50 protein-coding genes (1 of these 50 only partly in view) are annotated in these 57,671 nt (G+C 69.1%); 29 read left to right on the plus strand and 21 right to left on the minus strand.

Annotated features, from left to right (window positions below):
• The 4 genes from ACIOU8_RS13520 to ACIOU8_RS13535 all read left to right on the plus strand — a co-directional run.
• Positions 1 to 313: the final stretch of a gamma-aminobutyraldehyde dehydrogenase gene (locus tag ACIOU8_RS13520; RefSeq protein WP_400790373.1), read on the plus strand. It extends 1,121 nt beyond the left edge of the window; 313 of the gene's 1,434 nt are visible here — the last part of the coding sequence; its start codon lies off the left edge, out of view; it ends in the stop codon at positions 311 to 313.
• Positions 314 to 391: 78 nt separating this feature from the next.
• Positions 392 to 1,531, plus strand: coding sequence for an ROK family protein (locus tag ACIOU8_RS13525; protein ID WP_400790376.1), 1,140 nt, complete (start codon positions 392 to 394; stop codon positions 1,529 to 1,531).
• A complete protein-coding gene (locus tag ACIOU8_RS13530; protein ID WP_400790378.1) occupies positions 1,528 to 2,436 on the plus strand; it encodes a polysaccharide deacetylase family protein in 909 nt (302 codons plus the stop codon). Before ACIOU8_RS13525 ends, ACIOU8_RS13530 begins: the two co-directional genes overlap by 4 nt.
• The gene (locus tag ACIOU8_RS13535) at positions 2,433 to 3,758 is read left to right on the plus strand and encodes an MFS transporter (protein ID WP_400790381.1); all 1,326 of its coding nucleotides are present in this window, start codon (positions 2,433 to 2,435) and stop codon (positions 3,756 to 3,758) included. The genes ACIOU8_RS13530 and ACIOU8_RS13535 overlap by 4 nt, the downstream gene beginning before the upstream one ends.
• Positions 3,759 to 3,968: 210 nt before the next feature.
• Here the strand turns inward: ACIOU8_RS13535 and galE are convergent, their stop codons facing one another.
• The 3 genes from galE to galT all read right to left on the minus strand — a co-directional run bounded on the left by galE (position 3,969) and on the right by galT (position 7,600).
• Entirely contained in the window at positions 3,969 to 4,946 is a 978-nt protein-coding gene (gene galE, locus ACIOU8_RS13540) for a UDP-glucose 4-epimerase GalE (RefSeq protein ID WP_400790383.1), read from the minus strand.
• A gap of 219 nt (positions 4,947 to 5,165) precedes the next feature.
• On the minus strand, positions 5,166 to 6,371 hold the full coding sequence (gene galK, locus ACIOU8_RS13545) for a galactokinase (RefSeq protein WP_400790385.1): 1,206 nt from the start codon (positions 6,369 to 6,371) through the stop codon (positions 5,166 to 5,168).
• Entirely contained in the window at positions 6,368 to 7,600 is a 1,233-nt protein-coding gene (gene galT, locus ACIOU8_RS13550) for a galactose-1-phosphate uridylyltransferase (protein ID WP_400790387.1), read from the minus strand. The genes galK and galT overlap by 4 nt, the downstream gene beginning before the upstream one ends.
• Before the next feature lie 143 nt (positions 7,601 to 7,743).
• Between galT and ACIOU8_RS13555 the strand changes: the two genes are divergently transcribed.
• Complete coding sequence (locus tag ACIOU8_RS13555; protein WP_400790704.1) at positions 7,744 to 8,694, plus strand: LacI family DNA-binding transcriptional regulator; 951 nt, start codon at positions 7,744 to 7,746, stop codon at positions 8,692 to 8,694.
• Between the two features lie 493 nt (positions 8,695 to 9,187).
• Here the strand turns inward: ACIOU8_RS13555 and ACIOU8_RS13560 are convergent, their stop codons facing one another.
• Positions 9,188 to 10,276 (minus strand): substrate-binding domain-containing protein, encoded by a 1,089-nt coding sequence (locus tag ACIOU8_RS13560; RefSeq protein WP_400790389.1) that lies wholly within the window; start codon positions 10,274 to 10,276, stop codon positions 9,188 to 9,190.
• Positions 10,273 to 12,078 carry a heparinase II/III family protein gene (locus ACIOU8_RS13565; protein WP_400790392.1) on the minus strand — a complete coding sequence of 602 codons (1,806 nt, stop codon included), beginning with the start codon at positions 12,076 to 12,078 and terminating at the stop codon, positions 10,273 to 10,275. The genes ACIOU8_RS13560 and ACIOU8_RS13565 overlap by 4 nt, the downstream gene beginning before the upstream one ends.
• Before the next feature lie 147 nt (positions 12,079 to 12,225).
• On the opposite strand from ACIOU8_RS13565, the gene ACIOU8_RS13570 reads away from it, so the two are divergent.
• The 13 genes from ACIOU8_RS13570 (at position 12,226) to ACIOU8_RS13630 (ending at position 27,989) form a co-directional block, all read left to right on the plus strand.
• Positions 12,226 to 14,175 (plus strand): DUF2264 domain-containing protein, encoded by a 1,950-nt coding sequence (locus tag ACIOU8_RS13570; protein ID WP_400790394.1) that lies wholly within the window; start codon positions 12,226 to 12,228, stop codon positions 14,173 to 14,175.
• Positions 14,176 to 14,229: 54 nt separating this feature from the next.
• Positions 14,230 to 15,510 carry an ABC transporter substrate-binding protein gene (locus tag ACIOU8_RS13575; RefSeq protein ID WP_400790397.1) on the plus strand — a complete coding sequence of 427 codons (1,281 nt, stop codon included), beginning with the start codon at positions 14,230 to 14,232 and terminating at the stop codon, positions 15,508 to 15,510.
• A gap of 68 nt (positions 15,511 to 15,578) precedes the next feature.
• The gene (locus ACIOU8_RS13580; protein ID WP_400790400.1) at positions 15,579 to 16,523 is read left to right on the plus strand and encodes a carbohydrate ABC transporter permease; all 945 of its coding nucleotides are present in this window, start codon (positions 15,579 to 15,581) and stop codon (positions 16,521 to 16,523) included.
• Entirely contained in the window at positions 16,520 to 17,425 is a 906-nt protein-coding gene (locus tag ACIOU8_RS13585) for a carbohydrate ABC transporter permease (protein ID WP_400790402.1), read from the plus strand. Before ACIOU8_RS13580 ends, ACIOU8_RS13585 begins: the two co-directional genes overlap by 4 nt.
• A gap of 3 nt (positions 17,426 to 17,428) precedes the next feature.
• Positions 17,429 to 18,115, plus strand: coding sequence for a DUF624 domain-containing protein (locus ACIOU8_RS13590; protein ID WP_400790405.1), 687 nt, complete (start codon positions 17,429 to 17,431; stop codon positions 18,113 to 18,115).
• A complete protein-coding gene (locus ACIOU8_RS13595; RefSeq protein ID WP_400790407.1) occupies positions 18,112 to 19,086 on the plus strand; it encodes a hydroxyacid dehydrogenase in 975 nt (324 codons plus the stop codon). The genes ACIOU8_RS13590 and ACIOU8_RS13595 overlap by 4 nt, the downstream gene beginning before the upstream one ends.
• Positions 19,083 to 20,975: an acyltransferase gene (locus tag ACIOU8_RS13600; protein ID WP_400790410.1), complete on the plus strand. Its 1,893-nt coding sequence runs from the start codon at positions 19,083 to 19,085 to the stop codon at positions 20,973 to 20,975. Before ACIOU8_RS13595 ends, ACIOU8_RS13600 begins: the two co-directional genes overlap by 4 nt.
• 295 nt (positions 20,976 to 21,270) lie before the next feature.
• On the plus strand, positions 21,271 to 22,434 hold the full coding sequence (locus ACIOU8_RS13605) for a Gfo/Idh/MocA family protein (RefSeq protein WP_400790413.1): 1,164 nt from the start codon (positions 21,271 to 21,273) through the stop codon (positions 22,432 to 22,434).
• A gap of 2 nt (positions 22,435 to 22,436) precedes the next feature.
• Positions 22,437 to 23,630, plus strand: coding sequence for a dihydrodipicolinate synthase family protein (locus ACIOU8_RS13610; protein WP_400790415.1), 1,194 nt, complete (start codon positions 22,437 to 22,439; stop codon positions 23,628 to 23,630).
• The gene (locus tag ACIOU8_RS13615; protein WP_400790418.1) at positions 23,627 to 24,604 is read left to right on the plus strand and encodes a sugar phosphate isomerase/epimerase family protein; all 978 of its coding nucleotides are present in this window, start codon (positions 23,627 to 23,629) and stop codon (positions 24,602 to 24,604) included. The genes ACIOU8_RS13610 and ACIOU8_RS13615 overlap by 4 nt, the downstream gene beginning before the upstream one ends.
• 386 nt (positions 24,605 to 24,990) lie before the next feature.
• Complete coding sequence (locus ACIOU8_RS13620) at positions 24,991 to 25,749, plus strand: sugar phosphate isomerase/epimerase family protein (RefSeq protein ID WP_400790421.1); 759 nt, start codon at positions 24,991 to 24,993, stop codon at positions 25,747 to 25,749.
• A gap of 84 nt (positions 25,750 to 25,833) precedes the next feature.
• Complete coding sequence (locus tag ACIOU8_RS13625; RefSeq protein ID WP_400790424.1) at positions 25,834 to 26,889, plus strand: LacI family DNA-binding transcriptional regulator; 1,056 nt, start codon at positions 25,834 to 25,836, stop codon at positions 26,887 to 26,889.
• Positions 26,889 to 27,989, plus strand: a complete 1,101-nt coding sequence (locus tag ACIOU8_RS13630) for a glycerate kinase (protein ID WP_400790427.1) — start codon at positions 26,889 to 26,891, stop codon at positions 27,987 to 27,989. Before ACIOU8_RS13625 ends, ACIOU8_RS13630 begins: the two co-directional genes overlap by 1 nt.
• A gap of 692 nt (positions 27,990 to 28,681) precedes the next feature.
• Here ACIOU8_RS13630 and pgm read toward each other — a convergent pair.
• Positions 28,682 to 30,325 carry a phosphoglucomutase (alpha-D-glucose-1,6-bisphosphate-dependent) gene (gene pgm, locus ACIOU8_RS13635; RefSeq protein ID WP_400790430.1) on the minus strand — a complete coding sequence of 548 codons (1,644 nt, stop codon included), beginning with the start codon at positions 30,323 to 30,325 and terminating at the stop codon, positions 28,682 to 28,684.
• 62 nt (positions 30,326 to 30,387) lie between these two features.
• On the opposite strand from pgm, the gene pheA reads away from it, so the two are divergent.
• A complete protein-coding gene (gene pheA / locus ACIOU8_RS13640; RefSeq protein WP_400790432.1) occupies positions 30,388 to 31,338 on the plus strand; it encodes a prephenate dehydratase in 951 nt (316 codons plus the stop codon).
• A 62-nt stretch (positions 31,339 to 31,400) separates the two neighbouring features.
• Here the strand turns inward: pheA and ACIOU8_RS13645 are convergent, their stop codons facing one another.
• The 6 genes from ACIOU8_RS13645 to ACIOU8_RS13670 all read right to left on the minus strand — a co-directional run bounded on the left by ACIOU8_RS13645 (position 31,401) and on the right by ACIOU8_RS13670 (position 36,773).
• Positions 31,401 to 31,685 (minus strand): DUF6457 domain-containing protein, encoded by a 285-nt coding sequence (locus tag ACIOU8_RS13645; RefSeq protein ID WP_400790434.1) that lies wholly within the window; start codon positions 31,683 to 31,685, stop codon positions 31,401 to 31,403.
• Entirely contained in the window at positions 31,682 to 32,548 is an 867-nt protein-coding gene (locus tag ACIOU8_RS13650; RefSeq protein WP_400790437.1) for a molybdenum cofactor guanylyltransferase, read from the minus strand. Before ACIOU8_RS13650 ends, ACIOU8_RS13645 begins: the two co-directional genes overlap by 4 nt.
• Positions 32,545 to 33,810: a gephyrin-like molybdotransferase Glp gene (gene glp / locus ACIOU8_RS13655; RefSeq protein WP_400790439.1), complete on the minus strand. Its 1,266-nt coding sequence runs from the start codon at positions 33,808 to 33,810 to the stop codon at positions 32,545 to 32,547. Before glp ends, ACIOU8_RS13650 begins: the two co-directional genes overlap by 4 nt.
• A gap of 76 nt (positions 33,811 to 33,886) precedes the next feature.
• Complete coding sequence (locus ACIOU8_RS13660) at positions 33,887 to 34,096, minus strand: methyltransferase (RefSeq protein WP_140038123.1); 210 nt, start codon at positions 34,094 to 34,096, stop codon at positions 33,887 to 33,889.
• 340 nt (positions 34,097 to 34,436) lie between these two features.
• A complete protein-coding gene (locus ACIOU8_RS13665) occupies positions 34,437 to 35,393 on the minus strand; it encodes a hypothetical protein (protein WP_400790444.1) in 957 nt (318 codons plus the stop codon).
• 339 nt (positions 35,394 to 35,732) lie between these two features.
• Complete coding sequence (locus ACIOU8_RS13670; protein WP_400790447.1) at positions 35,733 to 36,773, minus strand: LLM class flavin-dependent oxidoreductase; 1,041 nt, start codon at positions 36,771 to 36,773, stop codon at positions 35,733 to 35,735.
• 78 nt (positions 36,774 to 36,851) lie between these two features.
• Here ACIOU8_RS13670 and ACIOU8_RS13675 point away from each other — a divergent pair, with 78 nt between their 5' ends.
• A complete protein-coding gene (locus ACIOU8_RS13675; RefSeq protein WP_400790450.1) occupies positions 36,852 to 38,582 on the plus strand; it encodes a cation:proton antiporter in 1,731 nt (576 codons plus the stop codon).
• A 61-nt stretch (positions 38,583 to 38,643) separates the two neighbouring features.
• Here ACIOU8_RS13675 and ACIOU8_RS13680 read toward each other — a convergent pair whose 3' ends face one another.
• From ACIOU8_RS13680 to ACIOU8_RS13710, 7 genes are all read right to left on the minus strand, one after another.
• Positions 38,644 to 40,071, minus strand: coding sequence for a dicarboxylate/amino acid:cation symporter (locus ACIOU8_RS13680; protein WP_400790453.1), 1,428 nt, complete (start codon positions 40,069 to 40,071; stop codon positions 38,644 to 38,646).
• A gap of 145 nt (positions 40,072 to 40,216) precedes the next feature.
• Positions 40,217 to 40,555 carry a hypothetical protein gene (locus tag ACIOU8_RS13685; protein ID WP_400790455.1) on the minus strand — a complete coding sequence of 113 codons (339 nt, stop codon included), beginning with the start codon at positions 40,553 to 40,555 and terminating at the stop codon, positions 40,217 to 40,219.
• Positions 40,556 to 40,671: 116 nt separating this feature from the next.
• Entirely contained in the window at positions 40,672 to 41,103 is a 432-nt protein-coding gene (locus ACIOU8_RS13690) for a type II toxin-antitoxin system VapC family toxin (protein ID WP_400790458.1), read from the minus strand.
• Positions 41,093 to 41,317 carry an AbrB/MazE/SpoVT family DNA-binding domain-containing protein gene (locus tag ACIOU8_RS13695; protein ID WP_400790461.1) on the minus strand — a complete coding sequence of 75 codons (225 nt, stop codon included), beginning with the start codon at positions 41,315 to 41,317 and terminating at the stop codon, positions 41,093 to 41,095. Before ACIOU8_RS13695 ends, ACIOU8_RS13690 begins: the two co-directional genes overlap by 11 nt.
• Positions 41,318 to 41,408: 91 nt before the next feature.
• Entirely contained in the window at positions 41,409 to 41,639 is a 231-nt protein-coding gene (locus tag ACIOU8_RS13700; RefSeq protein ID WP_400790464.1) for a helix-turn-helix domain-containing protein, read from the minus strand.
• Positions 41,636 to 42,271, minus strand: coding sequence for a hypothetical protein (locus ACIOU8_RS13705; RefSeq protein ID WP_400790467.1), 636 nt, complete (start codon positions 42,269 to 42,271; stop codon positions 41,636 to 41,638). Before ACIOU8_RS13705 ends, ACIOU8_RS13700 begins: the two co-directional genes overlap by 4 nt.
• Positions 42,271 to 42,891 carry a DUF2975 domain-containing protein gene (locus tag ACIOU8_RS13710; protein ID WP_400790470.1) on the minus strand — a complete coding sequence of 207 codons (621 nt, stop codon included), beginning with the start codon at positions 42,889 to 42,891 and terminating at the stop codon, positions 42,271 to 42,273. The genes ACIOU8_RS13705 and ACIOU8_RS13710 overlap by 1 nt, the downstream gene beginning before the upstream one ends.
• Before the next feature lie 227 nt (positions 42,892 to 43,118).
• Between ACIOU8_RS13710 and ACIOU8_RS13715 the strand changes: the two genes are divergently transcribed.
• From ACIOU8_RS13715 to ACIOU8_RS13730, 4 genes are all read left to right on the plus strand, one after another.
• A complete protein-coding gene (locus tag ACIOU8_RS13715; RefSeq protein ID WP_290162165.1) occupies positions 43,119 to 45,644 on the plus strand; it encodes an ATP-dependent Clp protease ATP-binding subunit in 2,526 nt (841 codons plus the stop codon).
• Positions 45,645 to 45,769: 125 nt separating this feature from the next.
• Positions 45,770 to 46,273, plus strand: coding sequence for an amino-acid N-acetyltransferase (locus ACIOU8_RS13720; RefSeq protein ID WP_290162167.1), 504 nt, complete (start codon positions 45,770 to 45,772; stop codon positions 46,271 to 46,273).
• A 9-nt stretch (positions 46,274 to 46,282) separates the two neighbouring features.
• Positions 46,283 to 46,957, plus strand: coding sequence for a hypothetical protein (locus tag ACIOU8_RS13725; RefSeq protein WP_400790474.1), 675 nt, complete (start codon positions 46,283 to 46,285; stop codon positions 46,955 to 46,957).
• Between the two features lie 281 nt (positions 46,958 to 47,238).
• Positions 47,239 to 47,649, plus strand: a complete 411-nt coding sequence (locus ACIOU8_RS13730) for a dehydrogenase (protein ID WP_400790476.1) — start codon at positions 47,239 to 47,241, stop codon at positions 47,647 to 47,649.
• A 444-nt stretch (positions 47,650 to 48,093) separates the two neighbouring features.
• Here ACIOU8_RS13730 and radA read toward each other — a convergent pair whose 3' ends face one another.
• A complete protein-coding gene (radA, locus tag ACIOU8_RS13735) occupies positions 48,094 to 49,461 on the minus strand; it encodes a DNA repair protein RadA (protein ID WP_400790479.1) in 1,368 nt (455 codons plus the stop codon).
• 100 nt (positions 49,462 to 49,561) lie between these two features.
• Between radA and ACIOU8_RS13740 the strand changes: the two genes are divergently transcribed.
• From ACIOU8_RS13740 to cydC, 5 genes are all read left to right on the plus strand, one after another.
• Positions 49,562 to 50,221, plus strand: a complete 660-nt coding sequence (locus ACIOU8_RS13740) for a helix-turn-helix transcriptional regulator (RefSeq protein ID WP_400790481.1) — start codon at positions 49,562 to 49,564, stop codon at positions 50,219 to 50,221.
• Between the two features lie 125 nt (positions 50,222 to 50,346).
• Complete coding sequence (locus ACIOU8_RS13745; RefSeq protein ID WP_400790484.1) at positions 50,347 to 51,762, plus strand: cytochrome ubiquinol oxidase subunit I; 1,416 nt, start codon at positions 50,347 to 50,349, stop codon at positions 51,760 to 51,762.
• 14 nt (positions 51,763 to 51,776) lie between these two features.
• A complete protein-coding gene (gene cydB, locus ACIOU8_RS13750; RefSeq protein ID WP_400790486.1) occupies positions 51,777 to 52,799 on the plus strand; it encodes a cytochrome d ubiquinol oxidase subunit II in 1,023 nt (340 codons plus the stop codon).
• Between the two features lie 109 nt (positions 52,800 to 52,908).
• Positions 52,909 to 54,588, plus strand: a complete 1,680-nt coding sequence (gene cydD, locus ACIOU8_RS13755; RefSeq protein WP_400790489.1) for a thiol reductant ABC exporter subunit CydD — start codon at positions 52,909 to 52,911, stop codon at positions 54,586 to 54,588.
• A gap of 110 nt (positions 54,589 to 54,698) precedes the next feature.
• The gene (gene cydC / locus ACIOU8_RS13760; protein WP_400790707.1) at positions 54,699 to 56,345 is read left to right on the plus strand and encodes a thiol reductant ABC exporter subunit CydC; all 1,647 of its coding nucleotides are present in this window, start codon (positions 54,699 to 54,701) and stop codon (positions 56,343 to 56,345) included.
• A 313-nt stretch (positions 56,346 to 56,658) separates the two neighbouring features.
• On the opposite strand, the gene ACIOU8_RS13765 is transcribed toward cydC, so the two are convergent.
• Positions 56,659 to 57,435: a hypothetical protein gene (locus ACIOU8_RS13765; RefSeq protein ID WP_400790492.1), complete on the minus strand. Its 777-nt coding sequence runs from the start codon at positions 57,433 to 57,435 to the stop codon at positions 56,659 to 56,661.
• Positions 57,436 to 57,671: the final 236 nt, after the last annotated feature.

Below are 57,671 nucleotides of genomic sequence, written 5' to 3' on the forward strand. Positions count from 1 at the left end.
CGAGGCCGTGCAGGGCGAGATCTTCGGCCCGGTGCTCACCGTGCAGTCGTTCGACACCGAGGAGCAGGCGCTCGAGATGGCGAACGACGTGCCCTATGCGCTCGCGTCATCGGTGTGGACGACCGACCACGCCCGGGCGATGCGCTTCTCCCGCGACCTCGACTTCGGCTGCGTGTGGATCAACACGCACATCCCGTTCGTCTCGGACATGCCGCACGGTGGCTTCAAGCACTCCGGCTACGGCAAGGACCTCTCGCACTACGGCTTCGACGACTACACGCGCATCAAGCACGTGATGTCGGCGCTCGACTGAAGAGTCGAGGCTCGGATCCCTCGACACGTATGACGCGATGTGTCAAGCTGGCCGCACGTCGAATCCGGGGGGATCATCTTGGCACGACCACTCGCCGGGCCCCAGACCCTGCTTCGAACGCTCAACGGCCGCGCGATCCTCGAGACTCTCGCGCGCCGCGGCCCGCTCACCCGAGCTGAACTCGTCGCCGAGACAGGTCTGTCGCGCACAGCCGTGACGCAGGTGCTGCGAATGCTCGAGGCGTCGTCTGCCGTGGCCGCAGCCGGAGTCGATCGCGACACGCGCGGACCGGCAGCGGGGCGCGTCGCACTGCATCCGCAGCTCGGGTTCGCCGCGGCCGTGCACGTCGACGCCCACGCCGCGCATGTCGCCCTGGTCGACCCGACCGGGGCGGTGCGAGCGGAGACTCACGCCGCATTCCCCGCGCGCGGTGACCGGGTGCAGCACATCGCCGGGCTGATCGACGCGTGTCGCCGCACGGTGAACGGGCCGCTGCTGCTCGCTGTCGTCGGAATCCCCGGCATCGTCACCGCCGACGGAGGCATCCGCGATGATCAGGGGCCGGACGGCGGTGCGTTCAAGAACGGGCTGGCCGCACGGCTCGGCTGCCCGGTGCGCGTCGAGAACGACGTCAACCTCGCGGCTCTCGCCGAGCTCTCCGAGGGCACGGGCGCAGAACTCAGCAGCTTCGCGCTGTTGCTCCTCGATGACGGTCTCGGAGCCGGCATCGTCATCGACGGATCCCTGCACCGCGGATTCTCGGGTGTCGCCGGCGAGGTCATGTATCTGCCGCAGAGTCCGCTGCCGATCGGCGCACCGGTGCTCGGCGACGCCGTCGTGCGCGACCTCGCTCTCGCCCACGGACGCGACCCCGACGAGACGATCGACCAGCACCTCGACGCTGCGTGGGCCGGGGACGCTGCCGCGCTCGCCATGGCGGCGGAGATGGGGCGCCGGCTCACTCTGATCGCGGGCAGCATCGCGCTCGTGCTCGACCCGGAGGCCTTTCTGCTCAGCGGCACAGCCGCGCACCCTGCGCTCGCCCGTGCGGCAGCTGAGTTCGCGGAAGAACTCGCCCCTCAGTTGCCGCTCACACTCGTGGTCTCGTCGTTCGGTCCGGAGGCGCCGCTGGTCGGTGCGGTCGGCGAGGCGGCATCCGCCCTTCGGGCATCGGTGTTCTCACTGGTGCTCCCCGCCTCGGACAGGAGCCGACGGTGACCTCAGACCTCGCAGATCGACTCGGCCTCGCACCTGGCGCCAGAGCCGTCATCATCAACGCCGACGACTTCGGCATGTGCCACGCGGCCAACACCGCGATCACTCAGTTGCTCGACGCAGGACGCATCGACTCGACGACCCTGATGGTGCCGTGTGCCTGGGCGCCCGAGGCGATGGCATTCGCGGCCTCGCGCACCGACCTCGACGTCGGTGTGCACCTCGTGCTCACGAGCGAGTGGACCGACTATCGCTGGCGACCGCTCACGGGCGCCGCCACGACTCTCGTCGACGGAGCCGGATACTTCCCCGCAGACGTCCTCGCGATCGAGGAGCTCGCGTCGGTCGACGACGTCACCGTTGAGATCGCCGCGCAGCTGCAGGCGGCGCTGGATGCCGGCGTCGACGTGACGCACCTCGACAACCACATGGGATCGGTCTACGGTCTGCTCACCGGGCGAGACTTCCTCGGCCCGGTCTTCGAGCTCGCCGCCCGCAACGGACTGCCGTTCCGGCTGCCTCGCAGCATGGAGGGCACGGGCGACGACGCCGCACTGCAGGCGAAGCTCGCAGAGGCATCGGCCGCAGCCGACTCTCTCGGCGTCGAGATCATCGACCGGCTGTGGAGCCACCCGTTCGAAGAGGTCCCCGGCGAATCCTACGAGCAGATCCGCGACGGCTTCATCGCGCTGCTCCGTGCCGTTCCGGCCGGGGTGACCGAGATCTATCTGCACCCCATGGTCGACGATGACGAGCTGCGCGCCGCTGTCGACTTCGCCGCCGCCAAGCGCGGACACGAGCTTCGCCTGCTCTCCGACCCCGCCGTGCTGCAGGCGATCGCCGACGAAGGGCTCGTGCGACTCGGGTGGCGCGACCTGCGCGATCTGCAGCGGAGTCGGCGCGCATGACCTCGATGTCGACGCGGCTGCGCGACCGTCGACTCGACGGTGCTCCCACCGGGCCGCAGGCGATCGCCTTCGGTGCCTCCGGGTTCCCGACGCAGCTCATGGCGCAGACATTTTCGGCCTTCGTCGTCTACTTCTACGTCACGCACCTCGGCGTCGCACCGGGATGGGTCGCCGCGGCGATGATCGCGCACGGCATCCTGAACGCGGTCCTGAACCCGATCGTGGGCGCGCTCTCTGACCGCATCCGCACGCCGTGGGGTCGCCGCATTCCCTGGATCGGTCTCGGCATCGTGCCGCTCGTGGTCGCTTTCGCGCTGGTGTGGATGCCGCCGGAGCTGCCGACCGCCGGGCTGATCGTGTGGTTCCTGATCGTGGTCGCGGTGTACGACATCGCGTTCGTGGTGGTCGTGCTGAACATCTCGGCGCTGTTCCCCGAGATCTTCCGCACGACCGACGAGCGAGCGCGAGGCAACGTGCCCCGCCAGATCTTCGCGATCCTCGGAATCGTGCTCGGCACCGCCGGCGCGCCCGCACTCTATGGGTCGATCGGCTGGCCGGGCATGGCGATCGTGCTCTCGGCCGTCTGCCTCGTGCTGCTGGTGTGGTCGTTCTTCGGCGGCATGATCGAGCGTCGGGTGCCGGAGGCGGCATCCGAAGCGATGCGGTGGGGCGACCAGCTGAAGTACACGTTCGCGAACCGCGCGTTCGTGCCCTACGTGCTCGGCTCGCTGTTCATCCAGACGTCGATCGCCGTCGTGCTCGCCGCTCTGCCGTTCTACGTGCGGTACTCGCTGGGTGCCGCCGAGGGAGAAGCCAGTCTGCTGCTGGGTGCGATCTTCGTGACCGCCATCCCGTCGATCGTGCTGTGGAGCGCGATCGTGCGGCGCACCTCACCCCGAGCGGCGCTGCTGTGGAGCGTCGCGGTGTTCGGCATCGCCATGCTCGGCTACCTGCTGCCGTCGACCGTGCTCGCCGCTGCGCTCGTCGGTGTCGCGGTGGGCGTCGGAGTCGGCGGCCTGCTGCAGCTGCTCGAAGTCGTGCTCGCGCAGATCATCGACGAGGATGCCCTGCGCACCGGACATCGACGAGAGGGTGCGTACTTCGGCGTGAACGGCTTCGTGGTGCGCGGCTCGGTCGTGCTGCAGGCCGTCGTCGCCGCGGCCGTGCTCACGGCATCCGGCTTCGATGCGTCCCTGGGCGATGCGCAACCGGAGGCCGTCGACGGCGGCATCCGAGTGATGGTCGCGGTGGTTCCGCTGGGCTTCGCCGCGCTCGCCTGGCTGTGCTTCTGGCTCTACCCGATCCGGACCCGAGACCTCTGACGTCAGGAGGCGGCTCGCCGCGGCATCCGGGTCTGCGACTGGCGTCGGCCGTGGTCAAAAACGCATCCGAAAGCGCCGATTGCGGTGCGTTTTCGACCACTCACCGGATAACGGATGCGTTCTTGACCACGCACCGGCGCCGGGCGACCCAGTGCCCCCGCTCTTCATCCGAACAGTGCATCCCGGAGCCCGGAACCACAAGAACCAGGCTCAAGAAACAGACCGACGCGCCTCCCAGCCCGTCCGCACCATCTCGTCGACCGTGTACCGCATCTTCCAGTCGAGGTCGCGGGCGGCGAGCTCGCCGGTCGCGACGATGCGGTCGGGGTCGCCGGGGCGGCGGGGGCCGATCTCGGGGGTGAAGTCGATGCCGGTGACGCGTGCGACAGCATCCATGATCTGCTTCACGCTGAGGCCGTCACCGGATCCGAGGTTGTACGCCGCCTCGATGGGCTCGCCGCCTGCGAGTCGCTGAGCTGCCGCGACGTGGGCTGCGGCGATGTCGCCGACGTGCACGTAGTCGCGCACATTGGTGCCGTCTTCGGTGTCGTAGTCGTCGCCGTTGATGCGCGGGGTCTCTCCGGCGATGAGCTTCTCGAACACGATCGGGAAGAGGTTGTGCGGGCTCACGTCGTAGACGGTCGGGTCTGCGGAGCCGACGACGTTGAAGTACCGCAGTGACGTGTGGCGCAGCGGCTTGTCGGACTCGGCGGTCGCGATCGCCTGATCGCGCAGCAGCCACTCTCCGATCAGCTTCGACTCGCCGTAGGGGCTGGCCGGCTTCTTGGCGGTGTCTTCGACGACGAGTGCGACGTCGGGGGTGCCGAACACGGCGGCAGACGACGAGAACACGATGTTCGTGACGCCCGCGGCCTCCATTGCTTCGAGGATCACGCGGGTGCCTTCGACGTTCTGCGCGTACGTGTGCAGCGGGCGCTGCACCGAGACGCCGGCGTACTTGTATCCGGCGACGTGGATGACGCCTTCGGCACGGTGGTCGCGCAGCGTCTTCTCGACGAGCTCGCGGTCGAGGATGCTGCCCTGCACGAAGGCCACACCCTCGGGCACGAACGATGCGACACCGCTCGAGAGGTCATCGAGGATGACGGGCGTGAGCCCTGCATCCGCCAGTGCGCGAACGACGTGCGAGCCGATGTAGCCGGCGCCGCCGGTCACGATCCAGGACATTGTGCTCCTCAGGGTGGGGAAGTGTTCAGTATCTCAGGTCGCGGCCAGCGGACCCTGACCCGATCCGCGGAGCTGGTCGCGAACAGCGGAGGGGTCCGCAGATCGGGACTGCGGATGTCGGTCGGTCAGGCGTCGCGGCCAGCGGACCCTGACCCGATCCGCGGAGCCGGTCGCGAACAGCGGAGGGGTCCGCAGATCGGGACTGCGGATGTCGGTCGGTCAGGCGTCGCGGCGCGCTCCGGCCGACGGAATGACGGTGAAGATCACGGGGTCCGCGAACCCGGATGCGGCGAACGCGGCGTTCACGGCATCCGACACCTGCTGCACGGCATCCTGCTCGATGAGCGCGATCGCCGCTCCGCCGAAGCCGCCTCCGGTCATGCGGGCGCCGAGCGCGCCGGCGGCGAGGGCGGCCTCGACGGCCGTGTCGAGCTCGGGCACCGAGATCTCGAAGTCGTCGCGCATCGACGCGTGCGAGGCCACGAGCAGGTCGCCGATGGACCGGGGGCCCTCTTCACGCAGCACCTTCACGGTGTCGAGCACGCGCTGGTTCTCGGTGACCACGTGACGCACCCGACGGAAGGTCACGTCGTCCATGAGCTCCTCGGCGCGGGGCAGGTCGTCGACCGAGACATCACGCAGGCTCGGCACGCCCATGATCGCGGCGCCGCGCTCGCAGGCGGCGCGGCGCTCACCGTAGCCGCCGGTCGAGTGGGCGTGCTTGACGCGCGTGTCCATCACGAGGATCGCGAGGCCGGCCTCGGCGACGCCCACCTGCACGAGGTTGGCGTCGAGCGAGCGGCAGTCGAGGAAGATCGCAGCGTCGGGTTCGCCGAGCATCGAGGCCATCTGGTCCATGATGCCGGTCGGGGCACCCACGGCCTCGTTCTCCGCGCGCCGGCCGACGCGCGCAAGGGCGATTCGGTCGAGTCCAGCGGCCCAGAGGTCGTTGAGGGCGGATGCCGTGGCGCTCTCGATCGCGGCGGACGACGAGAGCCCTGCGCCCACGGGGACGTCGGAGGTGATCGCGATGTCGAGGCCCGTGCCGATGGTGGCCGACGGGGCCACGCCGTCGGCCTGGCGCAGCGCCCAGGCGACGCCGAGCGGGTAGGCGGCCCATTCGGGAACACCAGGGGCGGTGGCGGACGGAGTGGGGAACAGCTCGTCGAGCTCGTCGAGGGAGACTTCGACCGGCTCGGCGGCGAAGGTCGACGCGACGCGCACTCGACCCAGGCCGTCGTCACGGACCCCGACAGCCGCGTACGTGCGGTGCGGGATCGCGAACGGCAGCACGAAGCCGTCGTTGTAGTCGGTGTGCTCGCCGATCAGGTTCACCCTGCCGGGTGCCGACCAGACGCCGTCGGGGGCGCGGCCGGTGAGGTCGGTGAAGAGGGCGGTCGCGGCCTCATGGGTGGTGGCGGTCATGCGGATGCCTCGTCTGCGGTGTCTGTGGTGTCTGCGGTGTCGGCGGATGCGTGGGCGGCGTCTGCCTTCGCGATGGCCTCGCGGATGCGGGCTGCGCCCTGTTCGGGGGTGACCTCTGCGGCCCAGGCCCACATCGCGGCCTCGGAGCCGGCGAGGAACTTGAGCTTGTCGGCCGCTCGACGGGGACTCGTGAGCTGCAGGTGCAGCCGCACGCTGTCGCGGCCGACGTTGACCGGAGCCTGATGCCAGGCGGCGATGTAGGGGGTCGGGGTGTCGTACAGGGCGTCGACGCCGCGGAGCAGACGCAGGTAGAGGGGAGCGAGCTCGTCGCGCTCGGCATCCGTCGTCTCGGCGAAGTCGGGCACGTGGCGGTGCGGCATCAGGTGCACCTCCAGCGGCCAGCGTGCGGCGAAGGGCACGAAGGCCGTCCAGTGCTCGCCGCGGAACACGACGCGCTCGGACGCCTGCTCGGACTCGAGGATGTGCTGGAACAGATCGGGCGCGGTGCGGTCGATCGAGTCGAGCAGCCGAGTGGTGCGCGGCGTCACGTAGGGGTAGGCGTAGATCTGGCCGTGGGGGTGGGGGAGCGTCACCCCGATGGCTTCGCCGCGGTTCTCGAACGGGAAGATCTGCTCGATGCCTGGAAGCTTCGAGAGCGCTGCGGTGCGGTCGGCCCACGCCTCGATCACGGTGCGGGCGCGGGTGACCGACTGGGTGCCGAACGAGCCGGTGTGCTCGGGGCTGAAGCACACGACCTCGCAGCGGCCGACCGAGGTGCGGGTGCGGCCGAGTCCCAGAGCGCCGAGGTCGTCGAGACCGCGCGGCGGGTTGCTCGCTTCGGGGGCGGTGCCGGTCGCCTCGGCCAGAGCGGGGCCGAATGCAGGGGAGCGGTTCTCGAACACGGCGACGTCGTAGAGCGACGGCACCTCAGACGGGTTGGTCGGGGACTGCGGAGCGAGCGGGTCGGCGTCGGCGCTCGGCATCATCACGCGGTTCTGGCGGTTCGCCGCGACGGTGATCCAGTCGCCCGTGAGCACGTCGAGGCGCATAGTGGCGGTCTCGCCGCGGGCGTCGAGGGTGCGTGCGTCGACTGCGCGCTCGGCGCCGAGCGTCGTGTCGGGGTCGTCGAAGTAGATCAGTTCGCGGCCGTCGGCGAGCGTGGTGGCCCGCTTGGTGATTCCGGCGGAGAGGGTCTCGGTTCGCAACTCAGGAGATTCGTGCGTGTTCACGTAAACATGGTACGCACACCGCCGTGGTAACGTCAACATTCCGGAGTTGTGAACGGGAAGCGGAGGTGCCTGTGATGGATGACGATCTCCCGCTCGGCCTCGACCGTCCGCGACGCCGCCGCCCCGCATCGGGTCGGGTGTCGATGGCGATGGTCGCCTCGCGAGCCGGAGTCTCGGGGCAGACCGTCTCACGCGTCGTCAACGACAGCCCGCGCGTCGACCCCGTGACGCGTGCGCGTGTCGAGCAGGCGATGGCGGAGCTCGGATACCGCCCGCATCGCGCCGCTCGGGCGCTGCGCACCGGACGCTCGCAGACCATCGGACTCGTCGTCACGACTCTCGCGACGGTCGGCAACTCTCGCATGCTGCAGGCCACGGCCGAGGCGGCGGCCGAACGCGGCTACGCCCTCACCCTCGTGACGGCGGGCGACAGCGTCGCCGATGCCTTCGAGCGGCTCGCCGCACAAGAGGTCGACGGGGCGATCGTGCTGAACGAGGCGTCGGCCCTGGTGCCTGCAGCCGAGCGGCCGGCCGGTCTGCGCCTGGTCGTGGTCGATGCGCCGGCGTCAGCCGACCTCGCCGTCGTGCACAGCGATCACGTCGGCGGAGCTGGCGCGGCCACCGTGCATCTGTTGAGCCTCGGTCACGAGACCGTGCACCACCTCGCGGGCCCGCTCGACTCGTTCGCGGCGGCGGAGCGCGAGCGCGGGTGGCGTGACGCCCTCGTCGCTGCGGGCATCGAGCCTCCGGCGGTCGTACGCGGCGACTGGAGTGCCGAGGCCGGGTTCGTCGCCGGAAACGCTCTGCGCACCGCATCCGCCGTCTTCTGCGCCAACGATCAGATGGCGCTGGGACTTCTGCGTGCGCTCGCCGAGGCGGGGCGTCGGGTGCCTGAGGACGTCAGCGTCGTCGGCTTCGACGATGTGCCGGATGCCGCGAACTACCGCCCGCCTCTGACGACGATCCGCCAGGACTTCACCGCCCTCGCGCACCGGGCCGTCGGTCTGCTCGTCGCCGAGATCGAGGGCGCGCCGGGTGCCGCGGCATCCGCTGTCGTGCCGACCCTTCTCATCGACCGCGCGAGCACCCGCTGAGGCGGTCGACTTCTCCGCCTGCGGTCGCCTTCTCCGCGCTGCGGGGTCAATAACGCACCGCAAACGGCCGATTCGGATGCGTTTTTGACCCCGCCTGTTGCGAAGGTGCACTTTTGACCCCGCCTGTTGCGAGGGATGCGTTTTTGACCCCGCCTGTTGCGAGGGATGCACTTTTGGCCCGGGCTTGTCCGGCGCTCGCATCGGTGCTGTGTGTTGCGCTGGCTCGGTGGTGCGGGGTCAATAACGCATCGCAAACGGCCGATTCGGATGCGTTTTTGACCCTGCCTGGTGCGAAGGATGCGTTTGTGACCCCGGCTGGTGCGGGGGGTGCGAAAGTGACCCCGGCTGGTGCGGGAGGTGCGAAAGTGACCCCGCCAGGGCGCGGGGGCGGGGCCGGGGCCGGGGCCTGGGCGCGGGCGAGGACGCCCCGCCGGGCGCGGGCGCGGGCCGGGCGCGGGGCTGGGCGCAGGCGCGGGCCGGGCGCGGGCGACGGTCAGGAAGGCGGCGCCGACGACTCTCTCGCGTGCATCGTCGGACTCAGCGACACCCGGTGCACGGGGCGCGTCGGATCGGCGATCCGTCGGGCCAGAAGGTCGATCGCTGCCGCACCGACTGCGGCGCGCGGCGGGCTGACGGCGCTGAGCGCGGGGGTGAACAGCTGGGCGACCTCGTCGTCGTAGGCGACTATCGAGAGATCCTCCGGCACCGAGAGTCCTCGGTTGAGTGCGATGTCGATGAAGGCCATCGCCTCGGGGTCGGAGTGGATCAGCAACCCGGTCACTCCGGCGGCGAGCGCCCTGTCGATGGCCGCGTTGACGGCCGAGGTGAAACCGGGGCCGTTTCGATCGGGGAAGAGGCTCTCGAAGTGCTCGGAGGGTGCCAGCCCGAGCTCTTCGCAGGCGGTCGCCCACCCGGTGAGGATCTTGCGACCGGTGGGCGATTCCCGCGACAGGATGAGGCCGATCCGGCGGTGGCCGAGGCTGGCGAGATGGCGTGCGGCGAGCACCGCCCCCAGCGCATGGTCGGTCGTCACGTTCTCGACCGGCGCGCGGTCGGGGAGTACCACGGCGTCGCGCTCGACGAAGACCGCAGGAACTCCGCAGGAGTCGAGCCACTGCACCACATCCTGCGCGTGCGTCACGTCGGGGTTGGGGGCGACGATGAGGCCGCGCACGTCGTCGGCGGCGAGAAGGCGCTCGAGCACGGGTCGCTCGTCCTGCAGCTCGTAGGAGGCGCCGCGCAGCACCAGGCGCAGCCCCTGCGTGCGGGCCTCGGCCTCCATGCCCCTCACGACCCCCGGCCAGTAGTACGCGAGTGACGGCACGAGCACGCCGATCGCGCCGCCCGTCTGTGACGGCGCGGGCGCCACGACATCGGGAGTCTGCGCCGACACTGCGCCACCGTGCACCCGCTCGAGGCGTCCTTCCTCTTCGAGCTGATGCAGGTCGCGGCGCAGCGTCACCGGGGCGACTCCGAGCTCTTCGGTCAGCCGCGACACCCGCACGATGCCGTCACGTTCGAGGGCGGAGAGGATGTGCGCGTGACGCGCGGGCGCCAGCGGAGCGTGCTGCTGATCGGTCATCGGTCGTCCTCGCTGTCACCCGTCACCGGGATGGCGTCGTCTCTTTCTACCCTGATCCACGCGCGATCGCGTGCGCTCACGTCCAGTTCGATGCGGGTGAGTCGTTCTCCCCACACGTCGCTCAGCATCGGGTCGTCGAGAAGGCGCACTGTCAGGGCCGGGCGGATGCCGGTGGGCCAGCGGATCACGACGGCTGTCGCCCCGTCGAGTGGTGCCACCCGGATGCCGTCGGCGAGCGGTGTCACGGCGCCGGCCACGACAAGGTTGAGGCGGGTGGGCCGGCCGGGCGAAGGGGCGCCGCTCCATTCGTCCGACACGCGGACGACCGCCTCAGTGCGGTCGAGCTCGACGGTGCGTCGCCACGTCAGCCCGCCGACCTCGTAGGCGTCGCCGAGGCCGAGTGTCAGCGACGACACGGCATCCGTCACCGACACATCGACGTCGGATGCGGCGAACTCCCGGCCAGGCGACTGGTCGACCCCGGCGACAGTGGGGGTGTTGTGCCATGAGCTCTGCATGGTCCAGATCGAATAGCGGTCGGGGCCGAACGTGGCCTTCGTGTACGTCGGGCGTCCGGCGTCGACGATGACGGGCACCCCGTCGGACGTGACGATGAACGATCCGACATCGTTGTGGTTGTGGTGCTCGGCGTTGTGCCCGCCCTTGACCACGAGGCCGAGACCATCGGCCGACCCGGCGCGCTGTCGTGCGAGGAGCACCTGGGTCGACGGCAGCCACACGTCACGGGGGAGCGGAGAGTCGGCAGGCGCCGCGGCGACCCACTCGGCATCCGTCAGTTCGCGGATGAGGCGTCCGAGCCCGGCTGCCTCGGACGGCGGAGCACCGCGATGCGCGGCAGCGTGGGCGGCGGCATCCGTATCGCCCGCGCGCCGTGCGGCGCGGTGCAGCGCGTGCCAGGGGTGGTGTTCGCGGGGCCGGGCCTGCCCGTCTGCGAGGTTGGCGTACCACTCGCCGCCGAGGTGGCAGCGGTGCGGAAAGGCGACGGTCTCGCGCAGTGCGACCAGGTCCGGCGTCGGTCGTCCGGTGGCGTGCTCGAGCAGGTCGAGGGCCTCGAGCGCCCGGCAGGCGCCGTTCCACCAGTACGAGTAGCCCTCGTCGATCGCGCCGTCGGCCGGAAGTGAGACGAGATAGCGATCGAGGCCTTCGACGATCAGGTCGATCAGGTGGTCGGGGTCGTCGTGCAGCTGCACGACCGCGGTGAGGACCGCGGAGTGGATCCACGGGTTCCAGTTGTGCACGTCTCCGTCGAGGCCCAGCCAGTGCCAGTCGCGGCGCTCGACGAAGGGGTGGAAGACGCGCACCTGGGCCTCGTGCCGGATGCGGGAGCGGATGCCGGGAGCGCGGGCGTCGAGCTGTGTGCCGAGCAGGTGGTCGACCCAGGCGAGCTGGGAGACGACCTCACCCGCGCCGAGGTCGACGAAGGGATCGGTGACGGTCGCGAGCACGCTGCCGTGCTTCTCGAACGTGTCGTCGTGGGCCGGCCAGCACCACGAGCTCTGCTCGCACAGCAGCTGCACTCCGTCGACGACCTCGTCGATCCACCGATCGTCGAGCGTGACGGCCGCGGCGACGACGGCGCGGCTGAGGCGATGCTGTCGAGCGAAGGCGGGCTTCTCCCAGGCGACGCGGTCGCCGTCGCGGTGCACTCGTGCGGCCTGGCTGGCGAGAGGCTGCGGCCAGGCCGTGCCGAGATCGGCATTCGCACGGGCGACCAGATCGGCCGCGTCGACGTGCGACCAGAGGGCGCGATCGTCGGCGGTCGGTGAGGGGAGCGTGTTCACGCACTCAGCCTAGCTGATCGAAAATGATCAATCTAGCCTCATTTGAGTCTTGTCTTGATCGAAATGCGGTGATAATCTCCCAACGATCGCGAACGAACGATGTCGGCTCGCGGTCCACCCTCGAAGCAGTCTTCAAAGGAGAACCCTGTGACATACGAGCGCACCCGTGCGGCGACCGCTGTGAGCCCCCGCGACGCCAGTGAGCTTCGGAACTCCGAGTGGTCCCGTGACGATCTGATCGCCTATGCCGACCGACTGCTCGCCGCCGTGCGCCCCTGGGCCTCGGAGAACAACGCCCGCATCACACTTCCGGGTGCGTCGGGCGGGTACGGCATCGAGGTCGACGGCCTCGAGGGATTCGTCCGCACGTTCCTGCTGGCCGGCTTCCGCATCGCCGGTGCACGCGGCGACGGCGTCGACGACCTCATCGAGTTCTACTCGCGCGGCATCACTGCCGGGGTCGATCCGGCGCGCCCCGACCGGTGGGTGCGACTCGACGAGCACGCCCAGGCGAAGGTCGAGGCGGCGTCCATCGCCCTGATCCTCGACATGACGCGACCCTGGATCTGGGACCGCCTCGACGAAACCACGCAGCAGCGCATGATCGACTACCTCTCGCCGGTCGTGGGCGACGAGACCTACCCCCGCAACAACTGGCTGTGGTTCCGCGTCGTCGTGCAGACCTTCCTGCGCTCGGTGGGCGGCCCGTGGTCGCCGGCCGACATCGACCAGGACCTGGCGCAGCACGACTCCTTCCTCCGCGAGGGCGGATGGATCTCCGACGGAGACGACCGCTCGTACGACCACTACGTCGGCTGGGCGCTGCATCTGTATCCGGTGCTGTGGTCGCGGATGCAGGGAGCGGCCGATCTCGCCGGCGGCCGGACGGAGGGCGACATCGCCCGCCTCGACACCTTCCTGCAGGATGCGATCGCGCTCGTCGGCGCCGACGGCTCGCCGCTGATCCAGGGCCGCAGCCTCGTCTACCGCTTCGCGGCGGCAGCGCCCTACTGGGCAGGTCTGGTCGCGGGGGTCACGTCGGTGCCGGCCGCGCAGCTGCGCCGGGCGGCCTCGTCGATCGTGCGCCACTTCGCCGAGAACGGCGCCCCGAACGACCAGGGACTCCTCGATCTCGGATGGCACGGCGAGTGGCGACGGCTCGCCCAGAACTACTCAGGAACCGGCTCGCCCTATTGGGCCGCGAAAGGCCTGCTCGGCATCGCCCTGCCGGCGGATCACTCCGTCTGGTCGGCTCCGTCCGAGCCGCTGCCCGCCGAGACCGCAGACGTCCTCCGCGTCGTGTCGTCCCCTGCGTGGATCATCTCCACGACAGTGGACGACGGCATCGTCCGGGTGATCAACCACGGAGCCGACCACGCGCGGCCGGGCGATCTCGTCGGCGATTCCCCTCTCTACGCTCGCCTCGGCTACTCGACCGCCGCGAGCCCACTGCTGAACGGCGACGCCTGGGCCGAGCCGCTCGAGCAGTCGGTCGCGCTGCTGCACACCGACGGACGGGCGTCGCACCGCGCCGGTATGCGGGTGCGCGGCATCCGTCACGAGGATGCCGCCGCGATCGCGGGATCAGAGGCGACCGCGCACTGGATCACTCCGGCCGCGACCCAGACCAGGCACGGCTCCGGCATCATCGGCGACATCGAGATCGCCGGCACCGTGACCACCTGGTCGATCGTGCGCGGATCATGGGAGGTGCGGCTCGTGCGCATCGACCGGGTCGAGGCGGATGCCGCACCCACAGCGCTGCGCATCGGCGGCTGGGCGCTCGCCGCGGATGCCGTCGACGACACGCTCTCGGCGGGCACCGCCGCGTCCTCGGCGCGCGGTCGCCACAGCACCATCGTCGCGCTGACACCGGGGGGAGTCCCCTCGATCGAGAACCGGCGCGACGCGAGCCTGCTCGGCGCCGTCGCCTCGGTGCCCGTCATCACCTATCCGGTGTCGACCGGCGAATGGATCGCCACCGCGGTGCATCTGTCCGGTCATGCCGCGGCATCCGCTCCCTCCGTCCGCCTCGACGCCGACGACGTCGCCGTCGTCTGGCCCGATTCCACCACCACCGAACACCGGCTCGCCTGAGCCACGCACCCGACCCGTCCTGGGCACCCGTCATTGCAAAGGAGCAGTATCCCCATGAACCGTAAGATCCTCGCCGCCGGCAGCATCGCTGCTGTCGCGGCCCTCGCCCTCGCAGGCTGCTCCGGCGGCTCCGAAGCCGGAGAGAACACCGACCCCGACGCCCCCATCACCCTCACCCTCTCGGGCTGGAGCATCGACACCACTCCCGAGTTCCAGACGCTCGCCGACGCCTTCTCCGAGGACCACCCGAACGTCACGATCGAACTCAAGGAGTACGACCCGACCGAGTACAACACGCTCGTCACCGCCGACCTCGCCGCCGGATCCGGCCCCGACATCATCACGCAGAAGGAGGTCAAGTACGTCACGACCTTCCAGGAGGGCGGCCAGCTGCTCGACGTCTCCGACGTGGCGCTGCCGGACGGCATCAGCGGAACCGACTCCTACGAGGTCGACGGCGCCGCCTACGCGGTGCCCTACCGCCAGGACTCCTGGGTGCTCTTCTACAACAAGGCGCTCTTCGACGCGGCAGGCGTCGACCACCCTGACGGCTCGTGGACCTGGGACGACTACGCCGACGCCGCGGAGGCACTCACCGCCGACGCGTCCAAGGGCACGTACCTGCACCGCTGGCAGTCGACCGTGCAGGGCTTCGCGAACGCGCAGACCGGCACGAGCGTGCTCGACGGCGACTTCAGCAACATGAAGGACTACTACGACAGCACGCTGGCCCTGCAGGATGCCGGCAGCCAGGTCGACTTCAACACCTCGACAGCCAACCAGCTCACCTACCAGGGCGAGTTCGGCACGCAGAAGGCCGCGATGATGCTGATGGGCACGTGGTACACCGCGACCCTGATCGCACAGCAGGCCTCGGGCGAGGCGAACGAGTTCGAATGGGGCATCGCCCCCGCGCCGCAGCTCGACGAGAAGACCACCGGCACCGACAACACCCCGGTGACGTTCGGTGACCCGACGGGCTTCGGCATCAACGCGAACATCGACTCGGCGAAGGCCGACGCCGCCAAGCAGTTCCTCGAGTTCGCCGCATCCGAGGAGGCCGCGCAGGCGCTCGCCGAGATCGGGATCACCCCGGCACTCACGAACGACGCCGTCGTCGAGTCGTACTTCGGAGTCGAGGGCGCACCCACCGACGACCTGTCGAAGTTCGCCTGGTCGACGCACGAGGTTCTGCCCGAGAACCCCACGTCCAGCAAGACCGCCACGATCCAGGGCATCCTCGCGGATCTGCACACCGCCGTCATGTCGGGCTCGTCGTCGGTCGACGACGCCATCAAGACGGCTGAGGACCGCGTGACGAACGAGGTCGGCTGATCCACTCGGGGGCCGGCCGTCGGTCGGCCCCCGACACCGACCTCGCGCAGCATCCAGGAGACGAGAACATGACCACGACAGAGGCCCCGCGCCCCGGCACGGCCCCGCCGCCGACGACCACGAAGCCGAGCCGCCGGCGCTCGGCGCTGCGCCGACGCAACGCCCTGATCGGCTGGAGCTTCATCCTGCCGAACTTCCTCGGATTCGGGTTCCTGACCCTGCTTCCGGTGCTGATCCTGTTCTACATGGCGTTCACGAACTGGAACGTCTTCGGCAAGGCCGACTGGGTGGGCATCGCCAACTTCCAGCGTCTGCTCGGCGACGGCAGCTTCCACATCGCGTTCTGGAACACCATCTACTACTCGGTGCTGCACATCCCGCTGACGATCGTCGTCTCGCTCGGGCTCGCGCTGCTGCTCAACAACAAGCTCCGCGGCGTCGCCTTCTTCCGCACCGCCGCCTTCTTCCCCTACATCACCTCGATCGTCGCGATCGCGGTGGTGTGGAACCTGCTCTTCAGCCCTGACTACGGACCCATCAACGAGGTGCTCCGGGCCATCGGGATCGCGCAGCCGCCAGGGTGGCTCACTTCGTCGGAGTGGGCGATGCCCGCCGTCGTGATCGTCAGCACCTGGCGCGACATGGGGTACTACATGATCCTGTTCCTCGCGGGCCTGCAGACCGTGCCGCGCGAGCTGCACGAGGCGGCGCGCATGGACGGGGCCAACGTGTGGGAGCGCTTCGTGAACGTCACGCTGCCGTCGCTGCGGCCCACCATGTTCTTCGTCACCGTGATGCTCACCATCAACTCGTTCAAGATCTTCGACCTGATCCTCGTCATGACCGACGGAGGCCCCGGCCAGTCGACCCTGGTGCTGTCGCAGTTCATCTACAAGAAGGGGTTCGAGGAGTCGCAGTTCGGCTACGCGTCCGCTGCGGCCGTCGCGCTGTTCTTCCTGTGCATCCTCGTGACCATCGGCCAGTTCGTCTGGAACAAGAAGCGGAGCGCATGATGACCGAAACCCAGGTCCTCGTCACCGGCGGCACGCTGCGTAAACTCAGCGATCCTCGCCCCGCCGGTCGGGTGCGCCCCGCGCGCACGGTCGGCCGCACCCTCGGCTACATCGCCCTCATCATCGCCGCCATCGGCCTGCTCGCGCCGTTCTTCTGGATGATCATGAGCTCGCTGAAGAACGCCAACGAGGTGTTCTCGGTGCCGGTCGTCTGGGTGCCCGAGACGTTCGTGTGGCAGAACTACATCGACATCTGGACGAAGTCGAACATGCTCGTCTGGATCCGCAACACGCTGTTCCTCGCCGTCACGGTCACCTTCCTGCAGGTGCTCACCGGATCGTTCGCCGCCTACGGCTTCGCCCGTATGAAGTTCGCGGGGCGCGACATCCTGTTCCTCGTCTACATCGGCACGATCGCCGTGCCGTGGCAGTCGTACATGATCCCGCAGTTCATCCTGCTGTCGAATCTGAAGGTGTCGAACACGCTGTGGGCGATCATCCTGCTCCAGGCGTTCGGAGCCTTCGGCGTGTTCCTCATGAAGCAGTACTACGAGACGATCCCCGAGGAGCTCAGCGAGGCTGCGCGCCTCGACGGGCTCAGCGAGTACGCCATCTGGCGCCGCATCATGCTGCCGCTGTCGATCCCCGCGATCGCCAGCCTCACCATGCTCACGTTCGTGAACACCTGGAACGACTACCTGGGTCCGCTCATCTATCTGCGCAACCCGGATCTCTGGACGATCCAGCTCGGTCTCAAGAGCTTCGTCTCGAACCTCTTCGACACGAACTACGCGCTGCTGTTCGCCGGGCTCACGATCTCGGTGCTCCCCATCGCGATCATCTTCCTGCTCGGGCAGAAGTACTTCGTCGAGGGCATCGCCACCAGCGGGCTGAAGGGCTGACCGATGAAGCGCATCTCCCACGACGCCTGGGCCACGATCCTCGGGGTCGTCTACCTGGGTCTGATGACGAACTTCCTCGTGCTCGTCACCGCGTCACCTCTCGTGGTGCTGCTCATGACGACGGACCCCGCGTTGTCGTGGCCGCTGCTCGCCCTCGCGACACCGCTGGCGGCGCCGGCGCTGACCGGCGCATTCACCGCGTTCCGCGAGTTCGGCCGCGGGGAGCCGCAGGTGGTCCGCTCGTTCCTCCACGGCTGGAAGGCCACCGCCCGCAAGAGCCTGCTGATCGGGGCGGTGGCGGCGGCATCCGTCGTCGTGCTGCTCGTCGATGTGCGCGCGGTCGCGGCGTCGCCCGCATCCGTCCTGATGGTCCCGGTGCTCGCTCTGCTCACCGTGATCGCCGTGTCGACCTCCCTCGTGGCTCTCGTCGCCCTGGCAGAGGAGCCGGGCGCGAGGATGCGCGACATCATCAAGGCCGCGCTCTACCTGTGCGTGCGGCGCTGGTACCTCACGGCGCTGTCGCTCGCGGTGCTCGGTGTGCAGTTCGGGCTCTTCGCCACGATGCCCGCGATCGCGATCGGCCTGACGTGCGCCCCCGCCCTGTACGTGGCGTGGGCGAACAGCCGGTACACCCTGCGCCCCGTGCTCGACATCGAGCCCGTGCACGACCTCGAAGAGGTGCGCGCGTGACCGTTCGCACCGCGATGAGCCCCGAGGTGTTCGACCTGCTCTTCGACGATGCGCGTCTGCAGCGACTGCGCGGGCTGGCGCCGTCGCCACGACTCCAGATCGACGACGGTGACATCTCCGACACCGAGATCCTGCTGACGTCTTGGGGCGCTCCGCGCCTCGATGCCGCGCTCCTCGACCGCATGCCGCGGCTGCGCGCCGTGGTGCACGCGGCCGGCAGCGTGCAACGACTGGTGTCCGATGACCTGTGGCAGCGCGAGATCACCGTGACCTCGGCCGCCGATGCCAACGCCGTGCCGGTCGCCGAGTACACCTTTGCGACGATCATCCTCGCCTTCAAGCGCGCGTTCGTACATATGCGCTCGCCCTCGACGGTGCTCGAGTGGGGCGACCTGGTCGGCTCGACGCGGTACGGCAGCGTCGGCCGGACGGTCGGCATCGTCGGCTTCTCGCGGATCGGACGCCGGGTGGTGCGGATGCTGGGGCAGCTCGACGACATCCGGATCCTCGTCGCCGACCCCTTCGTCTCGCCCCAGGCTGTGGCCGAGGCAGGAGCAGAGCTGATGCCGCTCGACGACATGCTCGGTCAGGTCGACGTGCTGTCGCTGCACGCGCCGGCGCTGCCCGAGACCAGGCACATGATCGCCGCGGCCGAGCTGGCGGCGCTCCGCGACGGCGCCACGGTCATCAACACCGCACGCGGGTGGATCCTCGATCACGAGGCGCTGTTCGCCGAGTGCGCGTCGGGGCGACTGGACGCGGTGCTCGACGTCACCGAGCCCGATCCGCTGCCGATCGACGCGGCGCTCCGCGGACTGCCGAACGTCGCCCTCACCCCGCACATCGCGGGGTCCATGGGCACCGAGGCGCGCAGGCTCGCTGATTCGGCCCTCGACGATGTCGAAGCGCTGCTGCGTGGCGGTGTCCCGTCTCAGGTGATCACGCGCCTCGATATGGAGCTGAGCGCGTGAGCGCGGCCGTCGACCCGCTCGAGTTCTCGCCGTGGGGCTTCTGGAGTGAAGCGGATCCTGCGCAGCGTGCGGCGCAGCTCGAGCGTCAGCGCGTTCTCACCGAGGGGCACCCCGGAAGCCGGCTCGGCGAGCAGTGCTTCGTCTCGCCGCTCGCGTCGGTCGACCACGATGAGCTGCAGCTGGGCGACCGCACATACGTCGCCGCCGGGGCCTATCTGACGGGCGAGCTTGTCGCGGGTGCCGACTGCAGCATCAACCCGTACGCGGTCGTCCGCGGGCGGGTGACCCTCGGCGACGCCGTCCGCATAGGCGCGCACACGTCGATCCTGGGCTTCAACCACTCGATGGAGCCGGGCGCTCCGGTGTTCCGCCAGCCGCTGACGACCAGGGGCATCGCGATCGGTGACGACGTGTGGATCGGGTCGCATGCCGTGATCCTCGACGGCGTCACCGTCGGTTCGCACGCCGTGATCGCGGCCGGTGCGGTCGTCACCAAGGATGTGCCGGCTGGAGCGATCGTCGCGGGAAACCCCGCGCGCTTCCTGCGCTGGCGCGTCGAGCCGGAAGGTGCGGTGTCGGGGGAGTCGGTGCGGGTGCGGACCGAGCCGGGCATGCCGGATCTGCCGGTCGTGCCGGGCGCGATGGTCGAGTCGGGCGTGCCGGATCTGCCGGTCGAGTCGGGAGTGCCGGATCTGCCGGTCGAGCCGAACGCGATGGTCGAGTCGGGCGTGCCGGATCTGCCGGTCGAGTCGGGAGTGCCGGATCTGCCGGTCGAGCCGGGCGCGATGGTCGTGCCGGGTATGGGCAGCGTGGGTGAGCGGCTGGCTCGGTTCGGAGCTCAGGCGCGCGCAGATGCAGCCGCGCTGCTCGCCCGTTCCTGGAGCGACGAGGCGGAGCTCTTCGTCGACCGCCCCGGTGCGGCTCCGACCGTCCGGGCGCAGGCGGATGCGATCGAGATCGCCGATCTGCTGACGGGTGCTGCCCCACCGCAGCTCCCGGTCGAGGAGCAGATCCGGCGCCTGCAGGCCTGGCAGGATCCGTCGACCGGCGCCGTGACCGCTCTCGGCGCAGACGGGCGTCAGCAGTCCGGGCTGGACTTCTCCGACGACGACGTGGCTTATCACGTGCTGAGCACGGGATACGCCCTCGACCTGCTCGGTTCAGCGTTCCCCGCGGCGCTCACCTGGGTGACCGAAGCGACCCCCGAGAGCGTCGTCGAGATGTGTCGTCGCCTGCCCTGGGCTTCGGATGCCTGGAACGCCGGCCACCACGTCGACGGCTTCGGCACGGCGCTGCTGTGGACGAAGAAGGCGGGCCTCCCCGTGCCCGAGGGGGTGGAGGAGGCGCTGTTCGGCTGGCTACTGCTGAACGCCGATCCGCACACGGGCATGTGGGGTTCGGCGACTCCCGACCGCGGCATCCTGCCGGTCGTGAACGGCTTCTATCGAACATCGCGCGGAACGTTCGCGCAGTTCGGCGTGCCACTGCCTCGCCCCGAGCGGGTCGTGGACACGGTTCTCGGCCATGCGCGCGACCGCCGCTGGTTCGGCCCCGGCATGCGCAACGCCTGCAACGTGCTGGATGTGGTGCATCCGCTGTGGCTGACGCGTGGCGCGGGCCACCGCGCGGACGAGGTGCAGAGCCTCGCCGAACGGCTGTTGTCCGACACTCTGCAGATGTGGGTGCCGGGCGAGGGGTTCGGCTTCCGTGAGCCGTCGGCGACGGCCCGTGGTCTCGCCGAGATCGAGCCGGGGCTGCAGGGCACCGAGATGTGGCTCGCCATCGTCTGGTACCTCGCCGATCTCCTCGGCATCTCAGGCGAGCTCGGGTATCGGCCGAGAGGCGTGCACCGCCCCGAACCGACCGCGGCCTTCGGCGGCATCGTGTGAACGCGAGACCGGCGCGCGTGCCGAGTCGCGGTGCATCGCGCGCGCGATGCGGGGTCAAAAAGACACCGGACATGCGGTGCTGGGTCAAAAAGACACCGGAACAGCGCGATTCGGATGCGCTTTTGACCCCGCACGCCACAAACCCGGCGTAGCGCGCCGCCGACCACGCGCGGAGAGCGTTTTCCACCTCTTCTTGCGCACCGAGCCGCAGCGTGGCATGCTGTCGGAAAGCGCTTACCCGCAGAACTTTCCCGCCGAGTGGGCGGGACCTCAGAGATAAGAGAACGGACCAGCAATGTCACAGGCGACGACCCGCGAGATCGGGATCATCATGAACGGCGTCTCCGGGCGCATGGGCTACCGGCAGCACCTCGTGCGGTCGATCCTCGCGATCCGCGAAGAGGGCGGCATCGAGCTGCCCGACGGATCCCGCATCACGGTGAAGCCGCTGCTCGTCGGCCGCAACGAGGCCAAGCTCGCCGAGCTCGCCGCCAAGCACGGCATCGAGGATTACACGACCGACCTCGACGCAGCCCTCGCCGACCCGAAGTGGGAGATCTACGCCGACTTCCTCGTGACCAAGGCCCGCGCCTCCGCCCTTCGCAAGGCGATCGCCGCAGGCAAGGCCATCTACACCGAGAAGCCCACCGCCGAGTCGCTCGACGAGGCCCTCGAGCTCGCTCGCCTCGCCGATGAGGCGGGCGTCAAGACCGGCGTCGTGCACGACAAGCTCTACCTGCCGGGGCTGCAGAAGCTCAAGCGCCTCATCGACTCGGGCTTCTTCGGCCGCATCCTGTCGGTGCGCGGCGAGTTCGGCTATTGGGTCTTCGAGGGCGACTGGCAGCCTGCGCAGCGCCCCAGCTGGAACTACCGCACCGAAGACGGCGGCGGCATCATCGTCGACATGTTCCCGCACTGGAACTACGTGCTCGAGAACCTGTTCGGCGAAGTGAAGAGCGTCTACGCGCAGGCGGCCGTGCACATCGCCGACCGCTGGGACGAGAACGGCGAGCACTACACCGCCACCGCCGAAGACGCGGCATACGGCATCTTCGAGATCGAGGGCGGCATCGTCGCCGAGATCAACTCGAGCTGGACCGTGCGCGTGAACCGCGACGAGCTCGTCGAGTTCCAGGTCGACGGCACCCACGGATCCGCGGTCGTCGGACTCTTCGGCGCCAAGATCCAGCCGCGCAACGCGACGCCGAAGCCCGTGTGGAACCCCGACCTCGAAGACACGCACGACTACGACGCGGACTGGCAGAACGTACCGACGAACGAGGTCTTCATCAACGGCTTCCGTCAGCAGTGGGAGGAGTACCTGGTCTCGTTCGTCGAGGGCACCAAGTACCCCTTCGACCTGCTTTCCGGTGCTCGCGGTGTGCAGTTCGCCGAGGCCGGCCTGACCTCGAGCGCCGAGGGCCGCAAGGTCGCGCTCTCCCCGCTGACGCTGAGCTGAGCATGAGCACTCTCCGACTTCTCAACGCCACCGGCGCAGTGACGGATGCCGAGCTGCGCGAGGGCGGTGGGTACGCCCGCCCCACCTCGCCGCTGCAGAGCCGTGTCGCCTACGCTGCAGCGCACGTCGTGCCGAAGGTGCACGCCGACAACACCCCGGGGCAGCCCGCCGACATCGACTGGGATTCGACGCTCGCGTTCCGCCGCAACGTCTACTCGTGGGGACTCGGCGTCGCAGACGCCATGGACACGGCGCAGCGCAACATGGGCCTGGATGCCGCGGCGACGCGCGAGCTCATCGCCCGCAGCGCCGAGGTCGCCCGCGAGGAGGGTGGCTCGGTGGTGGTCGGCGTCAACACCGACCACGTCGCCGACTCGCACATCTCACTCGACCAGGTGATTGCCGCCTACAAGGAGCAGCTGCACTTCACCGAGGAGCAGGGGGCGGGGCCCGTGCTCATGGCCTCACGCCACCTCGCAAGGGTGGCGACGGATGCCGACGACTACCGCCGCGTCTACCGCGATGTGCTCTCCTCGGCCACCGTGCCGGTCGTGCTGCACTGGCTCGGCACGGCCTTCGACCCCGAGCTGGCGGGCTACTTCGGAGCGGATGACTGGCAGACGGCATCCGCTGTGCTGCTCGATGTCATCGCCGAGCAGCCCGACAAGATCGCCGGCGTCAAGATGAGCCTGCTGAACGCCGAGTCCGAGATCTCGGTGCGCGAGCGTCTGCCTGAGGGCGTGCGCATGTTCACGGGTGATGACTTCAACTACGTCGGCCTGATCGGCGGCGACACCCTTCGACAGGCTCAGGGACCCAGCGTCGCGAAGCGCGCCCACTCCGACGCGCTGCTCGGCGCGTTCGCGGCGATCACCCCGGTGGCGTCGGCAGCGATCCAGGCGCTGGATGCCGGAGACCCCGCCCGCTACCTCGAGATCCTCGGTCCGACCGAAGAGCTCAGCCGTCAGGTCTTCGCCGCCCCGACGTTCTACTACAAGACGGGCGTCGCCTTTCTCGCCTGGCTCAACGGGCACCAGCCCGCGTTCCAGATGGTCGGCGGCCTGCACTCGGCGCGGAGCCTTCCGCACCTCAGCCGCATCGTCGAGCTTGCCAACGCGTCGCTCGCGCTCGAGAACCCCGAGCTCGCGCGCGAGCGCTGGCACGGGATGCTGCGCCTGAACGGAGTGGACGCATGACGTCCCTCGGATCTTCGACACGCTCAGGGGACCAGAAAGCCTCACGGCCCGAGGCCGGGTCGCTGCCCGAGGCCGGTTCGCTGCCGGAAGGTGGGTCGCTGAGCCTGTCGAAGCGTCCCGATCCCCGGCTCTCGATCAATCAGGCGACCATCAAGCACGCCGACCTCGAGACCGCGCTGCGGGTGACGGCGGATGCCGGCATCCAGGCGATCGGTCTGTGGCGCGAACCCGTGAACGAGGTCGGACTCGACGTCGCTGCCCGGATGCTCGCCGATTCGGGGCTGCGCTTCACGACGCACTGCCGTGGCGGCTTCTTCACCCTTCCCGCGGGCCCGGAGCGCGTCGCCGCACTCGATGACAACCGCCGAGCGATCGAAGAGACAGCGACGCTCGCCGCGGCCGGTGCCGACGGGTCGACGGCCGTGCTCGTGCTCGTCGCCGGGGGGTTGCCCGCCGGTTCGCGCGACCTGATCGGTGCGCGTGACCGTGTGCGCGATGCGATCGGAGAGCTCGCCGTCGACGCGAAGGCGGCGGGTGTGACGCTCGCGATCGAGCCACTGCATCCGATGTACGCATCCGACCGTGCCGTCGTCTCGACGCTGGGTCAGGCGCTCGACATCGCGGCGGACTTCGACGCCGATGTGGTGGGAGCCGCCGTCGACACTTTCCACATCTGGTGGGACCCGCAGGTGCTCGAGCAGATCGCACGCGCCGGTCGCGAAGGCCGCATCGCGACCTACCAGGTGTGCGACTGGAAGACCCCGCTCGCCGCCGACGTGCTGCTGTCGCGGCACTACACGGGCGACGGCGTGATCGACTTCGGCTCGCTCACCCGCGCCGTGATCGAGACGGGATACGACAGAGACATCGAGGTCGAGATCTTCAACGCCGACATCTGGGCGGATGCTCCCGAGAACGTCGTGCGGCGCACGGCCGAGACCTTCGGCGCCGCGGTCTCGCCGCACCTGCGCTGACGGCCTTAGCGCGTCGACCCGTGCCTGTTGCGTGCCGCATGCAGGACTCGGGCACGGATGCCGGACCGGAACACGGTTTCTCGTCCTGCATCCGTCCCTCGGTCCTGCAGACGGTGCGGGGTGTGATCCCGGACGGGCCGGGGGGGTCGGACCGGAACCGGACCCAGCCGGGGGCGGGGTCAGGGTGCGGGGTGCCGCATGCAGGACTCGGGCACGGATGTAGGACCGGAACACGGTTTCTCGTCCTGCATCCGTCCCTCGGTCCTGCAGACGGTACGGGGTGATCCCGGACGGACGGAGGCCAAGACCGGGGACAGCCGGGGGACACGAAGCAAGCCGGACGCAACCCCCGAGACACTGACGCAGCCCCTTGAGAGGATGAACCCATGACAACGATCAGACCAGGACTCTGCTCGGTGACCTTCCGATCGCTGAGCGCCGAACGAGTCGTCGAGATCGCAGCCGAGGCACGACTCGAGGTCATCGAGTGGGGTGCCGACGTGCATGTGCCGGCCGGCGACGTCGAGCAGGCCGCGCGAGTGGCGAGAGCGACGTCGGATGCCGGGCTCGTGTCGTGCTCCTACGGTTCGTACTTCCGCGCCGGCGCCGACGAGCCGATCACCCCCGTGCTCGACACTGCCGAGGCTCTCGGGGTCGGCCGTGTGCGCGTCTGGGCAGGATCGATCGGATCCGACGAGGCCGCACCGCAGGACTGGGCGTCGACGATCGCCCGACTGCAGGATGCCGTCGACGAGGCGAACGCCCGCAGCATCTCCCTCGCGCTCGAGTTCCACTCGGGCACGCTCGCCGACACCGCGCCGACGACCCTCCGCGTGCTCGCAGAGGTCGCCAGGCCGACGCTCAGCACCTACTGGCAGCCCACCGTCGGTGCCTCGGTCGAGACGGTGCTCGACGAGTATCGTGCGATCGCCGACCAGGTGACCGCCGCGCACGTGTTCTCGTGGTGGCCCGATCACGATCGGCTTCCGCTGCGGGCCCGGGACGCCCTCTGGACCCGATTCTTCGGAGAGGCGCAGTCCGCGCCAACGCCGCCGAGAGACGCCCTGCTCGAGTTCGTGCCCGGTGATGATCCGACGATGCTGCGCGGCGAGGCCGCGACGCTCCGCTCGTACCTCTCGCTCTAGCGCCGACATGCTCCGCAGCACTCAGGTCGGCGCGGCCGTCGGCTGCTCCCCGGCGTCGCTCGCACCGCGCAGTAAGCTCAGGGCATGAGTCAGCAGGAAAGCCCTTCCCGGGTGCGTCAGCCGCGGCACTCGCGAGGTGCAGCCCCCACGCTGCACGACGTCGCCCGTGAAGCCGGGGTCTCGCTCGCCACGGCATCCCGCGTTCTGAACGGATCCGAGCGCAAGGTCGCCGAGTCCTTCCGTGAGCGCGTCGAGCAGGCGGCGGCCGAGCTGGGCTACACGGCGAACGCCTCTGCACAGGCCACCGCTCGCGGCAGCTCGCCCGTGATCGCGCTGCTCGTCGCCGACATCGCCGACCCCTACTTCGGCCTCATCGCGGCCGGCGTCGCCCGTGGAGCCGACGAGCAGGGTCTTGTCGTCACGATCGCGATCACCGAGCGCGACCCGGCCCGCGAGGCGCGCATCGTGCGCGCGCTGCGCGGACAGCGTCCCCAGGGCCTGATCCTCGCCGCCTCGCGCACGAACGAGCCGACCGACTCCGATACCTCGCGCGAGCTGGCGGAGTACGCCCGGTTCGGCGGGCAGGTGGTCACGTTCGGGGCCGGCAGCGCAGAGAACCGGCACGTCGAGATCGACAACCGTGCCGGTGCCGAGGCGCTGGGCCGCCGCATGGCATCGCTCGGCTACCGCTCGGCCATCGCGATCGGAGCGGCCGAGGGAGTGCTCACCTCAGACGAGCGTCTCGCCGGATTCCACGCAGGCTTCGAGTCGGGTGGAGGATCGGTTGATCGGGTGATCAGAGGCGACTTCCGTCGCGAATCGGGTGTGCAGGCGATGTCGTCAGCGCTCGCCGAGGGCGTGGAGCCGGGCACTCTCGTGTTCGGTATGAGCGATGTCGTCGCGATCGGCGCGATGTCGGCGATCCGCGACGCGGGTCGCGAGATCGGCTCCGACATCGCTGTCTGCGGTTTCGACGATGTGCCGTCGTCGAGCGACGTCACCCCGGCGCTCACGACCGTGCGGGTGCCGCTCAGCGAGGTCGGCTACCAGGCCTTCCGCGCGACGGTCGACGTGGACTGGCAGCAGGCGGCGCTGCCGCTCGAGGTCATCGTGCGGGCGAGCACACCCGGTATCGCCTGATGGCCCGCATCGTGCTGGCGCCCGACAGCTTCAAGGGCACGATCACCGCGGCGGATGCTGCGGCATCCCTCGCCGAAGGCTGGTCGTCGGTCGATCCTTCCGCGACGTTCGTGCACCGTCCCATGGCAGACGGCGGAGAGGGCACCGTCGCCGCGTTCGCCGCGGCCGTGCCGGGGGCGCGACGGATGCCGGTCGTCGTCGATGGGCCCGCGGGGATGCCGCTGGAGACCAGCTGGCTGTTGCTGCCCCCATCCGCGGGCTCTCCCGGCGGCACCGGTGTCGTAGACCTCGCCTCGACCTCGGGCATCGAACTGCTCGACGAACTGCGCCCGTGGGACGCCGACACCACCGGATTCGGTCAGGCGATCGCCGCGGCCCTCGACCACGGCGTCACACGACTGGTGGTCGGCATCGGATCGAGCGCATCGACCGATGGCGGCACCGGGATGCTGTCAGCGCTCGGCGCACGATTCCTCGACGCCTCCGGTGAGCCGGTCGCCCGCGGTGCCCGCGGGCTCGCCGACATCGCATCCGTCGACCTGACGGCTCTGCGCACCGCGCCTCAGGTGCGCGTGCTCACCGACGTCACGAACCCGCTCATCGGCCCGCGCGGCGCTGCGGCGGTGTTCGGACCGCAGAAGGGACTCTCCGGCGACGACATCACGCAGGTGGATGCCGAGCTCGCCCGACTCGCCGACCTGGCTGGCCTCGACCCCGCTCTGCCCGGCACCGGAGCTGCCGGTGGCACGGGCGGTGCGCTCGTCGTCTGGGGAGCGACGCTCGCGCCCGGTGCTGCCGAAGTGGCAGAGCTCATCGGACTCGCGGATGCGATCGCCGACGCCGACGTCGTCATCACGGGGGAGGGGTCGTACGACGGTCAGTCCGGCGACGGCAAGGTTCCTTCGTTCATCGCGGGCATCGCGGCATCCTCCGGGGCCGCGGCACTGCTCGCGGCCGGGCGCATCACCCAGGATTCCGATGTGGCGCTGTTCGCGGCATCCGCGTCTCTCACCGATCTCGCCGGATCGTCGGATGCCGCTCTCGCCGACCCCGCCCGATGGCTGCGCGCGGCCGGAGCGCTGCTCGCCCGGTCTGTCTGACCGGTCGCCACCAGCCGCATCCGCTCTCCGGGGCGGGCCTCGCGCAGCATCCGCCACATCCGCTCTCCGGGTCGGGCCTCGCGCAGCATCCGCCGCATCCGCTCGCGCTCGTCTGCGGTGGTCAAAAACGCATCCGAGATCGTTGGTTCGGGTGGTTCTTTGGCCCCGCACGTCCGTGCAACTGCGGGTGGTGGGCGGTCACGGTCTTCGGTGGTCAGTAGCGCATCCGAGATCGCGGTGTGCGGTGGTTCTTTGGCCCCGCACGTCCGTGCAGCTGCGGATGGCGGGTGGTGGGCGGTCACGGTCTGCGGTGGTCAAAAACGCATCCGAGATCGTTGGTTCGGGTGGTTCTTTGGCCCCGCACGTTCGTGCAGCTGCGGGTGGTGGGCGGTCGCGGTGCGCGGTGGTCAAAAACGCATCCGAAACCGCTGGTTCGGGTGCGTTTTCGACCCCGCACGCGCGGGGTGGGCGCTTCGACCCGGCCCGCGCATGGTGTCGGCCAGCGGGGTCACTTTCGCATCGCGGATGCTGGGCGGGGTCAATAGCGCACCCGGATCGGCCGTTTCGGATGCGAAAGTGACCCCGCATCCACGGAGTGCGGGAGGCGAAGAAGTGCTGGCGACCCCGGACGCACGTCTGCCCCCGCACGGGGCGACGTACGGGGGCAGAAGACAGGCGGAACAGTGGCCGGGTCAGCCGCCGAGCGCCGCCGACACCACGGCACGAGCCTCGGCCTGCACCTCGGCGAGGTGCTCGGGGCCGCGCAGGCTCTCGGCGTACAGCTTGTAGACGTCTTCGGTTCCCGACGGGCGGGCAGCGAACCAGGCGTGCTCGGTCTGCACCTTGAGGCCGCCGATCGCGGCGCCGTTTCCGGGCGCGTGCGACAGCTTGGCGGTGATGTCCTCGCCGGCGAGGGTCGTCGCCGAGACGGCATCCGGAGCCAGCTTGCTCAGCGTCGACTTCTGCGCCGGCGTCGCCGGGGCGTCGACGCGCTGGTACGCCGACGAGCCGAAGGCCTGCTCCAGCTCGGCGTATCGTTCCGACGGCGTCTTGCCGGTCACGGCGATGATCTCGGCGGCGAGAAGGCACAGCAGGATGCCGTCCTTGTCGGTCGACCACACGGTGCCGTCCTTGCGGAGGAACGATGCTCCGGCGGACTCCTCGCCGCCGAAGGCCACCGAGCCGTCGAGCAGGCCCGGGACGAACCACTTGAAGCCGACGGGCACCTCGAGGAGGCGGCGTCCGAGCGATTCGGCGACGCGATCGATGATCATCGACGAGACGAGAGTCTTGCCGATCGCGGCGTCGCGCGGCCACTCGGCGCGGTGCGAGAACAGGTAGTCGATCGCGACCGCGAGGTAGTGGTTGGGGTTCATCAGCCCGGCGTCGGGGGTGACGATGCCGTGGCGGTCGGCATCCGCGTCGTTGCCGGTGAGGATGTCGTAGTCGCCCTTCTTGGCGACCAGCGAGGCCATGGCCGAGGGGGAGGACGGATCCATGCGGATCTTCTCGTCCCAGTCGAGCGTCATGAAGCGCCAGGTCGGGTCGACCTCGGGGTTCACGACGGTCAGATCGAGGTCGTAGACCTCCTTGATGAGCGCCCAGTACTCGACGGAGGCGCCGCCGAGCGGATCGGCACCGATGCGGACTCCGGCATTGCGGATCGCGTCGATGTCGATGATGGTCGCCAGGTCGCGCACGTACGCGTCGCGGAAGTCGTAGCCGGGGAGAGCATCCCAGTCGATGTCGGCGAAGCTCTCGCGCTTCACGTCGACCAGGCCGCCGGCGATCAGCTCGTTGGCGCGGCCGGCGATCCAGCCCGTCGCGTCGGTGTCAGCCGGTCCGCCGTGCGGCGGGTTGTACTTGAAGCCGCCGTCACGAGGAGGGTTGTGCGAAGGGGTGACGACGATGCCGTCGGCGCGGCCGGCGTCATCCGGCGCGAGGGCGCGGTTGTAAGTGAGGATCGCGTGGCTGAGCGCGGGTGTCGGCACCCACGCGTCGCGCGAGTCGACGCGGAGGTCGACGCCGTTCGCGACCAGCACCTCGATGGCGCTGCGCTCGGCCGGCAGCGACAGGGCGTGCGTGTCACGACCCAGGAAGAGCGGGCCGGTGATGCCCTGCGCCGCGCGATAGTCGACGATCGCCTGCGTGGTGGCGAGGATGTGGTTCTCGTTGAAGCTCTTGGTGAGCGACGACCCGCGATGACCGCTCGTCCCGAACGCGACCCGCTCGGCGGCGACGCCAGGGTCGGGGACGCGATCGTAATAAGCGGCGATCAGCTCGTCGACATCGATCAGGTCGGATTCTTCGGCTGGTAGGCCGGCACGGCTCGTCATGCAGACAGTCTGCCCCCATCTCGGCATCCGCGCATCTTCTGGGCGCCCACTGGTGCCCTAAGGTGAAACGCGTGACTGAACGCCGCACCTACAGCTATCTCGGCCCCGCCGGAACATTCACCGAAGCGGCACTCGAACAGGTCGCCGAAGCGCGAGGCCAGGAATGGCGGTCGGTGCACAACGTCGGCGAGGCCCTCGCAGATGTGCTCGAGGGGCGCAGCGACGCGGCCATGATCGCGATCGAGAACTCGATCGAAGGCGGTGTCTCGACCACGCAGGATGCTCTGGCCACGCTGCCCGGCCTGCGGATCATCGGCGAGTACCTGGTGCGGGTCAACTTCGTGCTCGTCGCTCCTCGGGGCACCACGCTGTCGGACGTCCGGGTGATCGCGGCTCACCCCGTCGCCTACGGGCAATGCCACGGCTGGCTCGGCGCACATCTGCCGACGCACTCGCACGTGCCGGCGGCGAGCAACGTCGCGTCGGCGGTCGGCATGCTCGACGGCAGTCTGCCTGCGCAGGCGGCCATCGCCGCTCCCGGCGTCGTGAGGCATCTCGACGTCGACGTGTTGGCCGAGGGCATCGGCGACAATGCCCAGGCCGTCACCCGTTTCGTGCTCGTCACCCGCACCACCTCGGCTCCGGCGCCGACCGGCGCAGACAAGACGTCGCTGATCGTGGAGCTCCCCAACGATCACCCCGGTTCTCTCCTCGAGATGCTCGAGCAGTTCTCGACCCGCGGCATCAATCTCTCGCTCATCCAGTCGCGTCCGATCGGCGACGAGCTCGGCCGCTACCGGTTCGTGATCGACGCCGACGGGCACATCGAGCACGAGCGCATGGCTGACGCTCTGCTCGGCATCCGTCGTTTCAGCCCCCGCGTGGTCTTCCTCGGGTCGTATCCTCGGGCCGACCGGCAGATCGTGCAGTACCCCGAGCGCTACGACGACGACGTGTTCGTCGAGGCGCGCGATTGGCTGCGCGGCATCCTCAGCGGCGAACCCGAGGACTGAGACCGCCCCGGGTCAGGCCGTGATCGTTCCCGATCGGTTCGGGGAGGTCGGCGAGGCGAGGGTCAGGATTTCTCACCATCGGCACGCCAGGATGCTGACAGAGCAGTGAGCGTGGCGACCGCCGCGGCGGTGTCCTCGCGGCTGCCGCCGGCGCGCCCTGCGGCGAGGCCGGCGAGGTAGGCGCTGAGCGGTGCTGCCGGGCGGGCGACGCCGTGCGCGACGTCGCGGGCGAGATCGAGGAGCAGGCCGATGTCGACTGCTGCGCGGTCGATGTCGAGGGCGGTGCAGGCGGCGGCGGTCCAGTCGTCGAGGGCCTCGACCGGGAGATGCGGGGGCTTGTCGGTCATGTCGTCTCCTCGTCCTGTGCGCGGCCGCGCGGCGGTATCTGCGCCGCTGCGGTCTGTGTCTGTGCGTCCGTGGTCTGTGTCGGTGCCGCTGCGGTGTGTGACTGCGCCGTTGCGGTCTGTGTCTGTGCCGTTGTGCGGGCACGTTCGAGATCGTCCCACGTGTCGACGTCCGTCGCCAGGTCCCCCGCGGGCAGCGCGGTGAGGGCGAGGCCCGCGAGCAGCGACCGGATGGAGGCATCTCGGCCGCCGTCGGGGAGGGCACCGAGAGCCCTGCGCAGCGCGTCGGTGCGATAGAGCCCGATCAGCCACTGCATCCGTCCGGATTCGTCGGCCAGGCAGATGCCGTCTTCGCCACGGGCGAGGGGCGGATGCCGACGCAGCAGCGCGACCGCCTCCTCGGCGTGCGGCAGATCGGCCGCCAGCACGAACACGTCGGCGCTCTCGGTGCTGGCGAGCCCGGCAGCGATGCCCGCGACCGGGCCGCCGAACTCAGGGGTCTCGCGGGTCCAGACGACCGTGCCGTGCACGGGCGCAGGTGGACCCACGACGACGATCGGGTCGCAGCCTGCGAGGGCCGCGATGGCCCGATCGAGCAGAGTGCGGCCGCCGACCTCGAGCAGCGGCTTGGCGGCGCCGTCGAGTCGAGACGCCCGCCCCCCGGCGAGGATGATCGCCGCGGTAGCGGAGCTCGCCGGGGTTGCTGCGTCGGCTGCGTTGGCGGGGTTGGCTGAGGTCGCTGCGTTGGCGGGGTTCGCCGCGTGGGCTGAGGTCGCTGCGTTGGCTGCGCTTGCCGGAGTTGCCGGACTTGCTGGACTTGCTGAGGTCGCCGCGTTGGCCGCGTTGGCCGCGTCGGCCGAGGTCACGAGAGCAGCATCACGTCGACGAGGTCTCCGGCGGCGACCGCTGACACGTCGGCGGGCACGACTGCGTAGGCATCCGCTCTGGCGAGACCTGCGGCGAGATGAGAGCCGGACGATCCGTCGGCGGCCGCCGGGCTCACCGACCACGCGGCGGGGTCGGATCGGTCGAGCGCCACCGGCACATACTGCAGTCGCCCAGCCGGGCTGCGCCACCCGGCTGTGGTCGCGAGGCGGATCGTCGGGCGCTGTGCTGGTTCGCGCCCCTGCAGACGGAGCAGGGCAGGGCGCACGAATGCCTCGAACGAGGCGGCGACGCTGGCAGGGTTGCCGGGGAGACCGAAGATCAGGGCGTCGTCGATGCGTCCGAAGGCCTGGGGTCTGCCCGGTTGCATCGCGACCGCGGTGAACTCGACGCGATCGCGCAGCACGTTCTTGACGACCTCATGGGCGCCGGCGCTCACTCCGCCCGAGGTGACGACGACATCGGCATGACCGGCGTGCAGTGCACGGTCGAGGAGGCTCGTGAAAGCGGCATCCTCATCGGCCACCGTGTCGACCGAGATGACGTCGGCGCCCGCCTCGGCGCACATCGACGCGAGCAGCACCGAGTTCGACTCAGGGATCTGCCCGCGGTCGAGGTCTGCGCCGGGGGCGGCGAGTTCGGTTCCCGTCGAGATCACGGCGACCCGAGGGCGACGATGCACCTGCACGGTGTCGACGCCCGTGGCCGCGATGGCCGTCAGCTGCAGTGGCCCGAGCACCGTCCCTGCCCGCGCGACGACGGCTCCGGCGCGCAGCTCCTCCCCGCGGCGGCGGATGTGGGCGCCCTCTCGGAGAGGAGCCGTGGTCACGACCGCCGCGGCATCCCAGGCCTGCAGTCCGTCACGCGTGTGCTCGAAGGGCACGACGGTGTTCGCGGTGCGGGGCACGGGAGCGCCGGTCATGATCCGCGCGGCCAGCCCGGGGCGCAGCTCGGGCTCCTCGGCGGAACCCGCGGGCAGGTCGGCGATGACGCGGAGTTCGGCAGGGCGCTCGGCCGTGGCGGCCCCGACGTCGGAGAAGATGACGGCGTACCCGTCCATCGCGGAGTTGTCGAACAGCGGCACATCGACCCGGGCGCGCACGGCGGCGGCGAGGGTACGACCGGCTGCTCGCACGATCGGCACCGTCTCGGGGGTGAGCGGTCGGGCGGCGACCAGCACCTTCGCCTGCTGCTCCTCGACCGTCAGAACGAGCGGGGGAGCGAGTGAGGCGGCGTGTCGCATGAAGTCAGCGTACGACGGTCGCGGGGGTGCCCCGCGACCGCGTCGCCCCTCTGCCCCTTGTTTCCCCGCTCGAAGGTCAGTGCTCGCGGAACATCGGCCAGCCGCTGCCTGGCAGCATGTGCGAGTGCAGCGCGCCTTTGGCCGATTCCAGGTTCGGGTAGGTGCCTGTCGCGGCATCCGATCCGGCCATGACGACGGTGTATCCCTCATCATCGTGTCGGATGCTGCCGACGACCCCGTTCGTGCCGTAAGCCACCCAGAGTGCCAGGGTCTTGGTCGTGCTCATCATCGAACCCCTTCCGTTGCTGGTGACGCTACGCCCCGGCGCACCGGAATACCAGCCCTTGTCGGAGGGTGGGGACGTGCCATTGCGGGGTCACTTTCGCATCGCGTGCCCGAGCGGGGTCACTTTCGCACCGCAAAGGCGCGATTCGGATGCACAAGTGGTCCCGACTGGAGCTGCGGGTGCTCTCGGCGCCCCTGAGCGGGGTCACTTTCGCATGGCGTGGGTGGGCGGGGTCACTTTGGCATCGCACAGACGCATTTCGGGTGTGAAACTGGCTCCGTCTGCGAGCTGGAGGCTGAAGACGGGCGGAGGCAGAAGATGGGCGTGCAAGAGGGGACAGTCATCGGCGGGATGATCTCGCCCGACGGATGCGGTCGAGCAGCGGTGCTGCGTCGCGCGCCAGGTCGAGCTGGGTCACGCGGATGACGATCCATCCGAGGTCTTCGAGCTCGCGCTGTCGCTGAATGTCTCGCCTCCACTGATCACGGCTCGTGCGGTGACCGTCACCCTCGTACTCGATGGCGATCTTGAGGTCGGGGTAGGCCAGGTCGCTCCGCGCGATGAGAAGGCCGCTCTCATGGACCTCGTGCTGCACGACGGGTTCAGGCAGGCCCCCTGAGACGATGAGCAGCCTCGTCTCGGTCTCCTTCGGCGATTCCACTCCTTCACGCGCGCGGGACAGCCCATCACGGACTCGGCAAGAGCCCGGGAAGCGCCCCCAGGCCTGCAGACGCTGCTCGATGTCGGTCACGGTATGTGGCGGACGCCCCGCACGCAGCCCCGGATAATTGTCGGCCTCGCTGATCAGGGCGTCGAGCGCGATGACCACCTGATCCTCGGTCAGCGCCGCGGCGCACATGAACAGAGCTGCGATCGGATCGATGATCGGGATTCCGTCTACCCGCCACGGAACGGTGCGCCCCTCTGCCCGGCGTCGACCGGCGACGCCGCTGCGCCGGACGCGCGCCGAACCCGTCGCCACGACGACGACGATCGGCGCATGTACGCTCCAGATACCGGGATACGGATACCCCCACACGTGCATCGCGGACTCCCCGCCGATGAGTTGACCACGCTGCAGGCGGGTCGCAAGAGCGGCGACTCGATCGAGCGGCGTCTCCGCAGCCGTGACCGAGCGCACTCCGCGGAAGGGGCGGTCGAGATCGCGTGCGGAGACGCGGCCCCGACCTATGCCCGCAGCGGCGGCCTGCTGCACGGTGAAATGTCGCCCGAGTTCGTCAGGTAGGAGTATCCGATGGCGCATCCGATCAGGCTTGCTGAGAGATGCGTCGTTCACGCCCCGCGATCTCCGGGATGCCGAGAGATGTGGAGAAGTCGCGCCTGTAGACAGCATCCGCGAATGAGTGGACAGGCGCGATCTCACCCCGCGAGCGGGGTCACTTTTGCATCCCGCGCCGCGAGCGGGGCCACTTCTGCATCCCGCGCCGCGAGCGGGGCCACTTTTGCATCGGAAAGCGGCGCTTCGGATGCCGAACTGACCCCGCATCCGCGCGACGCGACCGCGCGACGGCCCCCCGCGCGACGGCCCCCCGCGCGACGGGCACCGGCCCCCCCCGCGCGACGGGCACCGGCCCCCCCGCGCGACGGGCACCGGGCCGCGACGGGCCCGCGCGTGCTACAGCGCGGCGGCGATGAGCTCGAGCGTCTGCGCGCGGCCGGCAGCGGCGTCGCGAGGCTCGGACTCGTAGGCACCGGCGACGGGCGAGAGCATGACCTCGTCGACGCCGTACTTCGCGGCGAAATCGCGCACTTCGGCGGCGACCGATTCTCCGGTGCCCACGAACCACCGTGAACGGGCGGCCTCGACGACCTGGTCGGTCGCGGCGTCCGATTCGGCGGCGAGCGCCTCTTCGACCGTCTCGAGCGCGATGAGCGGCTTGTTCAGACGCAGGCGCGACATCATGCGCAGCTGCGGCAGGGCGCGTGCCTCGGCCTCCTCTTGAGTCGGCGAGGCGACGACGTTGACAGTGAGGAACGTCCGCGGCTCGGGGTGCTCTTCGCTCGGCTGATAGCCGGTGCGATAGAGGTCGAGTGCTCGTTCGAGTCCCTGACCCGAGAAGTGGTTCGCGAACACATAGGGCAGACCATGGGATGCGGCGAGTTGGGCCGAGTAGTCGCTCGACCCGAGCAGCCAGACCTCGGGGCTTCCGGTCGCGGCGGGTGTCGCGTGCACCGTGTACTCGCCACCCGACGTGAAGCGCACTGTCGCGCCCTCACCCGAGACGAGCGCGGAGATGTCCTGCACGTTGCGGGGGAACTGCTCGACGTCGCTCGTCGTGCCGGATCCGCGCAGCAACTGGGTGATGACCGGGTCGCTGCCGGGGGCGCGGCCGAGGCCGAGGTCGATGCGGCCAGGGGCGATGGCCTCGAGAGCCGCGAACTGCTCGGCGACGATCAGCGGCGCGTGGTTCGGCAGCATGACGCCACCCGATCCCAGACGGATCTTCGTCGTGCGCATCGCGGCGGCGGCGATCAGCACCGGGGGAGTGGTGGATGCCACGGCCGGCATGTTGTGGTGCTCGGCGAACCAGTAGCGGCGGTAGCCGAGGCGGTCGGCGGTGGCGGCGAGGTCGAGGGAGGAGGAGATCGCCTCGGCACTGGTCTGGCCGGTGCGAACCGGGACGAGGTCGAGGACGGAGAGCGCGGTGGAAGTCATCCCCGAATGCAACGGCGAGGGCGGGCGGGGCATTCCCGCTCGCCGACGACGCCAACGGAGGGGCAGTACTTTAAAGGCATGGATGCCGAGATCTTCTATGTGCTCGTCGGTGCTGTCGTCGTGGCGGCGATCGCCCGATGGCGCGGATGGCCGGCTCCGCTGCTCGTCACGGTCGTCGCCCTCGCGGCATCCTTCCTGCCCTTCGTGCCCGAGGTCGAGATCGACGGGCACCTGCTGCTGAACCTCGTGCTGCCGCCGCTGCTGTATTCGGCGGCGCTCGACGTGTCGTTCGTGGGCTTCAAGCGCAGCCTGCCGCAGATCCGCCGGCTCGGCGTCACCCTGGTGCTGCTCACCGCGGTGGCGGTCGGGCTCGTGGCGTGGTGGATCCTGCCCTCGCTCACTCTGCCGGGTGCGCTGCTGCTCGGCGCCATCGTCGCGCCGCCCGACGCCGTCTCAGCCGCCGCTATCGGCCGCAAGCTCGGGCTTCCGCGCCGCATCATGACGGTGCTGTCGGGGGAGAGCCTGATCAACGACGCGACCTCGCTCACCCTCTACCGGGTGTTCGCGGCGATCGTCGCGGGCGCGACGCTCACCGTCTGGGACGGCATCTGGCAGTTCCTGCTCGCGGTCGGCGTGGGCGTCGCGGTGGGGCTCGTGTTCGGCATCGTGCTGCACCAGCTGCGCATGCGCATCAGCGACCCGGTCGTGATCGGCACGTTCGGCCTGCTGGCACCGTTCGGAGCGTATGCGATCGCCGAGCACCTGCTGGGCTCGGGTGTGCTCGCGGTCGTCGCGATGGGCCTCTACGTGGGATACAACTCGCCCCGCACCGACTACACGACGCGTCAGCAGGAGGCGCCGCTCTGGTTGTCGGCCGACCTGCTGCTCGAGAGCTTCGTGTTCGCGTACATCGGCCTGCAGTTCCCGCGTGTGCTCAGCGACCTCGGCGGCGAGGAGGTCGGTCGCATCCTGCTGCTGTCGGGGGCGGTGCTCCTCGTGGTGCTGGTCGTGCGCCCGCTGTACGTGTACCCGGCGAACGGGTGGGCCAACTTCCAAGACCGCAGACGGCTCGAACGCTGGGATAGGACTGTCCGATCCGGTGCCTTCGACGAGCGACGGCGGGACTCGAAGCGCTGGAAGCACTACAGCGCCGAAGAACTGCGGTCGAAGATCGTGCGCGATCGTATGGCGGGCCTGCAGCTGACGTGGAGAGACAACGCCGTCATCTCGTGGGCGGGCATGCGCGGCGTGGTGACGCTGGCCACCGCGCTCGCCGCGGCCGACCTCGCGGCTCTCGACACCGAACCGTCGCACGCGATCGTCGTCGTCGCGTACGTCGTCACTGTCGGCACACTGCTGCTGCAGGGCCTGACCCTGCCGATGCTGATCCGCGGGCTCGGCATCGCCAGCGACGTCGATGAGGAGGAGGACGAGCGCGCGATCGCCGACATCAAGGCGAAGAGCCGCGAGGCGGGCAAGGCCTTCCTCGACGAGAAGCGCGTCGAGTGGGTCGACAAATACGGCACCGTCGACATCGGCGTGTTCGACGCGTTCACGAAGCGCATGACCAGGGTCGAGAAGGCCGCGGACGAGGCGCAGGAGGTCGAGGAGGCGGTGACCCGCCCCTCCTACGAAGACCTCGCAGCGCTCACCCGCGGCTGGTTGCAGGTGCGCCGCGACATCCTGCTCACAGAGCGCGACGCCGGCAACCTCGACGAGGAGGTCATGCGCGAGCTGATGGCCGCGATGGATGCCGAGGAGCTCGCCCTCGACACCCGCGCCGCGACGCGTCTGCAGGGTCGCGCGTAGCGGCAGACAGACGAGCGCCCCGCCCCTGAAGGGGCGAGGCGCTCGCTCTGCGAGACGGGGGTCAGCGGGTGCCGATCGGCTCCTTCTCGGATGCTGCGGCATCCGCCTCGGGTGCCTCATCGTCTGCCGAGTCGTCGGCGAACGGCAGGCCCTCGCGCGGGGCGTTGTAGAGCTCCTCGTCGAGGATCCCCTCTCGCTTGGCGACGATGGTCGGCACGAGCGCCTGACCCGCGACGTTGACCGCCGTACGGCCCATGTCGAGGATCGGGTCGATCGCGAGCAGCAGTCCGACGCCCTCGAGCGGCAGACCCAGGGTCGACAGCGTCAGTGTGAGCATGACGGTCGCTCCGGTCGTGCCTGCCGTCGCAGCCGAGCCGACGACCGAGACGAGCACGATCAGCAGGTACTGCACGAGGTTCAGCTCGATGCCGAAGAACTGCGCCACGAAGATCGCGGCGATGGCGGGGTAGATCGCGGCGCAACCGTCCATCTTGGTCGTCGCGCCGAACGGCACGGCGAACGAGGCGTACGAGCGGGGCACGCCCAGGTTTCGCTCGGTCACGCGCTCGGTGAGCGGCAGGGTGCCGATCGACGAGCGGCTGACGAAGGCCAGCTGCACGGCCGGCCAGACGCCGGAGAAGTACTGCTTGATCGACAGGCCGTGCGTCTTGACCAGCACGGGGTAGACGACGAAGAGCACGAGCGCGAGACCGACGTAGATCGCGATCGCGAACCAGCCGAGCGAGGCCAGCTTCTCCCAGCCGTACTTGACGACCGCAGCGCCGATGAGGCCGAACGTGCCGAGCGGGGCGATGCGGATGATCCACCACAGCACGCGCTGGATGACCTTGAGCAGCGACTCGGTGAACGCGAGGAACGGCTCGGCCTTCTTGCCCGCCTTGAGCGCCGCGATACCGACGGCGACCGCGATCACGATGACCTGCAGGATGTTGAAGTTCACGCTCGACGAGAACGTGCCGTCGGTGGCTCCGGGGTTGGTGCTGACGCTGAGCCCGAGGAAGTTCTGCGGGATCAGCCCGAGGAGGAAGTTCCACCACGTCCCGACTGTGTACGGGTCGCCGGGCTCGAGACCCTCACCGGCGCGGTTGCCCGGCTGGATGACGAGACCCAGCGTGATGCCGATGGTCACGGCGATGAACGCGGTGATCGCGAACCACAGCAGGGTCTGCCCCGCGAGGCGCGCGGCGTTCTGCACACGGCGCAGGTTCGAGATGCTGGCGACGATCGCGGTGAAGATCAGCGGCACGACGGCTGCGCGCAGCAGCGTGACGTACGAGCTGCCGATCGTGTCGAGGGTGGCGGAGAGCCCGTTGGGGTTGTCGGCGGTGGCGCCCGACTGGCGGGCGATCAGGCCGGCGGCGATGCCGAGGACGAGGGCCGCGAGGATCTGGAAGCCGAACGAGGTCAGCAGCTTCCGGACGGGACCGCGAGTGTCTGGCGCCGTCGTGGGGCGGGCGGTGGTGCTCATGGGATCGGGGACTCCAGAATCGGTGCGCGCCGTGTGCGCGCTATCCGTCCACGCTAGGAGTCACGCCGGAATCCCGAGGCCGAGATGACGAAGGATGACGGATGCCGCGGCATCCGTCATCCAGCGTCGATCAGGATGGCGTGCGTCAGCCCGCGCACTTCTCGAGGTTGTCGGTGAGGATCTGTGTGGTCAGAGCCTTGTCGTCCTGGCTGGACTGCTTGTCCTCGCCGTTGGCGATGTAGGTCAGGGTCTCGTCGCTCAGGTCGGAGTCGACGAGGGCTTCGGCGAAGCAGGTGGCGACCTCGTCCGTGACGGCATCGCCGAGCCCCTGATCCTCGTAGACCTTCTGGATGCCGTCGGCGACGTCTTCGACCGCTGGACGGGACGTTCCACCGCAGGCGGCGAGCGAGAACGCGAGTGCGGCGATGGGGAGTGCCATGAGTATGCGGGAGGGTGTGCGCAGGTTCCGGTCGTTGAGCTTCATGCCGTCGACGCTATCGGCGCACAGAAGATTCATAGAAGGGGTTGCGCTCGGCGTGGTGTTCGTGATGCACGCCGGGTCGCGATAGCGACGTTCTGCCAGGCCTGACGGCTCTCGCGTCAGCTGCGTCGACGCTCGTTCGGCGCGACCACCGTCAGTTGGGGAAAGTACGTGAAATAGCGCGCGGCGTCTCGCGTCAGCAGGCGGTAACGACGCTCCACCGCATGCGCGCCGATGTAGAAGTCAGGAAGCGGTGATGTGCGAGATCCACGCCGCCGCCTGTATTCGAGAAATGCCGCCGCTGCGGCGAACGCCGCCTCGTACGGAAGATCGTCTCGTTGCACATCTAGCGTTCCGAGTGCTCTGTCCAACGCAGCGGCTGTATCGAAGCGAACAGAGAGCTCCGCATAGATGATCGGGTTGATGATCAGTCGGCCTGCATCGCGGGCTGCAGCGAGGGCGGAACTCGACCAATCAGCCCAGTCGGGGTCGTCGGAGAAGACGTCCAGCAGGACGTTCGTGTCGACGAGGGTTGCGACGTCACTCGCCACGCGTGAGTTCCATCACCTCAGCGGTGGTTCGGCCTGCGCCGAGGATGCCGCGAACACGCAAGACCGCCTGCTCGCCGCGAGTCAAATCCTGGGCTCGGATGATGCGCAGCACGCCGCCGTCGTCGATCACATCGACCTCGTCGCCCGTTTCGAAACCGAGTCGGTGACGCAGTTCGGCGGGAATCGTCACCTGCCCCTTGCTGTTGAGTCTCATTCGATCCTCCTCCGATCACGTGTATTACATGGTACGTCCGCAACGTATTACGCGCGAGTGTCCACCGGCATTCGGCTCGCGTCGCCTGACGCTACGCGAGCACCAACAGATCGCCGACCTCGCACCCGAGGGCGTCGCAGATCGCACGCAAGGTCGAGTACCTGATCGCCCGAGCACGGTCGTTCTTGAGAACCGACAGGTTCACGATGCTGACGCCGACGCGCGCGCTCAGCTCGGTCAGCGTCATCCCGCGTTCCGCGAGCAGCTCGTCGAGGCGACAGTGGATGCCGGTGAGCTCGTCGTCGCTCTCCGCCGGGCTCATACGAGGCCCCTCGTATCGTCCTCGAGGGCCTCGTTCGAACGCTGCAGGCGGATGCCCTGACGGAATGCGGCTGCGATGAGGCCCACCGCGACGCCGGTCGCGAAGAGCGGGACGATCGACCAGAACTCGATCGGATGCACTGGTTCGCCTGAGCCGAGCCCGACCGCGGCAGACACCCCGTTCAGCCCCAGTTTCTCGAGCAGCAGGATGAACATCGGAGCGAGCACGAGGGTCCAGCCGATCGCGTCGAAGGCCCGTGCGTTGCTCCGCACGAAGAAGCGTCCGCGGAGGAAGTTCCAGGCGACGAGCATCACGCCGACGATGACGATCAGCGGGGCGAGCGCCCACAGCACGAGCGAGCCGATGATCGCTGCGGTCGAGGCGGCATCCACTCCGGTGGCGAACACCATCGCCTCCTGAGCGATCCCCTCGACCGACGCGGCTCCCGAGCCGACGGTCGCGTCGATCGGCTGCTCGTCGATGGGGATGGACCACGCGATGCCCTGATCTCGGAAGGTTCCGAGCACGCGCAGCACGGTGCTGATCGCCGTCACGACGAGCGCGGCCGCACCGAAGAGGATGACGGTGATCGCATCGGCGGTCTGGGAGCGGGTCGCGGTCACAGTGCCCATCAGACGAGCCCCTCGGTGTCGCGCTGCAGGCGGTCGCCGACCGCGAAGACGGTGCAGATGAGGGCGACCACGAACGCTCCGAGAATGAAGGTGAACGGCTCGACGCTCATCACGGCGTTGTCGATGCCGTTGTCGGTGATCCGCGCCACCGTGGCGTTGGCGAGCATGTTGTCGAAGAAGCGCACGGCCGCGAAGCCGACGAGTCCGGCGATGCCGGCTGTCGCGACGAGAGCGGTGTTGCGGCGGCTGAACACGCGGTCGGTCAGCACGCTCCGCGCCAGCAGGATCAGGCATCCGATCACGATCACGATCGTCAGGATCTGAGCGATCTGGCCGATGATGCCCGGCACCGCGGCGATCGCCGGCAGCTCGGGGGCCGTGATCACGGCGCTGTCGACGCCGACGGGGATGCTGGTGCCGGTGCTCAGCGGCAGGTCTACCGACGTCTTCGAGCTGATGAACTCGACGAGCACCGGCACGTCCACGCCGCGGGCGAGTTCGATGATGCGGAAGACCGAGAACACGGTGATGTAGGCGGCGATCAGAGCTCCGGCGATGCAGAAGCCGACCAGGGCTCCGCGGTCGCCGCGAGAGATCGGGCGGGTCTTCGTCGAGGTCATCATCCACTCCTTATCGAGAGTCGTTATTACCGATAATCGTTAACATAACGACTGTCGATAAGTGAGTCAACCCCGGCCGCTCGAGAGCGCCGTCACCGACCACCGTGGCGCTATGCCGACGGCGAACACGGGCATACAGCATCCGCACGGTGGTTACTCTCGATGTACAGGCGCGGAGACCCGTCGAGGACTCAGCGCTTCGCCCCGTGCGAATAAGGAGTCACAGCATGTTCGAGAGATTCACGGACCGAGCCCGTCGAGTGGTCGTCCTCGCCCAAGAAGAGGCGAAGATGCTCAACCACAACTACATCGGCACTGAGCACATCCTGCTCGGCCTCATCCACGAGGGTGAGGGTGTCGCAGCCAAGGCGCTCGAAAGCCTCGGCATCTCCCTTGACGCCGTCCGCGAGCAGGTTCAGGACATCATCGGTCAGGGGCAGCAGCAGCCGACCGGGCACATCCCGTTCACGCCGCGCGCCAAGAAGGTGCTCGAGCTCAGCCTCCGCGAGGCTCTGCAGCTCGGCCACAACTACATCGGCACCGAGCACATCCTGCTCGGCCTCATCCGCGAGGGCGAGGGTGTCGCAGCCCAGGTGCTCGTCAAGCTCGGCGCCGACCTCAACAAGGTCCGCCAGCAGGTCATCCAGCTTCTGTCGGGTGCTCCCGGACGCGAGCCGGCAGCCGTCGGCGCGCAGTCGAACGACACCCCGAGCGCCCAGGGCGGCTCGCAGGTGCTCGACCAGTTCGGTCGCAACCTGACCCAGGCCGCGCGCGACAACAAGCTCGACCCGGTCATCGGTCGCGAGAAGGAGATCGAGCGGGTCATGCAGATCCTGTCCCGCCGCTCCAAGAACAACCCCGTGCTGATCGGCGAGCCCGGCGTCGGCAAGACCGCCGTCGTCGAGGGCCTCGCCCAGGCGATCGTCAAGGGCGATGTGCCCGAGACGCTGAAGGACAAGCAGCTCTACTCGCTCGACCTCGGCTCGCTCATCGCCGGTTCCCGCTACCGCGGTGACTTCGAAGAGCGTCTGAAGAAGGTCACCAAGGAGATCCGCACGCGCGGCGACATCATCGTCTTCATCGACGAGATCCACACCCTCGTGGGTGCGGGTGCCGCCGAGGGCGCGATCGACGCGGCCAGCATCCTCAAGCCGCTCCTCGCCCGAGGTGAGCTCCAGACCATCGGCGCCACCACGCTCGACGAGTACCGCAAGCACTTCGAGAAGGATGCCGCTCTCGAGCGCCGCTTCCAGTCGATCCAGGTGAACGAGCCGAGCCTGCCCCACACGATCAACATCCTCAAGGGGCTGCGCGACCGCTACGAGGCGCACCACAAGGTGCAGATCACCGACGGCGCGATCGTCGCGGCATCGAACCTCGCCGACCGCTACGTCTCCGACCGGTTCCTGCCCGACAAGGCCATCGACCTGATCGATGAGGCCGGCGCACGCCTGCGCCTCAGCATCCTGTCGAGCCCGCCCGAGCTGCGCGAATTCGACGAGAAGATCGCCAAGGTGCGCGAGCAGAAGGAAGTGGCGTCGGAAGACCAGGACTTCGAGAAGGCCGCATCGCTGCGCGACGAGGAGAAGAGCCTCCTCGCCGAGCGCCTGCGCCTCGAGAAGCAGTGGCGCTCGGGTGACGTCGCGACCCAGGCGGTCGTCGACGAGGGCCTGATCGCCGAGGTGCTCGCACAGGCCACCGGCATCCCCGTCTTCAAGCTGACGGAAGAGGAGTCCTCGCGACTCGTCTTCATGGAGAAGGCGCTGCACCAGCGCGTCATCGGTCAGGAGGAGGCCATCGCGGCGCTCTCCAAGACGATCCGTCGTCAGCGTGCCGGCCTCAAGGACCCGAAGCGTCCCTCCGGTTCGTTCATCTTCGCCGGCCCCACGGGCGTCGGAAAGACCGAGCTCGCCAAGGCGCTCGCCGAGTTCCTGTTCGACGACGAAGCTGCTCTCATCTCGCTCGACATGAGCGAGTTCGGTGAGAAGCACACCGTCTCGCGTCTGTTCGGTGCCCCTCCCGGATTCGTCGGATTCGAAGAGGGCGGCCAGCTCACCGAGAAGGTGCGCCGCAAGCCGTTCAGCGTGGTGCTGTTCGACGAGATCGAGAAGGCCCACCCGGACATCTTCAACTCGCTGCTGCAGATCCTCGAAGAGGGTCGTCTGACCGATGGTCAGGGCCGCGTGATCGACTTCAAGAACACCGTCATCATCATGACCACCAACCTCGGTGCACGTGACATCGCCGGTGGTCCGGTCGGATTCCAGATCGAGGGCGTCAACTCGACGAACTACGAGCGGATGAAGGGCAAGGTCAACGAAGAGCTCAAGCGCAACTTCAAGCCCGAGTTCCTCAACCGTGTCGACGACATCATCGTGTTCCCGCAGCTGTCGAAGGACGAGCTCGTGCAGATCGTCGATCTGTTCACGAAGCGCCTCGGCGAGCGTCTGCTCGACCGTGACATGACGATCGAGCTCTCGCAGGCCGCCAAGGAGCGTCTGATCGAGATCGGGTTCGACCCGGCACTCGGTGCCCGACCGCTGCGCCGCGCGATGCAGCACGAGGTCGAGGACCGTCTGTCCGAGAAGATCCTGCACGGCGAGCTCAACCCGGGCGACCACGTGAAGGTCGACTCGAAGGACGGCGAGTTCCTCTTCGAGCACGGCCCCCGCGGCGAGAAGGTCGCGGTCGGCGTGAACACCGGCGGAGCGATCTCCGGCACCCCCGACCTGGCGGTCGCCAGCGGGGAGTGACCTGATCACAGAAGGGGCGGATGCGAACTGCATCCGCCCCTTCTGTGTGTCTGGGGGTCACTCAGCACTCCGGCATTCCGGGGCGGCTCAGGGTCTCGGGAGGTGACGGGTTCTAGGCTTGAGGTGTGAGCGAGTACATCGTCCGGCCGGCGCGCAGCGCCGACATCATCGGCATCCGCAACCTTCTGCAGCCGATGGTCGAGCAGCGCATCCTGCTCGGCAAAGACCTCGCCGTGCTCTACGGCGCAGTGCAGGAGTTCGTGGTCGCCGAGGCTGACGGCGAGCTGATCGGATGCGGTGCGCTGCACGTGTTCTGGGAGGACCTCGGCGAAGTGCGCACCCTCATGGTGCGCGGGGACTGGTTGCACCACGGAGTCGGCGGTGCGATCGTCGGCGCGCTCGAGGAGCAGGCGCGCGGGCTCGGCCTCAGTCGACTGTTCTGCCTGACTTTCGAGGTCGAGTTCTTCGGTCGGCGCGGCTATTCGATCATCGGCGAACAGGTCGTCGACCCCGACGTCTACTCGCAGCTGCTGCGCAGCGGCGATGCGGGTGTCGAGGAGTTCCTCGATCTCGCCCACGTCAAGCCGAACACGCTCGGCAACACCAGGATGCTGAAGAGCCTCAACTAACCTGAACTAATGCCTCGTCACTCCGCCGCCGTGTATCGCCGCCGGCGATTGGTGACCCTCGTCGCGGCGATCGTGTTGGTCGCGGTCGTCTGCGTCGCGGTGTGGCTGCTCATGGCACGCCCGTGGGCGAATGCTGCCGAGGCGACGCCATCGCCGAGTGCGTCCGCATCGGACTCGCCGACACTCGATCCCACCGCATCCGAGTCGACCGCAGCCGAATCGCCGTCGCCTGAGTCGCCGTCGCCCGAGTCGTCGGCGGAGGAGACTCCGGGGATCGTCGCGTGCGAGGCCCGGGACGTCGAGGTCGCGGCCGTGACCGATGCCGACACGTACGACCCGGGCGTGCTGCCGCAGCTGTCGATCTCGCTGACCAATCGCGGATCCACAGACTGCGCGATCGACGTGGGGTCGACGACCCAGAGGCTCACGGTGTCGAGTGGATCCGACGTCTGGTGGACGTCGACCGATTGCCAGGAGAATCCGAGCAGCATGGTCGCGACGCTCACCGCAGGCGCGACCGTGACGAGCAAGGTGCCGGTCATCTGGGATCGCACTCGCTCGAGCGTCGAGACGTGCGCCGACGAGAATCGTCCGCGCGCGCCCGGGGGTGGAGCGTCGTACCACGTCGCCGTTGAGATCGGTGGCTTCAAGGGCACGACCACGAAGCAGATCCTGCTCTATTGACGCCGAGACTGGCCAAACGTCTCGAATACAGTCCTGCACTCAGTTTCGGGTGACACTGCTCATTCTTTGGGATACCATTGAGGTGACCCTCGCAGAACTTGCGGCGCATGCCATCCCCAGTGGCGTCGAGCACAGCGTCCCCAGCGCTTCGACATGCCGCCCCGAGGGTCCGTGGGCCCTCTCGAGTACCCCAGTCCCCAATGGATGACTCGAGAGGGCCCCTTTCCATCTCCACTCCCGTTTCGGCGCACGTGTCGGCATCCGCTGAATATGCTGGATGCATGGCAGCGAAGAAGTCGAAATCCGCGAAGAGCAAGCCCGCACCCGAGGATTTCCGGTCGGACGCCCTCGCTCAGGCGCTGGAGAAGCAGGACATCGCTGCGGTGGCCCTGGCTCTGCGCCACGGCACCACGGTCGTGCCACTCGTCAAGCCCGGCGCTCGTGATAACCCACTCGACAGCGGAGAGGTCTGGACCTATCGCGACCCGACGTCGGGCGATCTGGCGCTGCTGCTGTTCAGCGATGCCAAGAACAAGCCGGCGAACCTGCCTCCGGGCGTCGGGATCTACACAGCCGACTGGCTGCGGAAGTTCCTCGGCGCCCACCCGATCACGACCGTGTTCCTCGACATCGCGGGTCCGCATCCGATGCAGGCCTCACCTGAGGAGCTCCTCAAGGCGCTCGACGCCTGACTCCTGCCCGTCCGGGTGCCGCATGGTGGGGCGGTTCGCTCGCGTGCTTGGCTCTCGCGCGCCGGTGCGGCGCGATGCGGGGTCACTTTCGCATCGCGATCGGCCGTTTCGGGTGCGTTTTTGACCCCGTCTGAGGTGTGGGCGCGGCGGGCGGCCGCGCGGGGCTCGACGGCCTGTGCGGGGCCACTTTCGCATCGGCCGCCCGTGCGGGGTCACTTTTGCATCGCGATCGGCCTTTTCGGGTGTCAAAGTGGCCACGTCTGGCGGGGGGCGTGCGAAAGTGGCCACGTCTGGCGGGGGGCGTGCGAAAGTGGCCACGTCTGGCGGGGGGCGTGCGAAAGCGGCCCCGTCTGGCGGCGCGGGGCGTGCGAAAGTGGCGGTCTGGCGGGGCGAGGGCGTGGCGGTGCGTTGTCGACCGGCTGGGTGCGTGCCCGAGGCGCCGGCTCAGAACGGCGGGATGTCTGCTTCGCTGCGTCGGGTGGTGTTGCGGGCGCGCACGTCGTTCAGCGCCGCGCGCAGGGTCTTCGAGCGGTCGTCGACCACCTGGTCGTAGCCGAGTCGCGCGGCCTCTGAACGGCGCTGCGCCGACTGGGTCACGGGCCGGATCTCGCCCGCCAGACTGAGCTCTCCGACGGCGGCGACCGTGCGCGGCACCGAGATCTGCTGGATGGACCCGGCGACGGCGATCGCGATCGCCAGGTCGGCGGCCGGTTCGGTGAAGCGCACACCGCCGACGGTCGAGACGTAGACATCGAGATTGCTGGTCTTGATGTGCGCCCGTCGCTCGAGGATCGCCAGCACCATCGCCACACGTGAGGAGTCGAGGCCGTGCACGACACGACGGGGATTCGGCGCCGTCGTGGTGATCGTGAGCGCCTGCACCTCGACCGGCAGAGCCCGACGGCCTTCGAGCGAGATGGCTACGCACGTGCCGGGCTCGGTCGCGCCCTGAGACAGGAAGAGGCCCGAGGGATCGGGAACCTCGGAGATGCCCGCACCGGTCATCTCGAAGCATCCGACCTCATCGGTGGGACCGAAGCGGTTCTTGAGCGCTCTGATGAAGCGCAGCGAGGTCTGTCGGTCGCCCTCGAAGTGGCAGACGACGTCGACCAGGTGCTCGAGCACGCGGGGACCCGCGACGGTGCCGTCTTTCGTGACGTGGCCGACGAGGATGACCGGCAGCCCGCGGTCTTTCGCCACCCGGATCAGGGTCGCCGCGACCTCGCGCACCTGACTCGGCTGACCGGCTGCGCCGTCGATGAGCGACGACGACACCGTCTGCACCGAGTCGACGATGACCAGCTGCGGCGCCACCTCGTCGATGTGCCCGAGGATCGTCGCGAGGTCGGTCTCGCTCGCCAGATAGAGCTCGTCGTGCAGAGCTCCGGTGCGCTCTGCGCGCAGGCGCACCTGGGCGGGAGACTCCTCGGCGCTCGCATAGAGCACGCGACGCCCCGATCGGGCCGCCTGGGCTGCGACCTCGAGCAGCAGCGTCGACTTGCCGACACCCGGTTCGCCGCTGAGCAGGATGGCCGCACCGGGCACGATGCCACCGCCGAGCACGCGGTCGAACTCGCCCACCCCGCTCGTGCGACGGGGAGCGTCTTCGGTCGTGATCTGCGTGATCGGTCGAGCGGCCTTCGCCGCGGTCGGCGCGAGAGGAGTGATGCGGCTCAGGATGCCGGTCTGCGCACCCTGCTCCTGCACGGTGCCCCACTGCTGGCACTCGGCGCACCGGCCCACCCACTTGGCCGTCGTCCAGCCGCATTCGGTGCAGACGTATGCGGGAGGGGCAGGTTTTCGGGTGGCCATGCAGCCAGGCTATCGCCGGGATCAGACATCCCTATCGGTTCGGGCATTATTCACGGCCCAACCCCTCGATGTCGCGCAGCGGCCACGGGATACTGGAGTCATGGCCAACGGCGGGCCCGTCTGCGGGCCGATCTCGACCTTCTCGCGAGTGCGGATCCTGCACGCGCTGTTCGAGGGCGGATCGGCGCAGAACGACACCGCGCAGACGCGTGCGGAGCTCACGATCGGCGAGCTGTGCGAGGCCACAGGGCTGCACCCCAACACGGTGCGCGAGCACCTGCAGCGCCTGATCGAGGGCGGCTACGTCATCCAGGCCAGCGAGCACCGCACCACCCGCGGCCGTCCGCGCACGCTCTACAGTGCGGCGACCGGAACAGCGGATGCCTCCAGCCCCATCGCCCGCAACAAGGCGAAGGCGGCTGCCGTTCGCGGCGATCTGCTGCGTCGAGTCCTTCCTGCGTCGGCATCCGCTCTGGGTCGTGACGCGACCTATCAGCTGGACGCCCTGATCGAACACTTGGAGGAGAGCGGCTTCGAGCCCGTCGTCGACGACGAGCAGCTCACTGTCGATCTCAGCCCGTGCCCGCACGCCGCGGGTCGCGCCGAAGACCGTCCGATGCTGTGCTCCGTGCACCTCGGCCTCATGCAGGGGGTGCTCACCGAAGCCGGTGGGCCGCTCGCCGCAGAGGCCGTGCGCACCTCCGCCCTCCCGGCGGATTGCACCGTGCAGCTGCGCCTGACGGAGATGACCGCCGCCTAGGCGAGCATCTGTCTTATTCACGGTCGGCGGCCCATCGGGGGCGGCGGACCCGTCGTTAGCGTGGCACCCGGCGCACAGAAGAACCGGCGCACAGAAGAACCTGGGCGCGGAAGAAGGAGTGGCTCATGGAATGGCTAGACCCGCTGGTCCTGTCTCGATGGCAGTTCGGTCTGACGACCGTCTACCACTACCTCTTCGTGCCTCTGACGATCGGCATGGCGCTCGTCGCCGCGATCTTCCAGACCGCGTGGGTGCGCACCGGCAAGGTGCAGTACCTGCACCTCACGCGCTTCTTCGGCAAGATCTTCCTGATCAACTTCGCCATGGGTGTCGTGACGGGCATCGTGCAGGAGTTCCAGTTCGGCATGAACTGGTCGGACTACTCCCGCTTCGTCGGTGACGTCTTCGGCGCCCCGCTGGCCTTCGAGGGGCTGCTCGCGTTCTTCTTCGAGGCCACGTTCATCGGCCTGTGGATCTTCGGCTGGGACAAGCTGCCGCAGAAGCTGCACCTCGCCACCATCTGGTGCGTCTCGATCGGCAGCATCCTGTCGGCGTACTTCATCATCGCCGCCAACGCGTTCATGCAGAACCCGGTCGGGTACGTCTTCAATCCCGAGACGAACCGTGCCGAGCTCACCGACTTCTGGGCGCTGCTGACGAACCCGGTTGCTCTCGCCGCCTTCCCGCACACGATCTTCGGTGCGCTGATGTTCGCCGCCGGTGTCGTGATCTCGGTCTCGGCCTGGCACCTCGCCCGCGGACAGCACTTCGACACCATGCGCATCTCGCTCAAGTTCGGACTCTGGGCGATGATCGTCTCGACCGCCGGCGTCGTGCTCACCGGTGACCAGCTGGGCCTCGCGATGTATGCCGCGCAGCCCATGAAGATGGCCGCGGCTGAAGCGACGTTCAACACGGTGTGCGGGCCGGATGCCTCGTTCAGCCTCTTCACCCTCGGCACCCCGGACGGCAGCTCCGAGCTGTTCAGCATCCGGGTGCCGTATCTGCTGTCGCTGCTGTCGACGCACACGTTCGACGCCTGCGTGCACGGCATCAACGACCTCAACGCCGAGTACGCCACGACCTTCGCCGACACGGGCCTCACCGAGTTCGCGCCGGTGCTCTGGGTCACGTACTGGGCGTTCCGCTGGATGATCGGCCTCGGCATGGCCGCCGCGCTCGTCGCGGTCGTCGGTCTGTGGGTCACCCGCAAGGGAGCCAAGAACCCGCCGGCCCCGTGGATGTGGAAGCTCGCGATCTGGTCGTTCCCCCTCGCGCTCGTCGCCAACATCATGGGCTGGGTCTTCACCGAGATGGGCAGACAGCCCTGGATCGTGTTCGGCCTGATGACCACTCAAGACGGCGTCTCGCCGGGAGTCAGCGGCGTCGAGGTCCTCATCTCGCTGATCGCCTTCACCGCGATCTACGCCGCGCTCGCCGTGGTCGAGATCCGCCTCATCATCAGAGCGGCCCAGAAGGGCCCTGACACCGAAGAGCAGCCCCACGAGGAGACGGCCCAGCTGCCGTCGGTCGTGTACTGAGAAAGGGATCAGTCATGGAATACATGTGGTTCTGGATCGTCGCCTTCCTCTTCGTCGGCTACTTCGTGCTCGACGGGTTCGACTTCGGCGTGGGCATGTCGCTGCCGTTCCTCGGCAGGAACGACGTCTCGCGTCGCCAGGTGATCAACACGATCGGCCCGATCTGGGATCTCAACGAGACCTGGGTCATCGTCGCCGGCGCCTGCCTGTTCGCGTCGTTCCCCGAGTGGTATGCGACGCTGTTCAGCGGGTTCTACCTGCCGCTGCTGCTGATCCTGCTCGCGCTGATCTTGCGCGGCGTCTCGTTCGAGTACCGGCACCAGCGCGAGAGCGCCCAGTGGAAGCGCGGCTTCGACCGGATGATCGTGATCGGCTCTGCCGTGCCCGCACTGCTGTGGGGTGTCGCCTTCGGCAACATCGTGCAGGGGGTGGCGATCGACGAGAGCCACATCTACGTCGGTGGCTTCTTCGCCCTGCTCAACCCCTATTCGCTGCTCGTCGGCGTCACGACGCTGCTGCTCTTCTTCCTGCACGGCGTGCTGTTCGTCTCGCTCAAGACCGACGGGCAGGTGCACGCGGATGCTCGTCGCCTGGTGAAGCTCGCCGCCGGCCCCACGGTGCTCGCTGCCGCCGGCACCGTGATCTGGACCATCGGCATCGCCTGGGGTCGTGAGGCTCCACTGATGCTGATGGTGGTCGGATGCGGTCTGGTCGCCGCGCTCGCGCTCATCGCCTCGGTGCTGTTCTCGCTGCGTGGTCGCGACGGGCGGGCGTTCACGGCGGGAGCTGTCACCGTGGCATCCGCCGTCGTGATGCTGTTCGCCGCGCTGTTCCCCTACGTGATGCCGTCGACGATCGACCCGGCCTTCAGCCTCACGATCGAGAACGCATCGAGCACGCCGTATACGCTGACCATCATGAGCTGGACCGCCCTGATCGCCCTGCCGCTGGTGCTCGCGTACCAGACGTGGACGTATTGGATCTTCCGCAAGCGCGTCACCCGCAGCTCGATCGAGGGGGCTCCGGCGCACGCGTGAGACACGGCTTCTGCTCTGGTCGCAGTTCGCGCCGCCTTCCTGATCGGGGAGCGGCACGAACTGCGACCGGAGCGACCTCTCTCGGGTCTGTGGCGTGGGAGGTGTGCTCGTGAAGCCGGTAGACATCCGGTTGATCCGATATGCCAGCGCCGCCCGCGGGTTCCTGCTGCTGTCGGGCGTTATCGGCGTCGCGCAGACGGCGGTGACGATCGCGTTCGCCTGGATGCTGACGGATGCCGTCACCGGCGCGCTCGCCGGACGCGATGTCGCCACCTCGCTGCTGTGGCTGCTCGGTCTCGCGGGGCTTCGGGGCGTGCTGATCGCCGCCTCGGATGCCGCCGGAACCCGCGCTGCGGCGAAGACCGGGATGCAGCTGCGGGCCGCGCTGATCGCCGCGGTCGGTCGCCTCGGACCGGGGTGGCTCGCCCAGCGCAATCAGGCTGGGCTCGCCGTGACCGCCGGGCACGGGCTCGAGGCGCTCGACGCGTACTTCGCCCGATATATCCCGCAGCTCGTGCTCACGGTCGTCGCGACGCCAGTGCTGGTGGCGGTCATGTGGTGGCAGGACTGGCCGAGCGGGCTGACCGCGGTCATCACGTTGCCGCTGATCCCGCTGTTCCTGATCCTCATCGGCATCGCCACCCGCACGGTGCAGCGCAAGCAGTGGCAGACGCTGCAGCGTCTCGCGGCGCGCTTCGCCGACACCGTGCAGGGCCTCTCGACGCTGCGCCTGTTCGGACGAGAGCGCCGCGCCGCTGCGCAGATCGAGCAGACGGCCGACGACTACCGCCGCGAGACCATGAAGGTGCTGCGGTTCTCTTTTCTCTCGGGCTTCTCGATGGAGTTGCTGGCCTCGATCGCGGTGGCTCTGATCGCGGTGGCGGTCGGGTTCCGTCTGCTCTCGGGTGATCTGTCTCTCGAGGTCGGATTGTTCGTGTTGCTGCTCGCGCCCGAGGCCTTCCTGCCGATCCGCCAGGTGGGGGTGCAGTTCCATGCAGCCGCCGAGGGGGTTGCGGCGACGGAAGACGTGTTCGAGGTGCTCGACCTGGCGGAGGACCTGGTGGACTCTCGGTCGGCCGGTGTTCACAACTCAGGAACGAATGCCGCGAAGGGGATCATGGCGGGGTCGGAGGGGCACGATTCGGGTGCTCTTCCTGAGTTGCGAACGGCGAATGCGCGAGAACTCGTCATCTCCGACCTGCGGGTGCGCGATCTGCCGCCGGTGTCGTTCACCGCCGAGCCCGGCACCATCACACTGATCGAGGGGCCGAGCGGGGCCGGCAAATCGAGCCTGCTGGCCGCCCTGCGCGGCGCCGTCGAGTTCGAGGGGGCGGCTGCGGTCGGCGGGGTGGATGTGAGCGAGCTCGCGCCATCGGAATGGCTGGCGTGGAGCGGGCAGCGCCCACAGCTGAGTCGCGGCACGATCGCCGCGAACGTGGCGCTGGGCGATGAGACCCCGGATGCCGACGGCATCCGCCGTGCCCTGGATAACGCGTGCGCGAACGACGTCGACCCGGCGCTCGAGCTGGGTGTGCAGGGCAGCGGGCTCTCTGGGGGACAGGCGCAGCGGGTCGCGGTCGCGCGGGCGCTGTATCGACAGGCGCAGCGCCCCGATGCGGTGCTGGCGCTCGATGAGCCGTCCAGTGCCCTGGACCCGGAGACCGAGCAGCGTCTGTGGAACTCACTGCGTGCGAGGGCGGATGCCGGGGCGACGGTGCTGCTCGTCTCGCACCGTCGGTCGGCACGGGACGTGGCCGATCAGCTCATCGAGCTGGGGGTGAGCGTGTGACCCTTCGACAGGCTCAGGGACCCGGTGGGGCGGCGGACCAGGGACCCGGTGCGGCGGCGGATCAGGGATCCGGTACGGAACAGACTCAGGGACCCGGTTCGGCGGCGCGCGTGCGCGGCATCCTTCGTCTCGCGCAGCCGCCTCTGCGTCGCTTCCTTCCCGGCGCGATCTGGGGCTTCCTGTCGGCGGGGGCCGCGGTGAGTCTGCTCGCCGTGAGCGGCTGGCTGATCGTCAGCGCGTCGATCGTGGATTCGCTCGTGCCGCTGTCGATCGCCGTGGTGGGCGTCCGGTTCTTCGCGGTGTCGCGCGCCGTCACCCGCTATCTCGAGCGGCTGAGCGGTCATGACGCGGCGCTGCGTCAGCTCGCATCGACCCGCGCCGACATGGTGCGGCGGCTGACTCCGCTGTCGCCTGCCGGACTCGGACGCACCGACCACGGCCGCGTGCTGTCGGCTCTGGTCGACGACGTCGAGAATCTGCAGAACCTGCCGCTGCGCGTGGTTCAGCCGCTCGCGGTGGCGGGGCTCGTGGCGCTCGGTGCGGTGGGGTTCCTCGCGTTCGTGTCGGTACCCGCTGCCCTGACCCTGGCCGCCTGTCTGGTGATCGCCGCAGCCGCGGCGATCGGCCTCGGATGGTTGTTCGGGTCCCGCGCCGAGGCCGCGGTCTCACGTCGCCGCGGCGACCTGTCGGCCGCGCTGACCGACTACTTCGGCGCACTCGACGTGCTGCTCGCCTACGGTGCCGAGCCGCAGGCCCGCGAGCGGATTCGACAGGCGGATGCTGAGCTTCGCCGGGCCGTGAGTCGCGCCTCGCTCGCGCAGGCGATCGCAGCCGGGATCGTGTCGGCGGTGGCGGGTGCCGCATCGGTCTGGGCGCTCGCCGTCGCTTCCCCGGGGTTGACGACCGGAGCGATCGACGGCCCCTGGCTCGCGGTCGCCGTGCTCGTGCCGATGGTCGTGTTCGAGGTCTTCGGCGCGGTGCCGATCGCCGCGGCATCGTGGCGGAGTGTGCGGTCGAGCGCCGAGCGCATCGTCGACGTGCTTCCGTCTGAGGTGCCCTCCGAGCTGCGGTCCGACGACGGTGACGACGCCGAGATCGACGGCGTGCCCGCGCTGCGACTGCGAGATGTGCGGGCATGGTGGCCGGGCGGGATGCCCGCGCTGCGCGGAGTCGACCTCGATCTGCATCCGGGCGAACGTGTGCTCGTGTCGGGGCCGAGCGGTGCGGGCAAGAGCTCGCTGGCCGCAGCGCTCGTGGGATTCCTGCGGGTCGAGGGCCAGTACTCGGTCGGCGGGCGGAATGCCGCCCTGCTGTCGGGGGCGGCGCTGCGCCGCACGATCGGGCTGTGCGAGCAGAGTCCGCAGCTGTTCGACGAGGACATCCGGCAGAACCTGCTGTTCGCCCGCGACTCGGCGACGGACGACGAGCTGCTCGCAGTGCTCGACCGGGTGGGGCTCGGCTCGTGGGCGCGCGAGCGCGGGGGATTGGATGCGCGTGTCGGCGACCGTGGTGGCCTCGTGTCGGGCGGTCAGGCGCAGCGCATCGCCCTGGCTCGCGCGCTGCTGCGCGGCTTCCCGGTGCTCGTGCTCGACGAGCCGACGGCGGGCGTCGACCCCGATGCATCCGATGCCCTGCTGCGCGACCTGCTGCAGGCGGCGGGGGAGCAGTCAGTGCTGCTGATCTCGCACGTCGCCCCGCCGGCGGGAACCGTCGACCGGATCGTCAGGTTGCAAGACGGGCGCACGGTCTCGTTGTAGTCGGGTCTGCCGGGTGGGGTGGCGAAGGTCGTCTGCAGAGTGGGGTCGGTGTGGGCCGTTTGCAGGATGCTGGCACGGATGTCGGGGGGAAAACCGGTTCTGGTCCTGCAGGCGTGCGTCGGTCCTGCAGGCGGTGCGCCGAGGAGATCGGGATGACGTGCCGGGTGGGGTTGGTTGGGGTCGTTTGCGGGATGCTGGCACGGATGTCGGGTGGATAACCGGGTTCTGGTCCTGCAGGCGTGCGTCGGTCCTGCAGGCGGTCGGCCGAAGGTGTGGGCGGATGCTCCCCGGACGAAGCAGACCGAGACCCGTCTCAGACGTTGAGGTCGGCGCGCGGCTCCATCACGATCCCCTGGGCCTCGAACACGCGGCGGCGCTCCTCGATGCGTCGGTGCAGTTCGATCTGCGCGTCGTCCACCAGCTGCGGGTCGAGGTCCACCGTCGCCGGGCGCGGGTCGCCGTGGTTGGCCTCGATGTAGGCGTCGAGCTCGGGACCAGACGTCCATGACGTGATCAGGGCGTAGCGCGGGGCGGTGCCGCGGTGCCAGACCGCGTGCCAGAAGCGCTGGGTGTCGACGATGATGCGGGAGCCCTCGCGCAGCGGCAAGCGGATCTCGGTCGCGGGGTCGAAGCGGTCGGAGCGCAGCAGGAGCAGCGAGTCGGTGTCGTCGGAGAGGTTGTAGTAGCCGCGCACGACCCATCCGGTGCCGTCGTCGTTGAGGCGGTTGTTGTCGTCCTGGTGCAGGTTGTAGACAGCATCCGCGTACTCATTGGGCTGCAGCTCGATGACGCGGCAACGGCCCACTCCGGCGCCGGGTTCGAGTGCGCGCCGCTGCAGAGTCGGGGCGACCGCGACCTGAGACTCGACCCAGACACCGTCCTTGTCGGTGCGGGGCGGGGTGTGGTTCCAGAAGCCGTTGCACTCGATCGCGCCGGCATAGCTCGCGAGCGGGGCGAAGCGGGTGACGCCGGATGAGCGCCAGCCGATGTACTCGAGGTCGAGCCACTCGGCGGGATCGGATGCCTGGTCGTGGTCGTCGAGCACGACGTAGCCGGTCTCGGCCAGCGCCTCTGATGTGATGAAGCCCATTGCGTCCCCTCCGTGAGCATGCCTTAGGCCATCCTAACCAGGACGCCAGGCGGACGCCGGGGGAGGGGTGGGGTAAAACCGGACGGGTTGCCACGCGGCAGGGGGTCCTGTCCCTGACGAGACCCTCCCTGCCGTCCGAAACCCCTGCGTCGGTCGACCTGTGCTGCCGAGACCCGCCTTGCCGAGCGAGACCCATGTGCAGACCGCGGGTCTCATTCGAAGATTAGGGTTTCAGT

Origin of the sequence: Microbacterium sp. NPDC087589 (assembly GCF_044743635.1) — a bacterium.
GTDB lineage: Bacteria > Actinomycetota > Actinomycetes > Actinomycetales > Microbacteriaceae > Microbacterium.

Bases quoted from the DNA above. Each gene is read 5' to 3' on its own strand.
- ACIOU8_RS13535 (WP_400790381.1), top strand. From the start codon at position 2,433: ATGACCTCGATGTCGACGCGGCTGCGCGACCGTCGACTCGACGGTGCT.
- galE (WP_400790383.1), bottom strand. From the start codon at position 4,946: ATGTCCTGGATCGTGACCGGCGGCGCCGGCTACATCGGCTCGCACGTC.
- galK (WP_400790385.1), bottom strand. From the start codon at position 6,371: ATGACCGCCACCACCCATGAGGCCGCGACCGCCCTCTTCACCGACCTC.
- ACIOU8_RS13555 (WP_400790704.1), top strand. From the start codon at position 7,744: ATGGCGATGGTCGCCTCGCGAGCCGGAGTCTCGGGGCAGACCGTCTCA.
- ACIOU8_RS13560 (WP_400790389.1), bottom strand. From the start codon at position 10,276: ATGACCGATCAGCAGCACGCTCCGCTGGCGCCCGCGCGTCACGCGCAC.
- ACIOU8_RS13575 (WP_400790397.1), top strand. From the start codon at position 14,230: ATGAACCGTAAGATCCTCGCCGCCGGCAGCATCGCTGCTGTCGCGGCC.
- ACIOU8_RS13580 (WP_400790400.1), top strand. From the start codon at position 15,579: ATGACCACGACAGAGGCCCCGCGCCCCGGCACGGCCCCGCCGCCGACG.
- ACIOU8_RS13585 (WP_400790402.1), top strand. From the start codon at position 16,520: ATGATGACCGAAACCCAGGTCCTCGTCACCGGCGGCACGCTGCGTAAA.
- ACIOU8_RS13590 (WP_400790405.1), top strand. From the start codon at position 17,429: ATGAAGCGCATCTCCCACGACGCCTGGGCCACGATCCTCGGGGTCGTC.
- ACIOU8_RS13605 (WP_400790413.1), top strand. From the start codon at position 21,271: ATGTCACAGGCGACGACCCGCGAGATCGGGATCATCATGAACGGCGTC.
- ACIOU8_RS13610 (WP_400790415.1), top strand. From the start codon at position 22,437: ATGAGCACTCTCCGACTTCTCAACGCCACCGGCGCAGTGACGGATGCC.
- ACIOU8_RS13615 (WP_400790418.1), top strand. From the start codon at position 23,627: ATGACGTCCCTCGGATCTTCGACACGCTCAGGGGACCAGAAAGCCTCA.
- ACIOU8_RS13620 (WP_400790421.1), top strand. From the start codon at position 24,991: ATGACAACGATCAGACCAGGACTCTGCTCGGTGACCTTCCGATCGCTG.
- ACIOU8_RS13625 (WP_400790424.1), top strand. From the start codon at position 25,834: ATGAGTCAGCAGGAAAGCCCTTCCCGGGTGCGTCAGCCGCGGCACTCG.
- ACIOU8_RS13630 (WP_400790427.1), top strand. From the start codon at position 26,889: ATGGCCCGCATCGTGCTGGCGCCCGACAGCTTCAAGGGCACGATCACC.
- pgm (WP_400790430.1), bottom strand. From the start codon at position 30,325: ATGACGAGCCGTGCCGGCCTACCAGCCGAAGAATCCGACCTGATCGAT.
- ACIOU8_RS13645 (WP_400790434.1), bottom strand. From the start codon at position 31,685: ATGACCGACAAGCCCCCGCATCTCCCGGTCGAGGCCCTCGACGACTGG.
- glp (WP_400790439.1), bottom strand. From the start codon at position 33,810: ATGCGACACGCCGCCTCACTCGCTCCCCCGCTCGTTCTGACGGTCGAG.
- ACIOU8_RS13660 (WP_140038123.1), bottom strand. From the start codon at position 34,096: ATGAGCACGACCAAGACCCTGGCACTCTGGGTGGCTTACGGCACGAAC.
- ACIOU8_RS13670 (WP_400790447.1), bottom strand. From the start codon at position 36,773: ATGACTTCCACCGCGCTCTCCGTCCTCGACCTCGTCCCGGTTCGCACC.
- ACIOU8_RS13675 (WP_400790450.1), top strand. From the start codon at position 36,852: ATGGATGCCGAGATCTTCTATGTGCTCGTCGGTGCTGTCGTCGTGGCG.
- ACIOU8_RS13680 (WP_400790453.1), bottom strand. From the start codon at position 40,071: ATGAGCACCACCGCCCGCCCCACGACGGCGCCAGACACTCGCGGTCCC.
- ACIOU8_RS13685 (WP_400790455.1), bottom strand. From the start codon at position 40,555: ATGAAGCTCAACGACCGGAACCTGCGCACACCCTCCCGCATACTCATG.
- ACIOU8_RS13695 (WP_400790461.1), bottom strand. From the start codon at position 41,317: ATGAGACTCAACAGCAAGGGGCAGGTGACGATTCCCGCCGAACTGCGT.
- ACIOU8_RS13700 (WP_400790464.1), bottom strand. From the start codon at position 41,639: ATGAGCCCGGCGGAGAGCGACGACGAGCTCACCGGCATCCACTGTCGC.
- ACIOU8_RS13705 (WP_400790467.1), bottom strand. From the start codon at position 42,271: ATGGGCACTGTGACCGCGACCCGCTCCCAGACCGCCGATGCGATCACC.
- ACIOU8_RS13710 (WP_400790470.1), bottom strand. From the start codon at position 42,891: ATGACCTCGACGAAGACCCGCCCGATCTCTCGCGGCGACCGCGGAGCC.
- ACIOU8_RS13715 (WP_290162165.1), top strand. From the start codon at position 43,119: ATGTTCGAGAGATTCACGGACCGAGCCCGTCGAGTGGTCGTCCTCGCC.
- ACIOU8_RS13725 (WP_400790474.1), top strand. From the start codon at position 46,283: ATGCCTCGTCACTCCGCCGCCGTGTATCGCCGCCGGCGATTGGTGACC.
- ACIOU8_RS13730 (WP_400790476.1), top strand. From the start codon at position 47,239: ATGGCAGCGAAGAAGTCGAAATCCGCGAAGAGCAAGCCCGCACCCGAG.
- radA (WP_400790479.1), bottom strand. From the start codon at position 49,461: ATGGCCACCCGAAAACCTGCCCCTCCCGCATACGTCTGCACCGAATGC.
- ACIOU8_RS13740 (WP_400790481.1), top strand. From the start codon at position 49,562: ATGGCCAACGGCGGGCCCGTCTGCGGGCCGATCTCGACCTTCTCGCGA.
- ACIOU8_RS13745 (WP_400790484.1), top strand. From the start codon at position 50,347: ATGGAATGGCTAGACCCGCTGGTCCTGTCTCGATGGCAGTTCGGTCTG.
- cydB (WP_400790486.1), top strand. From the start codon at position 51,777: ATGGAATACATGTGGTTCTGGATCGTCGCCTTCCTCTTCGTCGGCTAC.
- ACIOU8_RS13765 (WP_400790492.1), bottom strand. From the start codon at position 57,435: ATGGGCTTCATCACATCAGAGGCGCTGGCCGAGACCGGCTACGTCGTG.